Annotated in this window: 51 protein-coding genes and 1 pseudogene (2 of these 52 running past the window's edge); 25 read left to right on the forward strand and 27 right to left on the reverse strand. The window is 68.0% G+C overall.

The features are described 5' to 3' along the window. A protein-coding gene (locus NM962_01830) for a TetR/AcrR family transcriptional regulator (GenBank protein ID UVO12928.1) crosses the window boundary here: on the forward strand, window positions 1-1152 show its 3' portion. It extends 66 nt beyond the left edge of the window; only the last 1152 of its 1218 coding nucleotides appear in the window; its start codon lies off the left edge, out of view; its stop codon occupies window positions 1150-1152. Here NM962_01830 and NM962_01835 read toward each other — a convergent pair whose 3' ends face one another. Continuing rightward, window positions 1153-4113 carry a UPF0182 family protein gene (locus NM962_01835; GenBank protein ID UVO12929.1) on the reverse strand — a complete coding sequence of 987 codons (2961 nt, stop codon included), beginning with the start codon at window positions 4111-4113 and terminating at the stop codon, window positions 1153-1155. 56 nt (window positions 4114-4169) lie between these two features. Beyond that, complete coding sequence (locus NM962_01840) at window positions 4170-5189, reverse strand: PDZ domain-containing protein (protein ID UVO12930.1); 1020 nt, start codon at window positions 5187-5189, stop codon at window positions 4170-4172. A 100-nt stretch (window positions 5190-5289) separates the two neighbouring features. Between NM962_01840 and NM962_01845 the strand changes: the two genes are divergently transcribed. Continuing rightward, window positions 5290-6627 (forward strand): zinc-dependent metalloprotease, encoded by a 1338-nt coding sequence (locus NM962_01845; protein UVO12931.1) that lies wholly within the window; start codon window positions 5290-5292, stop codon window positions 6625-6627. A 10-nt stretch (window positions 6628-6637) separates the two neighbouring features. On the opposite strand, the gene NM962_01850 is transcribed toward NM962_01845, so the two are convergent. Beyond that, window positions 6638-7513 carry an acyltransferase family protein gene (locus NM962_01850; protein ID UVO12932.1) on the reverse strand — a complete coding sequence of 292 codons (876 nt, stop codon included), beginning with the start codon at window positions 7511-7513 and terminating at the stop codon, window positions 6638-6640. A gap of 47 nt (window positions 7514-7560) precedes the next feature. Between NM962_01850 and NM962_01855 the strand changes: the two genes are divergently transcribed. The 3 genes from NM962_01855 to NM962_01865 are packed head-to-tail and all read left to right on the forward strand — an operon-like array spanning window position 7561 to window position 10458. Beyond that, window positions 7561-8136, forward strand: coding sequence for a TetR family transcriptional regulator (locus tag NM962_01855; GenBank protein UVO12933.1), 576 nt, complete (start codon window positions 7561-7563; stop codon window positions 8134-8136). Between the two features lie 40 nt (window positions 8137-8176). Further along, entirely contained in the window at window positions 8177-9046 is an 870-nt protein-coding gene (locus NM962_01860) for a cyclodehydratase (protein ID UVO12934.1), read from the forward strand. Window positions 9047-9102: 56 nt separating this feature from the next. Continuing rightward, window positions 9103-10458 (forward strand): AarF/UbiB family protein, encoded by a 1356-nt coding sequence (locus tag NM962_01865; protein UVO12935.1) that lies wholly within the window; start codon window positions 9103-9105, stop codon window positions 10456-10458. A 54-nt stretch (window positions 10459-10512) separates the two neighbouring features. Here NM962_01865 and NM962_01870 read toward each other — a convergent pair whose 3' ends face one another. The 3 genes from NM962_01870 to NM962_01880 all read right to left on the reverse strand — a co-directional run bounded on the left by NM962_01870 (window position 10513) and on the right by NM962_01880 (window position 17555). Then, entirely contained in the window at window positions 10513-14781 is a 4269-nt protein-coding gene (locus tag NM962_01870) for a PE family protein (protein ID UVO12936.1), read from the reverse strand. Between the two features lie 132 nt (window positions 14782-14913). Then, complete coding sequence (locus NM962_01875) at window positions 14914-15159, reverse strand: WhiB family transcriptional regulator (GenBank protein UVO12937.1); 246 nt, start codon at window positions 15157-15159, stop codon at window positions 14914-14916. 296 nt (window positions 15160-15455) lie between these two features. Next, window positions 15456-17555 carry an ATP-dependent DNA helicase UvrD2 gene (locus NM962_01880; GenBank protein UVO12938.1) on the reverse strand — a complete coding sequence of 700 codons (2100 nt, stop codon included), beginning with the start codon at window positions 17553-17555 and terminating at the stop codon, window positions 15456-15458. Between the two features lie 73 nt (window positions 17556-17628). Between NM962_01880 and NM962_01885 the strand changes: the two genes are divergently transcribed. Next, the gene (locus NM962_01885) at window positions 17629-17877 is read left to right on the forward strand and encodes a mycoredoxin (protein ID UVO12939.1); all 249 of its coding nucleotides are present in this window, start codon (window positions 17629-17631) and stop codon (window positions 17875-17877) included. Between the two features lie 5 nt (window positions 17878-17882). Here the strand turns inward: NM962_01885 and NM962_01890 are convergent, their stop codons facing one another. Beyond that, window positions 17883-21155, reverse strand: a complete 3273-nt coding sequence (locus NM962_01890; GenBank protein ID UVO12940.1) for a LuxR family transcriptional regulator — start codon at window positions 21153-21155, stop codon at window positions 17883-17885. A 150-nt stretch (window positions 21156-21305) separates the two neighbouring features. Here NM962_01890 and NM962_01895 point away from each other — a divergent pair, with 150 nt between their 5' ends. Next, on the forward strand, window positions 21306-22541 hold the full coding sequence (locus NM962_01895) for a cytochrome P450 (protein UVO12941.1): 1236 nt from the start codon (window positions 21306-21308) through the stop codon (window positions 22539-22541). Here the strand turns inward: NM962_01895 and nudC are convergent. Genes nudC through NM962_01915 form a run of 4 tightly spaced genes read right to left on the reverse strand, consistent with a single transcriptional unit; the run spans window position 22513 to window position 31132 of the window. Then, window positions 22513-23436 (reverse strand): NAD(+) diphosphatase, encoded by a 924-nt coding sequence (gene nudC / locus NM962_01900; GenBank protein UVO12942.1) that lies wholly within the window; start codon window positions 23434-23436, stop codon window positions 22513-22515. The genes NM962_01895 and nudC overlap by 29 nt on opposite strands. A gap of 22 nt (window positions 23437-23458) precedes the next feature. Continuing rightward, a complete protein-coding gene (locus NM962_01905) occupies window positions 23459-24535 on the reverse strand; it encodes a potassium channel family protein (GenBank protein UVO12943.1) in 1077 nt (358 codons plus the stop codon). Between the two features lie 55 nt (window positions 24536-24590). Beyond that, window positions 24591-27995, reverse strand: coding sequence for an ATP-dependent helicase (locus tag NM962_01910; GenBank protein ID UVO12944.1), 3405 nt, complete (start codon window positions 27993-27995; stop codon window positions 24591-24593). After that, window positions 27992-31132: an ATP-dependent helicase gene (locus NM962_01915; GenBank protein ID UVO12945.1), complete on the reverse strand. Its 3141-nt coding sequence runs from the start codon at window positions 31130-31132 to the stop codon at window positions 27992-27994. The genes NM962_01910 and NM962_01915 overlap by 4 nt, the downstream gene beginning before the upstream one ends. 58 nt (window positions 31133-31190) lie before the next feature. On the opposite strand from NM962_01915, the gene NM962_01920 reads away from it, so the two are divergent. Next, entirely contained in the window at window positions 31191-31979 is a 789-nt protein-coding gene (locus NM962_01920; protein UVO12946.1) for an alpha/beta hydrolase, read from the forward strand. An 11-nt stretch (window positions 31980-31990) separates the two neighbouring features. After that, window positions 31991-32287, forward strand: a complete 297-nt coding sequence (locus NM962_01925) for an MGMT family protein (protein UVO12947.1) — start codon at window positions 31991-31993, stop codon at window positions 32285-32287. Window positions 32288-32380: 93 nt separating this feature from the next. On the opposite strand, the gene NM962_01930 is transcribed toward NM962_01925, so the two are convergent. The 3 genes from NM962_01930 to NM962_01940 form a co-directional block, all read right to left on the reverse strand. Then, window positions 32381-33235: a TIGR02569 family protein gene (locus NM962_01930; GenBank protein UVO12948.1), complete on the reverse strand. Its 855-nt coding sequence runs from the start codon at window positions 33233-33235 to the stop codon at window positions 32381-32383. Between the two features lie 122 nt (window positions 33236-33357). Continuing rightward, on the reverse strand, window positions 33358-34551 hold the full coding sequence (moeZ, locus tag NM962_01935) for an adenylyltransferase/sulfurtransferase MoeZ (protein ID UVO12949.1): 1194 nt from the start codon (window positions 34549-34551) through the stop codon (window positions 33358-33360). A gap of 100 nt (window positions 34552-34651) precedes the next feature. After that, window positions 34652-35686 carry a DUF3152 domain-containing protein gene (locus tag NM962_01940; GenBank protein ID UVO12950.1) on the reverse strand — a complete coding sequence of 345 codons (1035 nt, stop codon included), beginning with the start codon at window positions 35684-35686 and terminating at the stop codon, window positions 34652-34654. 204 nt (window positions 35687-35890) lie between these two features. On the opposite strand from NM962_01940, the gene NM962_01945 reads away from it, so the two are divergent. Continuing rightward, window positions 35891-36577, forward strand: a complete 687-nt coding sequence (locus tag NM962_01945) for a TetR/AcrR family transcriptional regulator (GenBank protein ID UVO12951.1) — start codon at window positions 35891-35893, stop codon at window positions 36575-36577. On the opposite strand, the gene NM962_01950 is transcribed toward NM962_01945, so the two are convergent. The 3 genes from NM962_01950 to NM962_01960 all read right to left on the reverse strand — a co-directional run bounded on the left by NM962_01950 (window position 36567) and on the right by NM962_01960 (window position 37778). Further along, window positions 36567-36821, reverse strand: a complete 255-nt coding sequence (locus NM962_01950) for a DUF3107 domain-containing protein (GenBank protein ID UVO12952.1) — start codon at window positions 36819-36821, stop codon at window positions 36567-36569. The two genes, NM962_01945 and NM962_01950, sit on opposite strands and share 11 nt — an antisense overlap. A gap of 100 nt (window positions 36822-36921) precedes the next feature. Continuing rightward, window positions 36922-37329: a VOC family protein gene (locus NM962_01955; GenBank protein UVO12953.1), complete on the reverse strand. Its 408-nt coding sequence runs from the start codon at window positions 37327-37329 to the stop codon at window positions 36922-36924. A 5-nt stretch (window positions 37330-37334) separates the two neighbouring features. Continuing rightward, window positions 37335-37778, reverse strand: a complete 444-nt coding sequence (locus NM962_01960; protein UVO12954.1) for a helix-turn-helix transcriptional regulator — start codon at window positions 37776-37778, stop codon at window positions 37335-37337. 16 nt (window positions 37779-37794) lie between these two features. On the opposite strand from NM962_01960, the pseudogene NM962_01965 reads away from it, so the two are divergent. After that, window positions 37795-37896 (forward strand): annotated as a pseudogene (locus tag NM962_01965) (gamma-glutamyl-gamma-aminobutyrate hydrolase family protein). On the opposite strand, the gene NM962_01970 reads toward NM962_01965, so the two are convergent. Beyond that, window positions 37891-38586: a ferritin-like domain-containing protein gene (locus tag NM962_01970; protein ID UVO12955.1), complete on the reverse strand. Its 696-nt coding sequence runs from the start codon at window positions 38584-38586 to the stop codon at window positions 37891-37893. The pseudogene NM962_01965 and the gene NM962_01970 sit on opposite strands and share 6 nt — an antisense overlap. 255 nt (window positions 38587-38841) lie before the next feature. On the opposite strand from NM962_01970, the gene NM962_01975 reads away from it, so the two are divergent. Next, a complete protein-coding gene (locus NM962_01975) occupies window positions 38842-40353 on the forward strand; it encodes a DEAD/DEAH box helicase (protein ID UVO12956.1) in 1512 nt (503 codons plus the stop codon). Between the two features lie 14 nt (window positions 40354-40367). Further along, the gene (locus NM962_01980) at window positions 40368-41603 is read left to right on the forward strand and encodes a hypothetical protein (GenBank protein ID UVO12957.1); all 1236 of its coding nucleotides are present in this window, start codon (window positions 40368-40370) and stop codon (window positions 41601-41603) included. A 117-nt stretch (window positions 41604-41720) separates the two neighbouring features. Here the strand turns inward: NM962_01980 and NM962_01985 are convergent, their stop codons facing one another. Then, window positions 41721-42521, reverse strand: a complete 801-nt coding sequence (locus NM962_01985) for an AAA family ATPase (GenBank protein ID UVO12958.1) — start codon at window positions 42519-42521, stop codon at window positions 41721-41723. Window positions 42522-42599: 78 nt separating this feature from the next. Here NM962_01985 and NM962_01990 point away from each other — a divergent pair, with 78 nt between their 5' ends. Next, window positions 42600-43196 (forward strand): acid phosphatase, encoded by a 597-nt coding sequence (locus NM962_01990; protein ID UVO12959.1) that lies wholly within the window; start codon window positions 42600-42602, stop codon window positions 43194-43196. 60 nt (window positions 43197-43256) lie between these two features. Continuing rightward, window positions 43257-44315, forward strand: a complete 1059-nt coding sequence (locus NM962_01995) for an isochorismate synthase (protein ID UVO14504.1) — start codon at window positions 43257-43259, stop codon at window positions 44313-44315. Here NM962_01995 and NM962_02000 read toward each other — a convergent pair. After that, window positions 44275-44709, reverse strand: coding sequence for a hypothetical protein (locus NM962_02000; GenBank protein UVO12960.1), 435 nt, complete (start codon window positions 44707-44709; stop codon window positions 44275-44277). The two genes, NM962_01995 and NM962_02000, sit on opposite strands and share 41 nt — an antisense overlap. Before the next feature lie 13 nt (window positions 44710-44722). On the opposite strand from NM962_02000, the gene NM962_02005 reads away from it, so the two are divergent. After that, a complete protein-coding gene (locus NM962_02005) occupies window positions 44723-45688 on the forward strand; it encodes a diacylglycerol kinase family lipid kinase (GenBank protein UVO12961.1) in 966 nt (321 codons plus the stop codon). A 256-nt stretch (window positions 45689-45944) separates the two neighbouring features. Continuing rightward, a complete protein-coding gene (locus tag NM962_02010; GenBank protein UVO12962.1) occupies window positions 45945-46199 on the forward strand; it encodes a WhiB family transcriptional regulator in 255 nt (84 codons plus the stop codon). 69 nt (window positions 46200-46268) lie between these two features. On the opposite strand, the gene NM962_02015 is transcribed toward NM962_02010, so the two are convergent. After that, window positions 46269-47756 (reverse strand): PAS domain-containing sensor histidine kinase, encoded by a 1488-nt coding sequence (locus NM962_02015; protein UVO12963.1) that lies wholly within the window; start codon window positions 47754-47756, stop codon window positions 46269-46271. Between the two features lie 32 nt (window positions 47757-47788). Beyond that, window positions 47789-48004, reverse strand: coding sequence for a biotin/lipoyl-binding carrier protein (locus tag NM962_02020; GenBank protein UVO14505.1), 216 nt, complete (start codon window positions 48002-48004; stop codon window positions 47789-47791). A gap of 263 nt (window positions 48005-48267) precedes the next feature. Between NM962_02020 and NM962_02025 the strand changes: the two genes are divergently transcribed. Beyond that, window positions 48268-48729, forward strand: a complete 462-nt coding sequence (locus tag NM962_02025) for a hypothetical protein (protein ID UVO12964.1) — start codon at window positions 48268-48270, stop codon at window positions 48727-48729. Between the two features lie 237 nt (window positions 48730-48966). Here the strand turns inward: NM962_02025 and rsrA are convergent, their stop codons facing one another. Beyond that, entirely contained in the window at window positions 48967-49266 is a 300-nt protein-coding gene (gene rsrA / locus NM962_02030; protein ID UVO12965.1) for a mycothiol system anti-sigma-R factor, read from the reverse strand. Then, on the reverse strand, window positions 49263-49931 hold the full coding sequence (locus NM962_02035) for a sigma-70 family RNA polymerase sigma factor (GenBank protein UVO14506.1): 669 nt from the start codon (window positions 49929-49931) through the stop codon (window positions 49263-49265). The genes rsrA and NM962_02035 overlap by 4 nt, the downstream gene beginning before the upstream one ends. A 203-nt stretch (window positions 49932-50134) precedes the next feature. Between NM962_02035 and NM962_02040 the strand changes: the two genes are divergently transcribed. Next, window positions 50135-50632 (forward strand): aminoacyl-tRNA deacylase, encoded by a 498-nt coding sequence (locus NM962_02040; protein ID UVO12966.1) that lies wholly within the window; start codon window positions 50135-50137, stop codon window positions 50630-50632. A 16-nt stretch (window positions 50633-50648) separates the two neighbouring features. Here the strand turns inward: NM962_02040 and NM962_02045 are convergent, their stop codons facing one another. The 3 genes from NM962_02045 to NM962_02055 form a co-directional block, all read right to left on the reverse strand. Beyond that, window positions 50649-51206 carry an anti-sigma factor antagonist gene (locus NM962_02045; protein UVO12967.1) on the reverse strand — a complete coding sequence of 186 codons (558 nt, stop codon included), beginning with the start codon at window positions 51204-51206 and terminating at the stop codon, window positions 50649-50651. A 153-nt stretch (window positions 51207-51359) separates the two neighbouring features. Continuing rightward, a complete protein-coding gene (locus tag NM962_02050; protein ID UVO12968.1) occupies window positions 51360-51533 on the reverse strand; it encodes a CsbD family protein in 174 nt (57 codons plus the stop codon). A gap of 83 nt (window positions 51534-51616) precedes the next feature. Next, complete coding sequence (locus NM962_02055) at window positions 51617-52255, reverse strand: TetR/AcrR family transcriptional regulator C-terminal domain-containing protein (GenBank protein ID UVO14507.1); 639 nt, start codon at window positions 52253-52255, stop codon at window positions 51617-51619. Between the two features lie 372 nt (window positions 52256-52627). On the opposite strand from NM962_02055, the gene NM962_02060 reads away from it, so the two are divergent. The 6 genes from NM962_02060 to NM962_02085 all read left to right on the forward strand — a co-directional run. Continuing rightward, window positions 52628-53422, forward strand: coding sequence for an enoyl-CoA hydratase-related protein (locus NM962_02060; GenBank protein UVO12969.1), 795 nt, complete (start codon window positions 52628-52630; stop codon window positions 53420-53422). A 24-nt stretch (window positions 53423-53446) separates the two neighbouring features. Continuing rightward, window positions 53447-54181 (forward strand): SDR family oxidoreductase, encoded by a 735-nt coding sequence (locus NM962_02065; protein ID UVO12970.1) that lies wholly within the window; start codon window positions 53447-53449, stop codon window positions 54179-54181. Between the two features lie 3 nt (window positions 54182-54184). After that, complete coding sequence (locus NM962_02070; protein UVO12971.1) at window positions 54185-55333, forward strand: acyl-CoA dehydrogenase family protein; 1149 nt, start codon at window positions 54185-54187, stop codon at window positions 55331-55333. A 20-nt stretch (window positions 55334-55353) separates the two neighbouring features. Further along, on the forward strand, window positions 55354-55998 hold the full coding sequence (locus tag NM962_02075) for a TetR/AcrR family transcriptional regulator (GenBank protein UVO12972.1): 645 nt from the start codon (window positions 55354-55356) through the stop codon (window positions 55996-55998). Window positions 55999-56074: 76 nt separating this feature from the next. Beyond that, window positions 56075-56935, forward strand: a complete 861-nt coding sequence (locus NM962_02080) for an NAD(P)-dependent oxidoreductase (protein ID UVO12973.1) — start codon at window positions 56075-56077, stop codon at window positions 56933-56935. A gap of 18 nt (window positions 56936-56953) precedes the next feature. After that, on the forward strand, window positions 56954-57671 hold the 5' portion of the coding sequence (locus tag NM962_02085) for an arginine deiminase family protein (protein UVO12974.1). It continues 251 nt past the right edge of the window; 718 of the gene's 969 nt are visible here — the first part of the coding sequence; it begins with the start codon at window positions 56954-56956; its stop codon lies beyond the right edge, outside the window.

Below are 57671 nucleotides of genomic sequence, written 5' to 3' on the forward strand. Positions count from 1 at the left end.
GCGGCCGAATCGTTCAGCACCCTGGGCTATCACGCGGTCAGCGTCGAGAACATCGCCACCGAGGTCGGTGTCTCAGCCCCCGCCCTCTACCGGCACTACGCCAGTAAGTACGACCTGTTCCGTGTCGCGGTGCTGGCGTTGAGCCAACAACTTGTCGACGTCACCGACATAGTTGCCGACCCCGCAGCCGGTCCTGCGGCAGCACTCGATCAGCTGATACACGCCCTGATCGACGTCGCACTGCGCAACCGCGAATCCGGCGGCCTGTACCGATGGCAGGCCCGCTATCTGCGCGAACCCGACGCCACGGCGCTGTTGCATCAGCTACGGCTAGTCAACCAACGCCTCCAGCAACCCCTGGCCGAGCTGCGACCGACCGCACCGCTCTTGCATCGACAGATGCTCTCGGCGGCGTTGCTCAGTGTGGCCGGGGGCATCACCGACCACCACCTACGTGCGACGGTCACCGATATCACCGACCTGCTGACCGCGGCGTCCTGGGCATTGCTGCACACCGAATTACCCACGCCAGACAACTTTGCGTCCGGGGCGCGCGGGGCGCACATCTTCACCGCGAATGCCGGGATGTACGAGGCAGTGCTGCACGCCTCGATGATGCTGTTTCACCGCCACGGCTACGGCGAGACCAGCGTCGCCCAGATCGCCAAGGCGGCCGGACTGCGAATCTCGAGTATCTACCGTTATTTTCCGGGCAAGGCCGACATTCTCAGCACGGCGCTGCGCCGCTCGTCCGATCGGCTCTCCGCAGAGCTGTCGGTAGTCAACACCAACCGGTCCGAACCGCGGGAAGCGCTCACCCAGCTGGTCGACATCTACGTCGCCACCTCGTTCGCCAACCCCGAACTGGCGTCGATCTACTACAGCGAACAGATCCACCTGTCGCCAACCGATCGGACGCTACTGCGCAATGTGCAGCGATCCACCATCGACTCCTGGGTCGGTCTGCTGCGGTCAGTGCGGCCCGAACTGACCGCAACCGCCGCCCGATTCCTGGTGCATGCCGCGATGGGCCTGGTCGTCGATCTGGGCCGACTGGTGCACTACGACCGGCCCGACCCCTCGACGCCGCACATGGCCTACGAGCAGGCGTGCCTACGCACCCTGATGCACACCGTGCTGTTCGGCGCCTAGCTATTTGGCGCTGTTGAACTTGGCCATCGCGTCGTCGAGGCGTTGCAACGCCGCACCATAAGCCGCGAAGTCACCGCGGTGCTGGGTGTCTCGCAGCGCATTGAGCGCCGACTCGACCTCGCGCAGCGCTGCGGCCTTCGCCGGCGACAACGCCACCTCTGCAGCCGGGGGTGTGGGCACCGCCGCAACCGGCGGAGTGGCCGAGGGCGGCGTCCCCTGCGCAGCAGCGCCGCTCTCGGTGGGTGCGATGTCGGTGGCGGCCGCACCGGCACCGGGCCCGAACAGGCCGGTGAGTGCGTCAGACACCGTCGGCCCGTAGCCGATCTTGTCGTTGTACATCATCGCTACCCGGATCAGCCGCGGGTACGACGACGAGGCATCGCTGGAACCCGGTGAGGCATAGACCGGTTCGACGTAGAGCAGTCCGCCCTGCGCCACCGGCAAGGTCAGCAGATTGCCCCACCGGATGCGGTTCTGATTGTCGCGCCCGATCACCCCCAGGTCCTGGCTGACCGTGGTGTCGGTGGTGATGGCGTTATTGGCCAGTTTTGGCCCGTTGACCTGACCGGGAATGGTGAGCACGGTCAGCTTGCCGTAGGTGTCCGGATCCGAGCTGGCGCTGATGTAGGCGGCCAAGTAGTCGCGCTTGAACCGGTTCATCGCGCTGGTCAGCTGGAAGGAAGCTGAATTATCACCCTTAGCAAGGTTTTTCGCGACGATGTAGTACGGCGGCTGGAAACTGCTGGCGGTCGGGTTGGGGTCCAGCGGCACGTCCCAGAAGTCCGAGGTGGAGAAGAAGGTCACTGGGTCGTTGACGTGGTACTTGGCCAGCAGCATGCGCTGCACCTTGAACAGGTCTTCGGGGTAGCGCAGGTGCTCGGCGAGCTCGGGTGAGATCTCCGCCTTCGGTTTGACGGTTCCGGGGAACACCTTCATCCACGCCTTCAGCACCGGGTCCTGCTCGTCCTGGGCGTACAGGCTGACCGTTCCGTCGTAGGCGTCGACGGTGGCCTTCACGGAGTTGCGGATATAGGACACCCGTCGGTCCGGCAGCAGCCGGTTGAACTCGACCTCTTTGGAGTCCGCGGTCGCCGACGACAGCGACGTCAGCTCCGAGTAGGGGTAGTTGTCCAGCGTGGTGTAGCCGTCGATGATCCACACCAGTCGCTTGTTGACGATCGCTGGATACACCGTGGAATCGGTGGTCAGCCAGGGCGCCACCGCCTGCACCCGGCGTGCCGGGTCACGGTTGAACAGGATCTTGCTGTCCGCGCCGATCACGTTGGAGAACAAGAAGTTGCGTTCGGCGAACTTCGCGGCGAACACGCTGCGGGCTAACCAGTTTCCGACATCGACACCGCCGGTGCCCGCGTAGGTGTAATTCTTGGTCTCGGTGTTGGTCTCGTAGTCGTATTCACGGTCGGCGCCGTTACGGCCGACGATCGCGTAGTCGGCGGCGGTGTCGGCGATCACCGGCCCGTAGTAGACGCGCGGCTGGTCGAGGCGGGCCGGCCCATCGGAGACGACACCGCCGTTGGCGCCGACGACGTTGGCCAAGAACTCCGGGTATCCACCGTTCTGGTTGGGGTCGTTGGCGATACCGCGCACGGTGTTGGCCGGCGAGGCGATGAACCCGTTGCCGTGGGTGAACACGGTGTGCCGGTTGATCCAGTCGCGCTGGTTGTCGATCAGTCGATCCGGATTCAGCTCGCGGGCGGCAACCACGTAGTCACGCAGCTGCCCCTCGTCGTCGCGATAGCGGTCGATGGTGAGCTGGTCGGGGAAGAAATAGAAGTTCTTGCCCTGCTGAAACTGGGTGAATGCCGGGCTGACGATGGTCGGGTCCAGCAGCCGGATGTTGGAGGTGGTGGCCGCATCGGCGCCCACCTGCGCGGCCGTGGCTCGTGCGTCACCGCGGTAGTCGCGGTAGGTGACCACGTCCTCGGTTAGGCCGTAGGCCTGGCGGGTCGCCGTGATCGAGCGGGAGATGTACTCACTCTCCTTCTGCGCCGCGTTCGGCTTGACGCTGAACTGTTCGACGATCAGTGGCCAGCCTGCGCCGACCACGACCGACGACAGCAGCAACAGCACCAGACCGATCGCCGGAATCTGCAAGTCGCGCAGCACGATCGCCGAGAACACCGCGACCGCACAGATCAGTGCGATCGCCAGCAGGATCATCTTGGCCGGCAGCACCGCGTTGATGTCGGTGTAACCGGCTCCGGTGAACGGCTTGCCGGTGCGGGTGTGGCTGAGCAGCTCGTAGCGATCCAGCCAGTAGGCGCCGGCCTTGAGCAGGACCAGGGTTCCGATCAGGCTGACCACCTGGATGCGGGCCGGGCGACTCAGGGCGCCCGCCCGGCCGGACAGTCGGATACCGCCGAAGATGTAGTGCGTGGTCAGGTTCGCGATGGTGGCCAGACACAGCGCTGCGAGCAGCAGCCCCACCACCAGCCGGTAGAACGGCAAGTCGAAAGCGTAGAAGCCCAGGTCTTTGCCGAACTGCGGATCGGCGATCCCGAAGTCACCGCCCCGCAGGAACAGCTGAATACGCACCCAGTAGCTCTGCGCGACGATGCCGGCCAGCACACCGATGCCGGCCGGAATTCCGAATCCGAACAGCCGCAGCCGCGACAGCACCGTAGTCCGATACCGCGCCACCGGGTCGTTGACGCCGTTGCTGGGGACGAAGACCGGCCGGACCCGGAAGGCGGTCGCCATCGCGGCGAACACGATGCCGCCGACCAGCAGTGTCACCACGACGAACGTGATCAGGCGGGTCAGCAACGTCGTGACGAACACCGAGCGGTAGCCCAGCTCGCCGAACCACAACCAGTCGACATAGCCGTCGATCAGCCGCGGCCCCAACAGCAGCAGCGCGATCACGACGAAGGCGCTGCCAACCATGATCCGGCTGCGCGCGGTCAATTTCGGCATCCTCGCAGTGGGCCGCATCCCCACGTGCCACGCTCCCTAGCTCAGTTGTTCCTGACGGCCCCACTGTAGCCAACGAACACTCAGCAAGAGGGTGGCTGACCTCCGTCGGTGATAGTTCGCAGCGCGCCCACCGCCTGGGCGAGGCTGTCGACTTTGACCAGTTGCAGACCCTTGTCGTCGTTTCTGGCCTCGTAGCAGTTGTCGGCCGGGACCAGAAACACCGTCGCGCCGGCCTCGTGGGCCGCCATCATCTTGTGCGCGATCCCGCCGATCGCGTCGACCTGGCCGTTGGCCTTGATGACCCCGGTGCCGGCAACGAAGTTCGACCCGGCCAGGGTGCCGTTGGTCAGCTTGTCGACGACGGCCAGCGAGAACATCAGCCCCGCCGACGGGCCGCCGATGTTGGCCAGATTGAAGTCGATGGTGAACGGCGCCCAAGGCGCATCGAGGACGGACACGCCTAGGAATCCGTTTGCGCGGTCCTTGTTCTCTCCGAGCGTAATCCGGGCCGTGCCGGGTGCGGCGTTCTTGCGCCGGTAGCCGATGACAACCGTCTCGCCCGGCTTGGTGTCGGCCAGCCGCGCGGTGAACTGCTGCACGGTGTAGACCGGTTCGCCGTTGACTGCGTCCACGGCGTCGCCGCGCTGCAGCGCGCCGGCTGACGGCCCCGGGTCTTGGACGTCGGCGAGAGTGACCGCTGACGGGTAGCGCAGGTAGCCGAGCGCGGCATACTCGGCACTCTGCTCGGACGCACGGAAGTCGGCGTCGTTACTCTCGTCGACTTCCTGACGGGACTTGCCGGGCGGATAGACCAGGTCACGGGGCATGAGCTGCTCACGTCCGGACAGCCACAGAGCCAACGCCTCCCCCAGTGTCAGACCGTCACGCTGGGAGACCGTGGTCATGTTGAGGTGGCCGGTCGTCGGGTGTGTGGTGGTCCCCTCGATGTCGACCACCTGCTTGCCGTCGATCATGCCGAGGGTGTCGAACGTCGGTCCCGGTCCCAACGACACGAAGGGCACCGTCACCGCCGTCAGCAGCACGCCGAACGCGACCACCGGCAGCACAGCCGCCAACAGCGTCAGAATCCGCCTGTTCACCCCGGGTATGGTAAACGGCCACTGCCCGGGCGGTAACAGCCCGACCACTGGTGGCCGCGTGTCGTATCGCCGGACGTTGCCGATGGGTACGGTTGTGTCTATGGCTGATCTGCCCTTCGGTTTCTCTTCTGGGGACGACCCCGACCGCGAGCGAGGCTCCCGACCCTCCGACCCGTTCGGGATGGGTGCTGGTTTCAACATGGCCGATCTGGGCCAGGTTTTTACCCAGCTCGGGCAGATGTTCAGCGGTGCCGGCCGAGTGAGCGCGGACGGCCGACCGGCCGGGCCGGTGAACTACGACCTGGCGCGACAGGTCGCGATCAAGTCAATCGGTTCGGTGGCGCCCGTCACCGCCTCAACCGCGACCGCCATCGGCGATGCGGTGCACCTGGCTGAAACCTGGCTCGACGGGGCGACTTCATTGCCGGCCGGCACCTCCAGTGGGGTCGCCTGGACGCCCGTGAACTGGGTCGAGCACACCATGAACACCTGGCAGCGACTGTGTGACCCGATGGCCGAACAGGTTTCGTCGGTGTGGGCGTCGGCGCTGCCGGAAGAGGCCAAGAGCATGGCCGGTCCGTTGTTGTCGGTGATGTCGCAGATGGGCGGATTGGCGTTCGGCTCCCAACTAGGCCAGGCGCTGGGACGGTTGTCTGGGGAGGTGCTGACCTCGACCGACATCGGCCTGCCGCTGGGGCCCAGCGGAGTGGCCGCGCTGCTGCCCGCCGCGATCGAGGAATTGGCCGGCGGCCTAGAGCAGCCCCGCAGCGAGATCGTCACCTTCCTGGCCGCCCGCGAGGCCGCCCACCACCGACTGTTCACCCACGTGCCCTGGCTGTCCAACCAGCTGCTCAGCGCGGTGGAGGCCTACGCCCGGGGCATGAAGATCGACATCCGTGGCATCGAGGAACTGGCCCAGGGCTTCGATCCGGCGACGATGACCGACCCTTCGGCCATGAACGAACTGCTCAACCAGGGCGTGTTCGAGCCCAAGTCGACCCCGGAGCAACTCGCCGCCCTGGAGCGGCTGGAGACCCTGCTGGCCCTGATCGAGGGCTGGGTTCAGACCGTGGTCAATGCGGCGCTGGGCGACCGGATCCCGGGCACCGCCGCGCTCTCGGAGATGCTGCGCCGCCGGCGCGCCACCGGTGGCCCGGCCGAGCAGACCTTCGCCACGCTGGTCGGTCTGGAACTGCGCCCGCGCAAGCTGCGCGAGGCCGCGGTGCTCTGGGAGCGGTTGACCACGGCGGTCGGGGCCGACGCGCGCGACAAGGTGTGGCAGCACCCCGATCTACTGCCCGAGTCCGCCGATCTTGACGAACCGGCCGCATTCATCGACCGGATCATCGGCGGCTCCAGTGACATCGACTCGGCCATCGACCAGGCGATCGCGGAGTTTCAGCGCGAAGCCGGCAAGCCCGACGACGCCGACGAGTGAGACGCAGTGTTTAGCTGCGTACTGCCCCCTCGGGCGGTGCGACGGCGCGATGCCACGCCAGCGGATTGAGATGGCGGTAGGGGTCCTCGGCACGGACGTCGAGCAGATTGGCCAAGATCCGCTCGAGCGACTGTTGCGTCCTCTCCCGCACAGTGGCGACCCATTTCTCGTTCGAGACTCCGGCTGGCGTCGTGGCGTCGATGGGGGCGCCGAAGCGCAAGTACATCCGCTGCGGTCGGGGAATCAGGGTCGGGCCAATCCCGTGCTGCAGGGGTATGGCCATCTCCGGCGGACCTGAAAGCCGGCGAGACAGAGCCACACTGACACGCTCCCAGCTGCCACCGCGACGACTCAGGCTTCGGTAGACGTCGTCGCCACCCACCAGTCCGACGGGCACGATCGGATAGTCGTGTTCAACTGCGAGGCGGGCGAATCCGGCGCGGCCCTGCCAGCGCAGGGTGTACTCCTCGCCCTTGAACTTGGGAATCTCGCGACCCCCACCGGGGAACACCAGGATGGGCTCGTTGCGGCGCATCAGTTCACGGACGGGCTCCGGGGCACCCACCAGTGCCCCCGCAGCCGCGAGCAGATCCCGGCCCGGGCCGCGCATCCGGCCGAACCGCCGATCAGTCAACGGCCGTACTCGTTGACCGATCGCCCGCCGGACATGGAACGGAATCAGCAGGGCTTCCACACCGACCTGGGTGTGGTTGCCCACCAACAGAAATCGGCCATCACGGGGAAGGTTGTCGAGACCCTCGACGTAGGGACGGTATGCCTCGACGACGGGCGTGGCAGCGTCGGCGACGGCCTCCATGGCCCGCCGGATGGCCTCGATTCGCGGCGGCTGGTTCAGGATCGCGTGGGTGTCTTGGAGGACATGCATGCGCTCACATTACAGAACGAACCAGTTCGTATGGTTATGATCTTGCTGTGAGAAGGAACGCCACCGAACTGCGCGGCCAGATACTCGACGCTGCCCGCGCCGAGTTCGCGCGTCATGGTCTTGCCGGGTCACGCATCGATCGGATCGCCCGTGAGGCGCATGCCAGCAAGGAGCGCCTCTACGCCCACTTCGGCGACAAAGAAGCACTGTTTCGGGACGTGGTGGCCACCGACGTGACGGCCTTCTATCGGTCGGTCACGCTGCTGCCCGACGCGGTACCCGAATTCGCCGGCGACGTCTACGATTTGGGCAGAAACAGCCCCGAACACGTGCGCATGGTCACCTGGGCCCGCCTGGAAGGACTGTCCCTCGAGGAGCCGCACGGCGATGGGCGGGCGATCTTCGAGCACGCGGTCACCGCCATCGAGACCGCCCAGACCGCCGGGTACGTCGACAGCTCCTGGGAGCCCCTCGATCTGCTGGCCCTGCTGTTCGGTATCGGCCTGGCCTGGGCCCACTCCCCCGAACCGTACGAGACCCTCACCGACCGCGCCGTCATCGCACGCCAACGTCGCGCCGCCGTGGAGGCCGCGCGGCGCATCGTTTCTCGCCCCTGTGGATGACGGCAGGCTCGTCGCCGCCCGGCGTGGCAGGGTCGCCTGCGTGACCAGGGTTGGTTCCGAGACCTGCACCTACACCCTCGATCCGGCGCTGCCGGTGTTACTGCGCCCCGATGGTGCCGTCCAAGTCGGCTGGGATCCGCGGCGCGCCGTTCTGGTGCGACCGCCCCGCGGGCTGAGCACCGCCGCGCTGGCCACCATCTTGCGTTCGATGCAGATCCCGACCACCGTCGCCGCGCTGCGCCACGAAGCAGCCCAGCACGGCCCGGTAGACGCCGCGGAACTCGACAGCCTGTTGACTGCCCTGGTGGCGGCGCGCGTCGCCGTCTGTGGCGGCGCGACCCGCCGTCAGTGCCGCACGGTCTCGCTGCGGGTGCATGGCCGCGGCCCGTTGTCGGATCTGCTGGTCGAATCGCTGCGCTGCTCGAGCGCTGTGGTCCGGCGCAGCAGCCATCCGCACGCCGCGGTGACTAGCGCCGGGACCGATCTGGTGGTGCTGGCGGACTACCTGGTCCCGGACCCGAGGCTGGTACGTGAACTGCACGCCGCTCGGGTCCCGCATCTGCCGGTACGGGTGCGCGACGGCACCGGAATGGTCGGCCCCCTGGTCCTGCCGGGCGTAACCAGTTGTTTGGGTTGCGCCGACCTGCACCGGCGAGACCGGGACTCCGCATGGCCCGCCGTAGCCGCGCAGCTACGCCACACCGTCACCCACGCCGACCGGGCGACCGTGCTGGCGACGGCGGCCCTGGCGCTGAGCCAAGTCGACCGAGTGATCGCCGCGGTGCGCGGGACTGCAACCGGCACGGACCTGGCTGCTCCGCCGACGCTGGACGCCACCCTGGAGCTGAATCTGGCCAGCGGATCGATGATGACGCGGCGCTGGGTCCGGCACCCGCTGTGCGATTGCTGAGGTGATAACCGCCACCGAAAAATTGTCACCGCGGTGACCGGCACCACAACAACGTCATGGATGATGGACAGGTGTCAGAAATCAAACGCGGAAGCGCGGCGCGCAATGCGAAGCTGGCCAGCCTGCCCGTCGGCTTTGCCGGCCGGGCAGCACTCGGACTCGGAAAGCGGCTGACCGGCAAGTCCAAGGACGAGGTCACCGCCGAGCTCATGGAAAAGGCGGCCAACCAGCTGTTCACCGTCTTGGGTGAGCTTAAGGGCGGCGCCATGAAGGTGGGCCAGGCCCTCTCGGTGATGGAGGCCGCCATCCCCGAAGAGTTCGGCGAGCCCTACCGGGAGGCGCTGACCAAGCTGCAGAAGGACGCACCGCCGCTGCCCGCTGACAAGGTGCACCGGGTGCTCGACGCCCAGCTGGGCACCAAGTGGCGGGAGCGCTTCACCGAGTTCGACGACACCCCCATCGCCTCGGCCAGCATCGGACAGGTGCACAAAGCGGTGTGGGCCGACGGGCGTCCCGTCGCGGTCAAGATCCAGTACCCCGGCGCCGACGAGGCGCTACGCGCCGACCTCAAAACGATTCGACGGTTGACCGGCATCTTCAAGCAGCTCGCCCCCGGCGTGGACGTCAAGGGCGTCATCGACGAGCTGATCGAGCGCACCGAGATGGAGCTGGACTACCGGCTGGAGGCCGACAACCAGCGGATCTTCGCCAAGGCCTACGCCGGCCACCCCCACTTCCACATCCCCAACGTCGTGGCCAGCGCCCCCAAGACGGTGATCCAGGAGTGGATCGACGGCGTCGGCATGGCAGAGATCATCCGCAACGGCACCGTCGAGCAGCGCGACCTGATGGGCACTCGGCTGGCCGAGTTCACCTGGGACGCCGCCCGCCGGCTGGAGCTGATCCACGGCGACGCCCACCCGGGCAACTTCATGCTGTTGCCCGACGGCCGGATGGGCATCATCGATTTCGGTGCGGTGGCGCCGATGCCCGGCGGTTTCCCCCCGGAGCTGGGCGCCTCGGTGCGTTACGCCCGGGACAAGGACTACGACAAGGTCATCGAAACCATGCGTCAGGGCGGCTTCATCCAGAAGGGCCAGAACGTCTCGGTACGCGAGATCGACGAAATGTTCCGACAGTACGTCGAACCGATCGAGGTCGAGGTGTTCCACTACAGCCGCAAGTGGCTGATGCGGATCGCCGGCAGGCAGCTGGAACGCCCTGTCGAGCAGATCAAGACGGCCCGGCAGTTGGATCTGCCGCCCAAGCTCGCGATGCCGATGCGGGTGCTGGGATCCACCACGGCGATCATGTGTCAGCTCGATGCCCACGTGCCGATCAAGCGGCTCTCCGAGGAATTAGTGCCCGGCTTCACCGATCCCGAAGACGTCGCGGTTGGCCCCTCCGCCTAGGACTCCGCTGATGTAGTGGCCTGTATTGGTGCGGAGCCGGTGACACCGAAGTAGCTAAGGCGCCGGAGCGCCATTGGTGCCGTTGGCACCGTCACCGAGCGGCGTGCCGGTGTGGCCATCGGTGCCGTTTCCGCCCGTGGCGCCGGTGCCGCTGCCGCCGTCGCCGCCCTTGCCACCGTGGCCGTCATTGGCCGGATCGACATAGGTGCCGCCGTTGCCGCCGGCACCACCGGCACCACCGGTACCGCTGGCGACGGTGGTGGCATGACCGGCGCCGCCGTTGCCACCATTGCCACCGACTGCACTGGCCCCGCCGTCTCCACCGTTTCCACCGGCGCCGCCGGTGCCGGTGAGGTTGAAGGCATTCGGTACGCCGGAGACGACGACGTCCCCCACACCGCCGTTGCCGCCCTTGCCGCCGGTGCCGCCGCTGCTGCCCGCGGCTCCACCGTCGCCACCAGCGCCGCCGAACGCCCTCCCGTTGTTGACGTAGACGCCATTGGCACTCACGGTCGCGTTGCCGCCATTGCCGCCAGCACCGCTGTCACCTGCACCACCGGCACCGGCGGTGGCGGAGCTGGTGGCGATGGCGCCGCCGTTGGTAGCGGTCACATAGCTGGTGCCGCCGTTGCCGCCGGCACCGCCGTCCGCACCGGTGACACCGCCCGCACCCCCGTGCGAGATGACGTTGCCGATGGAGCTGAACAGGCCGTCGGCGGTGATATTGGCTGAGCCGCCGTTGGCACTACCCGAGGCGTCACCCGCGATGGCCCGGCCGGCCGCAGCGCCGCCGTTGCTGCCGGTGATAATCGCGTTGCCGCCGACGCCGCCACCGTCACCGCCGCCGCCACCGGTCGCGGTGCCACTCGTGGTGCTGTCGTCGCCGTTCGCCCAGATCTGGCCGCTGCCGGCGTTGCCACCATTGCCGCTGCTGTCGCCGTCGCCGCCATCACCGCCCTTGGCAGTGCTGCCGGCGGTAATCGTGGCGCCGTGGGCAGCGGGGCCTCCGCTGGCGCTGACAACCCCCTGACCACCTTTGCCTCCGAGGCCGCCGTCCATACCGTCACCGCCGTTGCCGCCGGTCGCCGTACCGGAGACGTTGCTTCCGTAGAAGGAGTACACGCCGGCGTCGGCGCCGTTTCCGCCAGTACCGCCGGCGCTACCGGCACCGCCATCGCCGCCCTTGGCGATAGCCCCGGTGACGGTGCTGTTGTCGTAATACGAATAGACCCTGGCGCTGCCGCCCGCCCCGCCGGTTCCGCCATCAGCCTCCCCACCGTTCCCGCCAGTGGCGTGGCCATCGGTGAGGATGCTGTGCTGGCCCAAAGCCGTGATGATGCCGCTGCCACCCTTGCCGGTGTTGTCAGCGCCTTGCCCCCCGCTAGCCGAGCTGCCCAAGATCGAAGCTCCGAGGGTGGCGCTCATCGTCGCGTTGCCGCCGTCACCACTGGCCCCGACCGTGCCGCCGATGACGGTGCTGGTCTCGACGGTGCTGGTCGCGTCGACGGTCAGGGTGGCGGTGCCGCCGTCGGCGTTACCGGTGGCGTCACCGCCGGCGACGGTCACGCCGGTGACGGTGCCGTCCAGCGTTGCCTTGGCGGCACCACCGGTACGGCCGCTGACACCAGACTCGCTGGTCGAACCGGCACCACCGTTGCTGCCGTGCCCGCCGGTGACGGTGGTGGTGGTGACGGTGCCACTGCCCGTCGCGTACGCGCCGCCGCCACCACCACCGCCACCACCGCCATAGCCAGCCTCGGTGCCGGTACCCGCGGCTCCGGCCCCGCCCATACCGCCGACACCGCCGACGGTGTGGGCGCCCAGAGCCGCACCGGTGCCACCGGCGCCACCGGCACCGCCCGCACCGAACAGCCCGCCGTCGGTGCCGGCCCCGCCCATACCGCCGACACCACCAACACCACCGGCTTGGCCGAATCCGCCCGCAGTCACGGCTTGGCCGTCGCCCCCTCGACCGCCGACGCCACCGACACCGCCCGCACCACCACCGACACCACCGATACCGGCACCGCCGGCACCACCGGCACCGCCGTTACCACCGGTACCCGCAGTATCGGTGGTGGCGCCATCGCCACCGTCATAGCCGCGGCCACCGGAACCACCGACACCACCGACACCACCGAGGCCGTCACCGCCGTCAGCCTGTGCAGTCGCCGCACCGCCCACACCACCGGCGCCGCCGTCGCCAGCCAAGAGGCCCTGACCGCCCGCGCCACCGGCGCCACCGACGCCGGCATGCATACCCTGACCGCCATTGCCCCCGGTACCGCCGTAGCCACCGTCACCGATGAAGTGGCCCTGGGCATCCCGGAACGCGTCGCCGCCGATGCCACCCGCACCGCCCGCACCGCCGTTACCGATGTCGGCGCCGGCGCCGACTACGCCGTCTTCGCCGTCTTCGCTGACACCACCAGCTCCGGCGGTACCGGCAGCCCCGCCATTGCCGCCGTTACCGCCGTTACCACCGGGTATTTGACCGGAACCAACCGCGCCACGCCCGCCGACCCCGCCAACGCCGCCGTCACCACCGGTACCGGCAGCACCACCGTCACCGGCATTGCCATTCGTCGCGTCACCACCGGCGCCACCGGTGCCGCCCTGCCCGCCGACACCACCGTTCCCGCCGGTACCGCCCGGAGCCTCCGGGTCGACGGAGTCCGCGCCGGCGGCACCCGTACCGCCTACGCCACCGGCGCCACCGGAGCCCCCGTCACCAGATGTGGTACCACCTGCCCCACCAGCACCGCCGTTGCCGCCTAGGCCGCCACCAGTGCCGTTGCCCTGCGCATCGGTGCCCCCACCGGCACCGGAACCACCGTGTCCGCCGGCACCACCGTCGCCGACCGCTCCGGCGTCGCCGCCCTTGCCTCCGGCACCACCGGCCGCCGCGGTGCCATCGGCAAGGACGCCAGTTCCATTACCTCCGGCACCACCTTTGCCACCGTCCTCACCGAGGTCACCCGTGGGTTGGCTACCGGCCGCACCATCGGCGCCGGCAACACCGGTCGGCCCGTCGAACAAACCGGCCCCGGGCTGACCAGCGGCGCCGCCGGTGCCGCCGACACCGACCCCACCCGTCTGCCCACCGACCCCGCCGTCCCCACCGACGCCGCCGCCCAGTGCACCATCAGCGCCCAGGCCGCCGTTACCGCCGACACCACCGGCCCCGGCCACACCGCCCGCGCCGCCATCGCCACCGTTGCCAGCGGCGCCCGCAGGGTGCACACGGAAGAACCCGCCGGCGCCGCCAGTGCCACCTACCCCGCCGGCACCGCCAGCGCCACCTACTCCGCCGTTACCGGCGTCGCCACCGATGCCACCGCCACCACCGACGTCGGTTAGGCTCGCCGCTCCGTTACCACCGACACCACCGTTACCGCCGAGGCCGCCCGCACCACCGACACCGCCGATACCACCGTCACCACCGGCACCGGAATTGCCGAACAACCCCGCTTGGCCACCAGCTCCGCCATTTCCGCCAGCACCGCCCGTGCCGCCGGCTTGCCCGTCGACGCCGGCACCCCCGGCCAGACCTGCAGCACCGTCAGCGATCGGGCTCAATCCCGCCGCGCCGTCGGCGCCGTTGGTGCCGACTACACCCGCACCCCCGGCACCGCCGGAACCGCCGGACCCGGCATTTCCGAAGAAGAACCCGCCGTTGCCGCCATTGCCACCGGTTCCGCCAGCTTCCCCGGCCTCGCCGACACCACCATTGCCGCCATCACCGCCGATGCCCATCAGCCAGCCACCGGCACCACCGACACCGCCATCACCACCGAGCACGCCCTCGGCGAATCCACCGCCGGCACCCCCATTGCCGAACATCCCGGCCGCCGCACCCGCGCTGCCATCCAAACCGGCGCCGCCATCACCGAACAACCAACCACCGGCGGTGGCCTCCACCAGGACGCCGTCATCGAAATACGCGTTCGTACCGTTACACACCAACCCGCACGCGTCGGCGAAGGCGAACAGCGGATTCACCAGATTGAACAACCCGGTGGAGATCACGACTTCGCCAAACTGATGGACGGGGGTATAGATCACGTCGTTGATGGCGTTGGCCAGAAACACATCCAGCGCGGCCAACGGATCGGCGCCGGCCGCACCGGGCACGTCCAGATCCAGTCCCGGCATTGGAGCGAAGATCCCGTCCAGCAGTCCGTCCAGATCAAATTCGGCTTGCGCCACCGGCACCGACGTCAACGGCGCTAGGCCGAATGCCAAGAACGCCCCCGCGGCTGAGCCCACCCCGACTCCGCGACGCACCCGGCGACTCGTGAACGTACTGCGACGACCAGCCATTGCCGGGCCTCCAATCGGCTCCAACCAGAATCCTCAAACCTTGGAACAATCTACGATAGTTCTCAATTTTTACGCATTGACGCTCAGTTAATTCACAAGGTACTTGGATTGATCCTGGTCACAGGCCGCCGCTCAGGCCGCGACCGGTTGTTTACGCGGACGCCCGCGCGGCCGCTTGCGGCCGATGACGCTGCCCCGATCAAGGATCTCGCCACCCCACACACCCCACGGCTCGGCGCGTTGCAACGCCGCCGCCAGGCACTGTTGGCGGATCGGGCACTGAGCGCACCGTGCCTTGGCCCGCTCCAGATCGGCCGGATCGTCGGCGAACCACAGGTCGGGATCGCTATTACACGGCAACTTCAGGGTTCTCGACATGGTGTACCTGCTTTCCGGTCGGTTCGTGGGATTCAGATCCGGGCCGGTCGGCGGGCTGCCGAACAAAAATAATGGCCACGGATCCTGGTCGGGTCCGTGGCCATCGGGGGCTGGGGCTGCTGTTAGGGCGAACCCCGATGCACGGACGCATCTACGGCGGCGGCATGGCGCACCGCCGCCTCGGCAGCGGCGGCATGGCGCGCGCCGGCTACCCGCGAGACGCTGATCGTGGTCATGGGATCCGAGGTTAGCCGCTCGGCCCACCGACCCACAACCGAATTAACGCCGGCGGTGGCTCAACCCCGGTTGCGGACCAGCTCCAGCACGTCGGAGCCGAACTGTTCCAGCTTGCGCGCGCCGATGCCTGGGATGGCCACCAAGGCGGCCTCGTCGCCGGGCAGCATCTCGGCGATCGCGGTCAGGGTGTTGTCGGAAAAGACGATGTAGGCGGGCACCTTCAGCTCGGTGGCGGTACGCAGGCGCCAGTCCTTGAGCGCCACCAGCAGCTCGGTGTCGACGTCGGCGGCGCAGGTCTCGCAGCGGTTGAGCATGATGGCCGCCGGGGTGGCCAGCGCCTTGTTGCAGATGCGGCAGTGCTTCGGGGCGCCACGAGCCCTGCGCTTGGCGGGGGTGGTGGCGGCGTCGGCCTGCGGGGCGATACCGCTGAGGAAACGCGACGGCTTGCGGCCGGCCCGCCCGCCCGGGGCGCGGGCCAGCGCCCAGCTCAGTGTCAGGTGGATCCGGGCCCGGGTGACGCCGACGTAGAGCAGGCGGCGTTCCTCTTCGACGGCCTCGCTGTCCGCGCCGTGCGCCAGCGCGTGCGAGATGGGCAGGGTGCCGTCGGCAAGGCCCACCAGGAACACGGCGTCCCACTCCAGACCCTTGGCCGCATGCAGCGACGCCAGGGTGACGCCCTGCACCGTCGGCGGATGCCGGGAGTCGGCGCGCATGCGCAGCTCGGTCAACAGCTCGGGCAGGCTGAGGTCGGGGCGTTGGGCCACCTCGTCGTCGACCAGTTCGGCCAGCGCACCGAGGGCCTCCCAGCGCTCGCGCGCCTTGGCTCCGGTCGGGGGCTCGGTGGTCAGACCGAGCGGTTCCAGCACGCCACGCACGGTTTCGGGTAGCGGCCCGTCAGCGCCACGTTCGGCGGCACGCTGCAGGGCGACCAGCGCCTGACGGATCTCCTGGCGGGTGAAGAACCCCTCCCCGCCGCGCACCTGATAGGCGATGCCGGCCTCGGTGAGCGCCTCTTCGTAGACCTCGGATTGCGCGTTGATCCGGTACAGCACGGCGATCTCGGCCGGCGGCGTGCCGTCGTGGATCAGCCGGGCAATCGACTTGGCGACAGCCGCGGCCTCGGCCACCTCGTCGGGATGCTCCCGGAAGGTCGGCGTCGGGCCGGATTCGCGCTGGCCGATCAGCTTCAGCTTGCTGCCGGCCACCCGCCCACGCGCGGCGGCGATCACCCGGTTGGCCAACGACACCACCTCGGGCGTGGACCGATAGTCCCGCTCTAGGCGCACCAACGCGGCCTCGGGAAATCGGCGAGTGAAGTCCAGCAGATAGCGCGGCGAGGCACCGGTGAACGAATAGATGGTCTGGTTGGCGTCCCCGACCACGGTCAAGTCGTCGCGCTCCCCCAGCCAGGCCGACAACACTCGCTGCTGCAGCGGCGTGACGTCCTGGTATTCGTCGACGACGAAGCAGCGGTAGCGGTCCCGGAATTCGGCAGCCACCGCCGCGTCGTTCTCGATCGCGGCGGCGGTGTGCAGCAATAGGTCGTCGAAGTCGAGCATCGCCACTTCGCCACGGGCCTTCAGCGCCTCATAGCCGGCGTAGACGTCGGCCAGCTTCCCCGCGTCCAGCGGGATGTCCCGGCCGTCGGCGGCCACCGCCGCGGGGTACTGCTCGGGCCCGATCAGGGATGCCTTGGCCCACTCGATCTCGCCGGCCACGTCGCGGACGTCGTCGTTGGAGAGGCGCAGCCCGGCATGACCGGCCGCCCGGGCGACCACCCCGAACTTGCGGTCGAGCAGTTCCCAGCCGGTGTCACCGACCACCCGGGGCCAGAAGTACCGCAGCTGCCGCCGGGCGGCGGCATGAAATGTCAGCGCCTGCACCCCGCCGACCCCGGCGGCGGCGCCCGCGCCGGCAGCCGAGCCCAGCGCCCGCAGCCGGGACCGCATCTCGCCGGCGGCACGCTGGGTGAACGTCACCGCCAGCACCTGGCCGGGCGCGACGTGACCACCCGCGACCAGGTGCGCGATCCGGTGGGTGATGGTGCGGGTCTTGCCCGTCCCGGCGCCCGCGAGTACACACACCGGTCCGCGCGGCGCCAGCACGGCGGCACGCTGCTCCTCGTCCAGACCGGCGATGAGCGCATCCATGACGTCCATCTTGGCAGGGACCCCCGACGGCCCGAGACGCCGATTCGGGAATCATCACGTGACCGATTAGGTTTGGGGAGTTATGAACCAGCTCGTCATGTACACCACCCAATGGTGCGGCTACTGCCGGCAGCTCAAGGCTTCGTTGAAGAACCTCGGTATCGACTACGAGGAGATCGACATCGAGATGGATCCGACCGCCGCGGAGTTCGTCGCCTCGGCCAACGGAGGCAACCGGACGGTGCCGACGCTGCGCTTCTCCGACGGTTCGACGCTGACGAACCCGACCGGGCGTGAGGTCAAGGCGAAGCTGGAGCGGCTGGGCGGCTAGCCCCGTCAGTGCCGGGCCGCTTCCTGTGCCAGCTGGACCCGCGAGCTCAGCCCCAACTTGGTGTAGACGTGGGTGAGGTGAGCCTGCACCGTACGCGGCGAAACGAACAGCCGTGCCGCGACCTCTTTGTTACCCAGCCCCTCACTGACCAGCCGCACGATTTCGCGCTCGGCTCGGGTCAGCGACGACCACCCGCTCTCCGCGCGCTTGCGCTCGCCCTTGCCGCGCCGCGCGTAGCCAACCGCCTCATTAATCGACAGCGCGGAACCTTCCGCCCAGGCCGCTTCGAAGGCGTTCTCACCCAACGCATCTCGTAGAACGGAGAGCCCGGACCGATCTTGCTCGGCCAGCACCGCCAACGGTTTGACGCCGATGAGCCGGCGAGCCGCCTCAGCTGCACCGAACAAGCGAGCGGCAACCAGATGGTTTTCCGAGGCAGCCGCCGTGTGGCCGAGACAGTCGAGGGCGAACGGGACCAGGAATGGCGCACCGAGTTCCTCGGCAATCGCGAGCGCTTCATAGGCGTCGCGTTCGGCTGCCGCGACGTCAGACCGAGCGATCTCCACCCGGGCACGCGCTACCAGCGTCAACGCACGACCGTAGCCGCGAGTCGCCGCCACAATATCGTCGGCCCAGCGTCCCGCGTCGGCGATGTCGCCACATACCAACGGCGCCAACGACGCCCACACAAAGGACGAAGCGGTCTGCGGGTCCAGCCCGGAGCACTCACGGGCAGTTTCGAATGCCTGCCGCGCCGCCGACGCGTCCCCCGCAGCCAGGTGCGCCATCCCCAGTGCGCAATAAACGGGACCGTTGTAGTACTCGAAGAGGGAAACCCTGTCCGAGGCCGCCGCCGCCTCGGCCCGCGACCCCGCCGTGTCTCCCGCGTAGGCCAACACAAAGGTACGCATGGTGTGGCCGTACATAGAGTACATCGCATCGTTGGCCCCTACGGCATCCTCGATCACCTCCCCCAAACGAGTGACGGCGCCGGATAAGTCACCGCCGTACATCTGAGCCCAGCCCAGCGCGAACCGGCACTGGCGCGCGATGAACGCCGCGCCGATGTCCTCGGCGATCCGGAGCCCCTCGTCGGCGGCAGCCGTGATCTCGGCGAGGCGCTGATCCAACATCAGACCCGCGATCGCGTTCGAGGCCAGCACCTGACCCAACGTCCCCAAGTCGTTGACAGCTCGGGCGAAATCGGCCGCCTCGGTGAAATATTCGCGGGCCAACTCGGGTTTACCGGGGGCACAGATCATCCCGCATGCCGCCAGCGTCCGGGACAGCATGGCGGGGTCGCCGCGCTCGCGGACGACGGCCAGGCATTGTTCGGCGTCGTTGAGGACATCGGTCCGTCCGAGAAAGGACAGCAGCTGCGCCCGACATACCGACGCCCACGCCCGCGTCTCCGACACCTCGGAACGGTCCGCGTCAGAGGGCGCCGTGAGCCAACTCAGCCCTTCCTGGATGCGCCCGCGAGTCAGCCACAGCGGTTGCAGCGCAACCGCCAGCATCAGTGCCCTATCGACGTCTGCACATTCCCTGCTCCACGCGAAAGCTGCTCGTAAATTATCGATTTCGACATCCAGCCGATCGATGAGGTGTTCTTGGACGGCCTGGTCCCCGGAATCCAGCGCTGCCGCCAACATGGTGTAGTGATCACGGTGGCGGGTCCGAATTTCGTCGGCCTCGCGGGATTCGCTGAGCTTTTCCATGGCGTATTGGCGCACGGTCTCGAGCAACCGGTAGCGGGTGCCATGTGGACTGTCGTCGGCGACCACCAGTGACTTGTCGACCAGTAGGACGAGCTGATCGAGCACCTGGTAGCGCTCGATCCCGCCGCCCATGATCGCATGGGCCGCGTCGAGGTCACCCCCGCCGAGAAAAACCGCCATCCTGCGGAACAGCACCTGCTCGGGCTCCGACAGCAGGGCGTGGGACCAATCGACCGAGGCTCGCAGGGTTTGCTGGCGTCGTACCGCGGTGCGCGCACCACCCGTCAACAGCCGGAAGGTGTCGTGGAGGCTGTCGCGGATCTCGTCGGGCGACAATGCCCTGACCCGCGCCGCTGCAAGTTCGATCGCCAGCGGCAGCCCGTCGAGGCGACGACAGATCTCGGTCACCGTGTCGAGAATGTCGGAGGACACCGCAAAACCAGGCTTGGTGCGACGGGCGCGATCGCCAAACAGCTCGATCGCTTCGTCGGACAAGCCGAGTGACGGCACCCGCCAGCTCACCTCACCGGTCACCCCGATCGGCTCGCGGCTGGTCGTCAGCCACGTCACCGCGGGGCATGCTGCCAGCAGGCCGGTGATCAGCTCCGCACAGGCGTCGAGGAGATGCTCGCAGTTGTCGAGCAGAATCAGGACTTCACGATCACGCAGGAACCGCCGCAGCATGCCGCTCAACGGTTGGCCGGGCTGGTCGGGCAGACCCAACGCTCGCGCCGTCGTCACAGCAACCATCTCCGGCTCAACGATCGGTGCCAGATCCACATAACAGACCCCGGCGGCGAAATTCGCGGCGACAATGCCGGCGACTTGCACCGCCAACCGAGTCTTTCCGGCCCCGCCCGCACCGGTCAAGGTGACAAGGCGATTCTCACTGAGCGCCTTCCCGACGTCGGCGATTTCCTGCCGACGGCCGATGAAACTCGTCAGGTGTACCGGAAGGTGGTTGATATCAACGGGACTGGCGACCCGAAGCGGCGGGAACTCGTTGCGCAAGTCTGGGTGGCAGAGTTGCACGACACGTTCCGGGCGAGGCAGGTCCCGCAGTGCGTGAGTCCCCAGGTCAGTGAGCATGACATCGTCCGGGAGCTGGTCGATGACAAGGAGTTCGGTGGTACCCGACAGCACGGTCTGACCGCCATGGGCGAGATCTCTAAGCCGCGCAGTGCGATTGATGGTCGGACCGACGTAGTTGCCCTCGTCGCGAAGCTGCACATCGCCGGTATGCAGTCCGATCCGCAACTTGATCGGCGCCAAGGCCGCCCGCTGCAGTTCCAACGCGCACGCCACGGCGTCCATGGCACGGGCGAAGGCGACAACACAGCTGTCACCCTCCCCCTGTTCGACCGGCCGGACACCATGGTGGTGCGTGACCACCTCGGCCAAGATCTGATCGAGCCGTGCCACTGCTGCCCGCATCACCTCGGGCTGGGTATCCCACAACCGCGTCGAACCTTCGACGTCGGCCAACAGCAGGGTGACGGTGCCCGTCGGAAGTTCCCCGATGTCAGTCATGCCCGTGCCGTTCCAGCTCGTTTCGCTCATGCTAGCCAGCCTGCGGTGACAGATGACATACAACATCAGCGAAAATGCCAATCATTGCCTCGACTCAGCGCGTACGTAGGCGTCCGGTGGACGCAGAATTACGCTCTTTGACCGATGGCCGAGCGTCGGCAACATCGCAGAGTTCTGGACATGAATCCTTACGCGAGCCTGCCGACCATCCACTACGGCGATAACCCGACTCCAGAGCAATTCCACCGCGCCGTCGCCGAGGCCAGTGGCGCGGGTCCGGTCGCCCTCGGCCCGTTCTGTCCAGAAGTGCTCAGCTACGACCTGGTGCGAAGCGTCTTGCGCGATCCACGGTTTGTGACGCCGCAGGGCATCGCCCTGGTGCTGCAGAACATCACCGCCGGTCCCGTCTGGGATCGGGTCACGCGGCTGTTGCTCAATTTGGACGGCACCGAGCATCGCAGGCTGCGTGCTCTGGTGGCAAAGGCCTTCAGCCCACGTGCCGCCGAACGGATGCGCAGCGCGTGCACTGACGTCATCACCGAGCTGGTAGACCGGTGCGCCGCCGCCGGTCGGTGCGATTTCGTCGCCGATATCGCCAGGCCATATCCGATCCCGATCATCTGCTCGCTGCTCGGCGCCCCGCGCCAGGACTGGGAACAGCTGTCCGAGTGGGTGGTGGGTGTGGGCAAGGCGATGAGCATCGAGGTCGCCCAAAACGAGAGCGAGATCCTGCGCGCCTGGGACGGCCTGGAGGACTACGTCGAACAGCTCATCACCGTACGGCGCCGAGAGCCGGCCGATGACCTGCTCTCCGAGCTGCTGCGGGCCGAAGAGGACGGCGACCGGTTGAGCCACGACGAACTCGTCGCCCTAGTGGTGATCCTGTTCAATGCCGGTACCGACACCACCCGGCATCAGTTGGCCGCGGCCGTGCAGGTGCTCGTCGATCATCCGGATCAGTGGGAGATGTTGAGCCGGTGCCCCGATCTGGTGCCACAAGCGGTTGAGGAGGTGCTGCGACACAGCCCGGTGAACCTCCGGGTCCTGCGCAAAACCATCGTCGACGTCGAGCTCGGCGGTGTGATGTTTACGTCAGGCTCGTTCGTCATCGCCAATACGGCTGCGGCCAACCGGGATCCGGCTGCCTTCGAAGACCCGGATCGTTTTGACATCACCCGTACCGGAACACCGACGATGCAGACCTTCGGTGGCGGTGTGCACTACTGCCTGGGTGTGCACCTGGCCCGGGTCGAACTGATCGAGGCACTGCGGGTTCTCACGGCGATGATGCCGTGTCCGCGTCGCACCGGCCCGGCGCCGTGGAAACCGGTCACCGAACTGACCGGACCGACGGTGTTACCCCTTGAATTCGACGATCGCGCGTCGTTCAGTCCTGCTCAGCCCAGGACTCGATGATGGTCCGGGCGATCGAGATCGACCCGGGCAGCAGCAGTTTCGCATCGGGATCGCCGCTGTTCCACGCCCCGGCAGACAGCGCGGTGCGCACCTCGTCGCGGGTGAACCACGCCGCCTCGGTGATCTCGCCGTCGCTGAAGACGAAGGTCTGACCCGGATCAGCGACGGCGTGGAAACCGACCATCAACGACCGCGGGAACGGCCACGGCTGGCTGCCCAGATAGGTCACATCACGCACGCTCAGCCCGACCTCTTCGTGAACCTCGCGGATCACGCAGGTCTCGAAAGACTCGCCGGCCTCGACGAACCCGGCCAGCAGCGAGAACATCCGAACCGGCCAGTTGTGCTGGCGGGCCAGCACCACCCGGTCCGCGCCGTCATGCACCAGACAGATCACCGCCGGGTCGATCCTCGGGAACTCCTCGACACCGGTGATCGGATTGACCCGCGCCCACCCACCTCGTGCCGGCTTGGTCGGTGTACCGTCGACCGCCGAAAACCGGGCATTGTCATGCCAATTCAGTAGCGCGATGGCCGAGGACACCAATTGGGCACTGACGTCGTCGAAGATGTCGCCGGTGGCACGGATGTCCAGCACCGAGACGTCGGCACCGGTCGGCGCCTGCAGCGCGCCGCGGACCGCCCAGACGTGCCTACCGTCCTCGACACGGCCTAGGAACACCGCGTCCGGTGGCGGTGTGTCGCTCAGTTCGCTGGCCTCCTGCAGCACCACCCGGCCGGCAGCGACCAGTACCTGGTTCCGGGGATCGACGCGCAGCAGTGCGGCGGAGGACCAGCCGGCGACTGCCGCGTCGGTGTCGGTACGCAACTGGTCGGCTCGATCCGCCCCGACCCGCGACAGCAGGGGCACCTGGCGCAGCTGGAAGTTGCCCATCAGTCCTTCCCGCGTCGACGCATCACTGGTTGGTCACCGTACGCACATAGAGCAGCCGGTCGCCGGTCTCAATCACATCGACCTCCGGTGCATCCAGTCGCAGCAGCCGGCCGTCGCGGACCAGGGCAAGGACTATCTCGTTAAGGTGCTTGGCCGATCCGCCGACTTCCTGGTGCTCCACCTCACGCTCCGCGATGGCGTAGCCGGCATCCGGGGTGAGCAAGTCCTCGATGATCTCGACTACCCGGGGCGTGGTGGTGGCGATGCCGAGCAGCCGACCGGCGGTCTCCGAGGACACCACGACCGAGTTGGCGCCGGACTGCTCCAGCAGGTGCTGGTTCTCGGCTTCCCGGATGGACGCCACAATGGTGGCCTGCGGGGCGATCTCGCGGGCGGTCAGCGTCACCAACGCCGCCGTGGCATCGGAGCCCGTGGCCACCACGATCGCCGACGCGCGTTGGGCGCTGGCCAGCCGCAGCACATCCGAGCGGGTCGCATCACCGTCGACGGTCACCAGCCCGGCGGTCTTGGCGCGTTCGAGGACGGCTCGGTCGTTGTCCACCACGACAATGTCGCTAGGGGTGGTCTCGTCGTCGCCGAGCATCGCCGCGATCGCGGTCTTGCCCTTGGTTCCGTACCCGATGACGATGGTGTGGTCTTTCACTCTCTTCCTCCAACGCTGAATGCGAAATGCCTGCTGGGAGGTCTCGGTGAACGCCTCCACGGTCGTTCCGACCAGCAAGATCAGGAAGGCGATCCGCAGCGGGGTGATGACCAGCACATTGATCATGCGGGCGAACTCGGTGACGGGCGTGATGTCGCCGTATCCGGTGGTCGACAGGGTCACCGCCGAGTAGTAGAGGCAGTCCAGAAAGCTCAACCGGTCGCCCTGAACGTCTTGATAGCCGTCGCGGTCGACGTAGACGAACAGCGTGGACACCAGCAGTGCCGCCAGCGCGATCAGGCTTCGGCGGTAGACGGTGCGGCCGGGACTTGACTGCCCGTGCGGCATGCGTAACACGCCGACGAGCGCATAACTGGGTTGGGCGGTCAGCGTCTCGTCAAGACGCCGCAACCGCCGCCAGCTAGCTCCTGCCACGACGGGCGGTCATCGGTCAGCCTGACGCACGGACCCACTGTAACCACACGGCCCGTCAGGTGTTGAGCAGCGCGGCCAGGTCAGCCAGTTCAGGCAGCTCGTCGGCAACCACGGTGATCCCGGAACGCACATAGTGGAAGGCGGCTCGCACCTGCAATGCCGGGCAGCCGGTCAACGCGGCCCAGGCCAACCGGTAGACGCCGAGCTGGACGGCGGCGTGCCGGCGCGCCTCTGGTCCATCCGGGGGCGCGCCGGTCTTCCAGTCCACCACCGTGACACCACCGTCGCGCTCGACGAACACCGCGTCGATCCGGCCGCGCACCACCCGGCTGCCGATGGCCATCTCGAACGGCACCTCAACGGCGGTGGGAGTGCGGGCGGCCCAAGGCGATTCCAGGAACGCCGCCTGCAGACGGGCCAGCTCCTGTGCATCGGCGCGGGCGGTGTCGGCATCGGCAGCGCCGGGCAGATCTTCCAGCTCGAAAAGTCGCTCGGCGCCATAGAGCCGCTGAACCCAGTCATGAAACGCGGTGCCCAACAACGCATGCGGGTCCGGGCGGGACGGGAGCCTGCGACTCAGACGCTGCCCGGCGCCGGTGGGGTCACGGCTCAGCTCGACCAGGCCACTGACCGAGAGCTGGGTGGGCAGAACGCGGGCCCGCTGCGTCGTGGCCGTGGCTCGCTCTGCCAGCAGGGCATCCACGTCGGCTGCCCACGAGCTGACCGAGGGAGTGTCGTCCTGGGGTTCACCGCCCTGGGGTTCACCGGCCTGCAGCTCCGCAACGACCAAAGCCGCGCCACGTTCGATATCATCGCGCCGGCCGGCCAGCGGATCAACCGGCCATATTTCTTCGTTTACGGTGTCGCCTAACGGATTTTTCTCACCGTCGGCCGACGCCTGCACCCAGTGCTCGACCACCCCGCAGGGAGTCCCGGCCTCGGCCGAGCTGTCGATCACCGCCTTGATCTCGGTGAGAAAGTCCGACGGGCCACGCGGCTTGATCTCGCCCTGTCCCCAGTGGTGGCCAGAGACCAGCAGAGTGTCCTCGGCGCGGGTTACAGCGACGTAGAGCAGCCGACGCTCTTCGTCGACCCGCCGCTGATCCAGGCGGCGCTGATGTTCGGAGATGGCGCCGGACAGCTGCTTTCGGTTGGTGACCGCGTTGGTGTCGAGTAGTGGGACACCATGGTCGCCGGGCTGATGCGACGGTCCCAGCTTCGTCTCTCCTCCGTCGAACCTCGCTGAACCGTCGGGCTGATGCGACGGTCCCAGCTTCGTCTCTCCTCCGTCGAACCTCGCTGAACCGTCGAGTTGGGCCCGGTCGCCGCGCAGCAGCGGCGGCAGTTCGGCGGCGTCGGAGAGCCAGCTGCGTCGCGACGCAGTCGACGGGAAAACCCGTGCCACCAGGTGCGGTATCGCGACCACCTGCCACTCCAGCCCCTTGGCGGCATGCACGGTGAGGATCTGGACACGGTCGGCAGCGACCGCCGGCGCCGCCGGCGCCAGCCCGTTCTCTACCACGGCGGCGGCGTCCAGATAAGCCAGCAGACCCGGCAGCGCGGCCTGGGCCCCGGCACCCTCGGCGTAACCGGCCACCACATCGGCGAAGGCGTCGAGTTGTTCGGTGCCTGCCGCACTTGCCGCCACCGGCTGCGCGGCGAGCACCTCACAGTCCAGGCCCAGCACCCGACGTACCTCAGCGACCAGATCGGGCAGCGGATGCCACAGATGCCCGCGCAGCAGGGTCAGTTCGTCGGCGAGGGCGACGATGCGCCGGTATCCGATGGCCGAATAGCGCTCTGTCGGACCGGGATCGGCCAGCGCGTCGGCCAGACATGCGGTCTCGGAATCGGGTCCGGCCGTGGCAGCGATCTCCGTGGCCGATACCGGCGTACTGGATTGTTCGGGCCGGGCCAGCTCGGCGGCGCGTCGCCACAGCGCGGCGAGATCGGCGGCGCCGAGCCGCCACCGCGGACCGGTCAGCACGCGCATCGCGGCCGCGCCGGCGGTCGGCTCTTGGATCAGCCGCAGCATCGCCACCAGGTCGGCCACCTCCGGCACGGACAGCAGCCCGGCCAGCCCCACCACTTCCACCGGGACGCCTCGGGCGCGGATCGCCTCGGCCAAGGGCGCGGCGTCTGCGTTGCGCCGCACCAGCACGGCGGCAGTGGGCGGGGCAGCCCCCTCGGCGTCGGCCTGCCGGTAGCACCGCTGCAAGGCCTCGGCGACCCACTCGTCTTCGGTGACCACGTCGGGCAGCAGCGCGACGCGCACGTCGCCGGGGGCCGCGGCCGGGCGCGGCCGAAGCGATTGCACCGTGACGGAGCGTCGGCGTGCCTCCGCGGAGATCTCGTTGGCCAGGTGCAGCACTTCCGGCGGGTTGCGCCAGCTGGTCCGCAGCTCCAGGGTGGGTGCCGGGCTGCCGTCGGAGAGCGGGAAGTCGGTGGCGAATCGGGGCAGGTTGGTCGCCGAGGCGCCGCGCCAGCCGTAGATCGACTGGATCGGGTCACCCACCGCGGTCAGCGCCAAACCGTCGTCGACACCGCCGCCGAACAGCGACGACAAGGCGATGCGCTGGGCGTGCCCGGTGTCTTGATACTCGTCGAGCAGCACCACCCGGTAGGTGGCGCGCAACCGGGCGCCGACGGCCTCGTTTGACTGCGCCAGGCGCGCGGCTGTGGCCATCTGGGCGCCGAAATCCATTGCCCGTTCCGCCCGCATGCGTTGGTGTAGGGCCTCAATCAGCGGCACCAGCTCGGCACGTTCGGTCTGAGTGTCGAGCATCTTGAGCAGCGACTGGTTGGGTTCGGCGCGCTGTCGCGGGCCCGGCGGCAGGGTGTGCACCAGCCGCTCCAACTCCAAATGCGTGTGGCGCAGTGCGTCGGTGTCGACCAGGTGTTCGGCGAGCTGGCCTGCCAGCCGCAACACCATTGTGGTGACCGCGGCGGGATCCCGGTCGGTGTGCAATTCCCCGGGATAGCCGCTGACCACGTCGAACGCCAGCTGCCACAGCCCGGTCTCGGTGAGCAGGCGGGTGTCTGGCTCGATGCCGAGCAGCAGCCCGTGCTCGCGCAGCAGCGCGCCGGCGAAGGCGTGATAGGTGCTCACCACCGGTGTTGCCGGCGGGACACCGTCGGTGCCGTTCGCGCCGGATTTATTCGGTTCGGCCGCCATCAGTCCGGCGCCGGCCAACCGCGCCAGCCGGGATCGAACCCGGCGCAGCAGTTGGCCGGCCGCTTTGCGGGTAAAGGTCAGCCCCAGGACCTGCCCGGGCTCGGCATAGCCGTTGGCAACCAGCCACACCACCCGGGCGGCCATCGTCTCGGTCTTGCCGGCGCCCGCGCCGGCGATCACCACCAGGGGGCCCGGCGGGGCGGCGATGACCGCAGCCTGCTCCTCGGTGGGCTGGTGCAACCCGAGCGCGGCTGCCAGTTCGGCGGGGTCGTAGCGGTTTCTCATGCGCCGCACCCACCGTTGTGGGCCGGGCAGATCGGCCGGACCGGGCAGTGCCGGCACCCGTCGTTGACGCGGGCGGCGAACTGCGGACCGGCGGTGGCCGCGGCCGCCTGCGCGATCCGCTCCCGCCATTGCGCACCGGTGTCGGGCGTCAGGGGGTCTTGTTGGCGCTCGGTGGCGCCGACCGTTCCCGGTTTGGCGGGATAGACCAGCCGGCCCCCGCCTGGCCGCTCGTCCGGCCCGATGAGCCCGGCTTCGACCGCCAGCTGGTAAACCGCCAACTGGGCGTGCTGTTGTGTGTCGTCCTTGCTGACCGGGGTCTTCGCGGTCTTGACGTCGACGACCACCAGCCGGCCGGCGGCGTCGCGTTCGACCCGGTCGATCCGGCCGCGGAGCCGAACCCCGTCATCACCGGCGTCGATCACTCCGTCGAAGCCGACCTCGGTGCCGACTTCGGTGAGTTCGCCACGGGTTTGGGCCCGCCATGCCAGAAACGTCTCGATGATGGCGCGATGCCGGTCAAGTTCGTTGGCCGAGTACCACTGCGACGCAAAAGGCAGCCGCTGCCATGCCCGATCCAACTCGGCCTGCAGTTCCTGCTGGCTGCCTGCGGATTCGGCGACCAACGCGTGTATCACCGATCCGATCGTCGAGCGCAGGTCGCGACCGTCGGTTCCGCCGTGACGCTCGGCCAGCCAGCGCAGCGGACAGTCCAGCAGGCTCTGCAGAGCCGACGGCGACAAGGTGACCGGTCCGTCGCCGAGTTGTCGAAGTGGCTCCTCGGTGCTCAACGGCGCCGCGCCGTACCAACTGTTCGGATCGGCACCGGGCACCCCGGCCCGGGCAAGTCGCGCCAATTGCATTGCCGCGTCCGCGCGTTCAGAATCGCTGGCCTCGGTCTCCGGTGCGCAGACCACGGCACGCAGTCGGCCCACCAGCCCGGCCGCGGACAGCACCGGCGGAGCCACCACCGGTGTTGCCGGCGCTGCGTGCCCTTCATCGGTGGCGCAGGCCGCGAGTTCGGCGAAGAACTCCGACGGGAGCTGTTCCTCGGTGCCGCCGTCCCCGTCGCCGTCGACAGCGGTGATCAGCAGCCGACGCCGTGCCCGGCCCAGCGCCGCCACCAACAGCCGCCGCTCTTCGGCAAGCAGCGGGGCCCGAGCCGAGACTTCCTCCCCGAAGCCATGCAGGGTGTCCAGGAGCCGCTGGGTTCCCAGCACTCCGCCGCGCGGAACGGTGTTGGGCCACAATCCTTCCTGGACTCCGGCGATGACCACCAGATCCCATTCGCGCCCGAGCGCGGCGTGCGCACTGAGCACACCCACTGCCTCCGTGCCCGTCGCGGACTCGGTGCGGGGCGCCGCCAGTTGCATGGCAGTGACGTACTCGATGAGTCCGGTCAGGGTGGCACCGGCGGTGCGCGCCACGTACTGCTCGGCGAGGTCGAACAGCGCGGTCACCGCATCCAAGTCCCGCCCGGCTTGGGCGCCGGCAGTACCACCGCGCTCGGCTGCCGACAGCCAACGTTGTTGCAGCCCTGACCGATTCCAGGCCTGCCACAGCGTGTGGTGCGGGTCGCGGCCGTCGGCGTGGCTGCGGGCCGCGGCCTGCAACACCGCACGCACCCGGCGCAGCGCGCGGGTGTGCACGGCCGGCAGGTCACCGGATGCGCCGGTGAGCACTGCCGCGAGGCGGTCGCCGGGATCAGATGGGGTCTCCAGGCGAGCCGTGCCGCGGCGCAGGGTGCGCTGCAGTTGCCGCAGCGAGATGGGGTCCACCCGCCCGATCGGCCCGCTGAGCAGGGCCAGCGCCCGACGTCCGTCCACGGCGTCAGCGGTGCACTCCAGCACGGTGAGCAGGGCTGCCACCGCGGGCTGTTCGGCGAGCAGGCCACCGCTGGCCGGTAGCTCGACCGGGATTCCGGCGGCGGCCAGGGTGCGGGGCAGCCGCGCGGCCGCCCGCGGCACCGACCGGACGATCACCGCCATCTGCGACCACGGCACGCCGTCGATCAGGTGGGCGCGCCGCAGGGTGTCGGCGATCAGGGCGGCCTCGGCGTGACTGTTGGCCGCGGTGCGCACGCCCACCGTACCGGCGTCGGGTCCGGTGCCCTCGATGCGACGGGTGGCGCTGGTGCCCGGTAACCGCCCGGCAACGGTGCTGATGGCCTTGGCCACCGCCGGGGCGCACCGGTGCGACGTCGTCAGCGTCACCACGGGCACCGCGGCTCCGTCGGGCTGCGCATCGTCGGCCAGCAGGACGGTGGGTTCGGCACCGCGGAAGCCGTACACCGCCTGATCGGGGTCGCCGGCGATCACCGTCCGGTGCACGCCGGCGGCGAGCACCCGCACCAACCGTGCTGCCTGCGGGTCGAGTTGCTGGGCGTCGTCGACCAGCAGCAGCCGGATCCGGCTGCGTTCGTCGATGAGCAGATCCGGGTCGGTCGCGAATGCCTCCAGCGCCGCCCCGACCAATTCCGCCGCGCCCAGCGCCGGCGTAGTCGCCTGGGGCGCGGCGGTCCCGACTGCGGCACGCAGCAGCATCACCTGCTCGTACTGCTGGGCGAACCGGCCCGCGGCCGTCCACTCCGGGCGCCGGCAGCGCTTGCCCAGCCTGGTCAGCTCGGCCGGGTCCACGCCGCGTTCGGCGCAGCGTGCCATCAAGTCCCGCAGTTCGGTGGCAAAGCCGTCGGTAGCCAGGGCGGCGTGCAGCGACGGCGGCCAGGCGCCGGCTCCGTCCCCGGCAAGCAGCTCCCGGATCACGCTGTCCTGTTCGGCGCCGGTAACCAGCCGCGGCGGGGTGGCCTCGGCTCGCCGGGCCGCGCGCTGCAGGACCGCGAAGGCATAGCCGTGCACGGTCCGCACCAGTGGTTCCCGGATCGCTTGGCCGCTGTCGGGCCCGCCGGCGGCCAGCAACGTCGCGGTCAGGGCTCCGCGGTCCGCCGAGGGAAGCCGGCCCGAGCCCGTGAGCAGCAGCACCGAATTCGCGTCCACGCCGGCGGCGATGTGGGCGGTGGCCAGCTCCACCAGCAGGCGGGTCTTGCCGGTGCCGGGGCCTCCGCGCACCTGCACGACGCCACGCGCACGCGGATCGAGCGCCGCGGCGACCTGCGCGGTGGGCGATCCCCAATCGTGTGGCATGCCGCCTATGAGAGCACTGCCCTCCGACAAGTGTGGGCGCGGCTGGCACCATCGACGGGTGAATCCCGATCATCGACTGCATGTGCACCGCTACGGCCCGGACGCACCGGTGGGGCTCCTGGCGGTCCACGGGCTGACCGGTCACGGGGCGCGCTGGCGCTACGTGGCCGAGCAGCTGTCCGACATTGCCGTCGCCGCGCCGGACCTGATCGGCCACGGGCACTCGTCGTGGGCGGCCCCGTGGAGCATCGACGCCAACGTCGCGGCGCTGGTGGCGCTGCTGGAGGGCACCGCTGACGGCCCCATTCCGGTGGTCGCGCATTCCTTCGGCGGTGCGATCGCGCTGCATCTGGCCGCGGCACGGCCCGACCTGGTCGACGCGCTGATCCTGCTCGACCCGGCGATCGGCCTGGACGGCGAGTGGATGGCCACGATCGCCGCCGCGATGCTGGCCTCCCCCGACTACCCCGACCCCGCCGAGGCGCGGGCCGAGAAAGAGAACGGCGCCTGGTCCGACGTGGATCCCGGCCTGCTCGACATCGAACTCGATGAGCATCTGGTCGCGCTACCCTCGGGCCGCTTCGGTTGGCGTATCAGCGTGCCCGCGATGATGTCGTACTGGAGCGAGTTGGCCCGCGCTATCGTGCTGCCGAAATCCACGCCGACCACCGTGGTCCGGGCCACCCGCACCTCGCCGCCGTATGTGGAAGCGGCGCTCATCGATGGTTTGCGCGATCGGCTGGGCGCGAACTTCCAGCTGGTCGACTTCGACTGCAATCACATGGTCGACCAGGCCCGTCCCGCCGAGGCTGCCGCCGTGATCCGCGCGCAGCTGGCCCGGCGCTAGGAGCGCAGTCCGTGGCGGCCGTCACCGACGAACAGGTCGAGCTGGTGCGCGCGCTGATCATCAGCGTGCCCGCCGGCCGGGTCACCACCTATGGCGACGTCGCTTCGGCGGCAGGGCTTTCCAGTCCCCGCATTGTGGGCTGGATTCTGCGGATCGACGGCACGGACCTGCCCTGGCACCGGGTGCTCCTGGCGTCGGGACGGCCGGCGGACCACTTACGTACCGAGCAGCTGGAACGTCTTCGCGCCGAAGGAGTCCTGGCCGTCGACGGGAAAGTGGATCTGCGCACGCTGCGACACCGGTTCTGAGGGTGGCACATTCGGCGAGCGTGTAATCAGGCCGAAAGAACAGCCCGAGAACCCGCGCTGAGTACACGTTCGGCGAGAAGCGAGAAGCGAAGGCTAGAGCGCCAGGCGGACCAACGCCGCAGTGCGGGCCAACCCGGGGAACGCCTCCTCGGTCGAACGCGGATGCAGAGCATGTACGGCAAGTCGGAACATCAACGCGCGCAGCAACATCTGCGGCCACTCGGGCAGCGTTTCCCAGCGTTCGATCAGCCCGTCGTCGGCATCACCCCACGACAGGGCATCCACCACCACCACGCCGGCCGCCCACGAGGCGGGCCGCCAGTAGGGCGTGATGTCGGTGATACCGGGCGCGGCGGCGCCGGAGAACAGCACCGTGCCGTACAGGTCGCCATGCACCAACTGGCTGGGGCTCTTGGTGGGCTTACGCAAGGTGGCCAGCTGGTTGATCAGGTCGATCGACCGCTGACCGTCCACCGACCCCGGGGCTAGCCGTGCACCGGCCTGCAGCGAGGCGAATGGCCGTTCCTCCCAGGCCGCCCGATCCGCGGCGATGAACACGTCGACGTCGGCCCACGGCGCCACCGGTGCCTGGGTCAAGAATCGGGGCCGCTCCAACTTGGAGGTGGCTTCGTGCAGTCGAACCGCCGCGGACACCACCTCGTCATGGCGCGGCTCGGGACTGCCGCCGACGAAGGTGTCCGCGCGCCAACCCGACACCACATAGCGTCCGTCGGTGGAACGCACCGGGCGGGCCAGGCGGATGCCGTCGGCGAACAGGGTCTCGCGTACTTTCGCCGACCACGCGGCCCTGGCATGGTCGGCGACCATCGACAGGACCACTTCCCCGCACTTCCAGCCGTCTTCCCAGCCGGCACCGAGCGGCGTGGGCGAAACGTTGCGAGTACCGAACGTCGCCAGCACATGTTCGGGCGGCGGCTCGATGGTCACGCGATAAGACTAGCCGCGGTGATCGCAAGCACGGCGGAGCCGGGCGCGGCGGGTCACCGTCATTAGTCACGGTGATCGCAAGCACGGCGGAGCCGGGCACGGCGGGTCACCGCCATAAACCGCTAATACATGACCATGTCGGGCTGCATCTGCTTGGCCCACGCCACAATTCCCCCCTGCAGGTGGACCGCGTTGGCAAAGCCAGCCTTCTTCAGAGTGGCTAGGGCCTGGGCCGAACGGACCCCGGTCTTGCAGTACAGCACCGACATTCGGTCCTGCGGGAGCTTCGCCAGGCCCTCACCGGTGTTGATCATCGACTGCGGGACCAACTGGGCACCCTCGATGCGGTTGATCGCCCACTCTCCCGGCTCGCGCACGTCGATCAGTGCCAACTGTTGCCCGGAGTCCAGCAGCTCACGCAGCTCGGCGGGAGTGATCGTGGATCCGGCGGCCGCGACGGCGTCCTCCTCGGGAACCACGCCGCAGAACGCGTCGTAGTCCACCAACTCGGTGATCGCCGGTGTGGCGGGGTCCTTACGGATCGCAATGGTGCGATAGCTCATCTCCAACGCGTCGTAGATCATCAGCCGTCCCAGCAGCGGTTCGCCGATACCGGTGATCAGCTTGATCGCCTCGGTGCCCATCACCGACCCGATCGAGGCGCACAACACCCCGAGTACTCCGCCCTCGGCGCACGAGGGCACCATGCCCGGCGGCGGCGGCTCGGGATACAGGTCGCGGTAGTTGAGGCCGCGCTCGTTGCCGTCCTCGTCGGCCGGCGCGTCCTCCCAGAACACTGACACCTGGCCCTCGAAGCGGTAGATCGAGCCCCAGATGTAGGGCTTGTGCGCCAACACCGCCGCGTCGTTGACCAAGTAGCGGGTGGCGAAGTTGTCGGTGCCGTCCAGGATCAGGTCGTACTGCGCGAACAGTTCGACGGCGTTGGACCGGTCCAGCCGCACCTGGTGCAGCTGCACCCGTACCAGCGGATTGACCTCGGCGATCGAGTCCCGGGCGCTTTCGGCTTTGGCGCGTCCGATGTCGGAGACCCCGTGGATGACCTGGCGCTGCAGGTTCGACTCTTCGACGACGTCGAAGTCGACGATCCCGAGGGTGCCGACGCCGGCGGCGGCCAGATACAGCAGAGTCGGCGCGCCCAACCCACCGGCGCCGATCACCAGCACACGGGCGTTCTTGAGTCGCTTCTGCCCCTGCACGCCGACGTCGGGAATGATCAAGTGGCGGCTGTAGCGCGCCACTTCATCCCTGGTCAGCTCACCGGCCGGCTCCACCAGCGGCGGCAGTGATATCGGCACCGGGCACTCTCCTCAACGTCGCGTCCGCCAACCCATCACAGCAGCTGGTGGAGGCAACGACAAACCGCGGGTGAAGCTTCCCAAAGGGCAGCTGACCGGCTCAGGCAATCGGAGACGGCCACGGGTTGAAGCGGCAGGTCTTCCCGTCCGGCTTGACCCAGTCCGGGTCGAACTTCGCCGCGTCGTCGTTGGAAGTGCCAAACGTCTGCTGCATCATCACCGGCGCCAGCCCGTCCTGCTTATCGCACGGTTCGTGGTGCTGGTAGCCGATGGCGTGGCCGACCTCGTGGTTGACCAGGTACTGCCGGTAGGACCCGATGTCGCCCTGGAAGGGCACGGCACCGCGAACCCAGCGGGCTTCATTGATGAACACCCGCGGCTCCGACTTGGCCCCGTAGGACGGGTTGTAGCAGGACGCCTCCAGCGGAATCTCGTAGCCGCAGCCCTCCCGGACCGTGATCGGCGACGTCAGCGAGATCCGAAAATCAGGGGTGATCGGGCTGCTGGCGTCGACCCGTACGAACCCGATCTGCGGGGTGTGCGTCCATCCCTTGGGGTTACGCAGAGTCTGGTCGACCATCCGGGCGAACGCTTCGTCGCCACCGAACGCCGTGGTGTCGATGCCGTTCTCCACCTCGATGGTGTAGGCGAACACCTTCTCGGTGCCTTGACCGAATTCCGGCTCCGTGCCGGGTATGACATGCCAGGACATGTCGCCGGCTTCGGTGAACGGGCCGCCGTTGGGAAGCACGCCGGTAGGCAGGTTGACGTCGAACTCGGTGAGGCCGCGCGGTGGTGCGCCGATGATCGAGGTGCCCGCCGATCCGATCGTCGGCGGCCCCTGGACCGTGTCGTCGGCGGCCTGGGTGCGCACTCCGGTGCCGGTCACGGTCTGATACACCACTACGACGGTCAGAGCCATGAGCACCGGCAGCGCATAGGCACGCCAGCCGTAGGTGGACACGAACCTGCCCAGCCAGGTCTGCTTGCGCCACTGGCGGTGCACATCACGGTCGGACCGCAGCCGCCCAGCACCGGCCGCGAGCGGGTCACGCTGGGCGCGCAATGGCTCGCGGAAGCGATCCCGCAGCACCGGGGCTCGACCGCCGCCGCTCCGCCCCGGGTCGTAGGTCACCGTCCCAGAATGGCACAAGGTCTGCGAGCTGGGACTCTGCGGCACGCCAGGAGGTGTGCCGCGAAGGGTTCGAAATGGCGATCGACGGCCGATTGGCGGATGTCGCTGGTGGAAGTGACGGCTGCAGCGCGTAGTCTCGCTGTCACGCACCGGCCGTCGCGGACCCAGGTCCCGGGCGTCCGGCCGAACCAGATTGAGGAGTCGATGAGCAAACCGATCGACACGGCAGAGCGGGACGGCGCTCAGCCGACCGGCCGTCGCTCGAGCGGCACCAAGGCGGCGACCACCGGCGGCCGCCGAGGCAGCCGGCTCCCCCGCGACGAGCGCCGGGGGCAGCTGCTGATCGCCGCCAGTGATGTATTTGTCGACCGCGGTTACCACGCAGCCGGCATGGATGAGATCGCCGAGCGGGCCGGTGTCAGCAAACCGATCCTCTACCAGCACTTCGCGTCGAAGCTGGAGCTGTACCTGGCGGTGCTGGCCCGGCACGTGGAGAACCTGGTCTCCGGCGTCCGTCAGGCATTGCGGACCACCACCGACAACCGTCAGCGGCTGCGGTCGGCGGTGCAGGCTTTCTTCGACTTCATCGAGCACGACAGCCAGGGCTATCGGCTGATCTTCGAGAACGACAACGTTGCCGAGCCGCAGGTGGCGGTTCAGGTGCGGGTGGCCACCGAGTCGTGCATCGACGCGATTTTCGACCTGGTCAGCCACGACTCCGGCCTGGACCCGCACCGCGCCCGGATGGTCGCGGTTGGGTTGGTCGCGATCAGCGTCGACTGCGCCCGGTACTGGCTGGACAGTGACCGCCCGATCTCCAAGGACGACGCCGTCGACGGGACGGTGGCGTTCGCCTGGGGCGGGCTATCACACGTGCCCCTTACCCGGTAGCGGCGTCAGCGCCGATCCCGAAACCGACCCGCCGGCTGTCGGCGACACCAATCTCCACGTAGGCGATCTTGGCGGCCTGCACCAGGAAGCGACGGCCCTTCTCGTCGGTGAGGGCAAGCAGTCCAGCGCCGTCTGCGCCCTTGCCCAACGCGGCGCCGACCAACTTCTCGACCTCATCGGGCGTCTGCGCACTGTTGATGACCAGTTCGCGCGCGCTGTCGGTGACCCCGATCTTGACCTCCACGCCGGCCCCTTTCGTTTGCGGTGGGCGTTGTTAAGCAGGCTAGTGGACGGGGACCCGGTTGGTGCGCACCGGCTGTTCGCCCTTGGCGATAACCGTCTTCTCAGCGTTGTTGAATGCGAACCATATTGCCGGCGGGATCACGGAAAGCGCAGTCCCGCACGCCATATGGCTGTTCCGTCGGTTCTTGGACCACTTCAGCGTCCGCCGCCTGCAACCGGTCGAACGCGCCGTCGAGGTCCTTGGAGGCCAGCAGAAGCGTGCCGTAGGTCCCCTTGGCCATCATTTCGGCGATGACGCGGCGCTCAGCGTCGGTGATCCCGGGGTTGGCCGCCGGCGGGAACAGAACGATCGAGGTATCGGGCTGATTGGGGGGTCCGACCGTGATCCAGCGCATTTTGCCTTTTCCGACGTCCAGGCGCACCTCGAAACCCAGCGCGTCGCGGTAGAAGGCCAGGGAGGCTTCCGGGTCGTCGTGCGGCAGGAAACTCGAATGAATGGTGATATCCATAGCGGTCACGGTAGGTGCAGCGCGCCGGCTGGGGCTTCTCGATTCCTGATCGGTCTGGTGACCTGTTTTTCCAGGCACGACGGGATGCCCTCGGTGAGGTGCATGGTCTCCGCCCGGTAGCGGCTGGGTGGCATTCCGACGAGTTCGGTGAAGCGCGTACTGAAGGTCCCCAGCGATGAGCAGCCCACCGCGAAACAGACTTCGGTGACGCTCATGTCGCCGCGCCGCAGCAGTGCCATCGCGCGTTCGATCCGGCGGGTCATCAGGTAGGAGTACGGCGATTCGCCGTAGGCAAGCTTGAATTGTCGCGACAAGTGTCCCGTGGACAGGTGCACGTCGCTCGCGAGTGCGTCCAGGTTCAGCGGTTGGGCGTAGTCGCGGTCGATCCGGTCCCGGACGCGCCGCAGCCGCGCCAGATCACGCAGATCCTGGGCATGCCCGCCGGTCACGTGCTGACATTATCGCGGCGACCCGCTTCGCCCGGCTCCGCCGCGCTCGCGATCGCCGCTAAGCCATGGCGGCGACCCGCTTCGCCCGGCTCCGCCGCGCTCGCGATCGCCGCTAGGCCAGACCCAGCTCGCGCATGCGTTCGTCGTGGGTGTGTTGGAGGCGATCGAAGAACCCGGCCAGCTGGGCCAGCCCGGCCGCCCCCGACACCACCAGATCGACGAGTTCGTCGCGATCGGCCAACACGTACTGGGCCTGGGTGATGGCCTCACCGAGCAGGCGACGCGACCACAACGCCAGCCGGCTGCGTTGTTTGGCGCTGGCCGTGACCGCACCGCGCACCTCGTCGACGACGAACTGCGAATGCTTGGTCTCGGCGAGCACCGCGCGCACCACATCGCCCACCTCGTCGGGCAGCCCGTCGGCGATCTGCAGGTAGAAGTCGGCCGCCATCGCGTCGCCGATGTAGGTCTTGACCAATGCCTCCAGCCAGGTGCTGGGCATCGTCAGCCGATGGTAATTGTCAAGGGCGGTAGCGTATTTCGACATAGCCGCGACCACATCGACACCGCGGCGATCAAGCGCTTCGCGGAGCAGTTCGAAGTGGCCCATCTCCGCGGCGGCCATCGCCGCCATCGAGATCCGGCCACGCAGATCGGGTGCCATCCGGGCTTCGTCGGTGAGCCGGTAGAACGCGGCCACCTCGCCATAGGCCAGCACCGCGAAAAGCTCGTTGACACCGGGATGATCGGCGGACAGCCGCGGCGGGGAAGACTGCGCTTCCGCGTCGGCGGAGGGAACCGAATTCATCACCACACTGTATGCGTTCCGCGGCAATGGACCGATGCCCGGCCCGACCAGGTACTATGAGCCATAGGCAGTGCCTCTTCGGCGCTGCCGCGCAATGTGCGTACACGTGGTTGGCCCGCCTCCTCGGCGAGTGCAGGGCCCCCGGCGGTGCCTTCGAATATGGGCAAAGTATCGACCGTCTCCAGTGTGTGCGCCCCGACCCGCACCGCGATCGACTGACATACCGCGCCGACTTCGAAAGGCATCTGCCCGCGCATGACCCCACTGATCTCTACCACCGTTCCCACTACCCCTCCGAGCTTCGCCGAACTGGGCGTTCGCGACGAGATCGTCCGCGCACTGGCCGAGGATGGTATCGAGCACGCCTTCGCGATCCAGGAGCTGACGTTGCCACTGGCCCTGGCCGGCGACGACCTGATCGGCCAGGCCCGCACCGGTATGGGCAAGACCTACGGCTTCGGCATCCCGCTGCTGCAGCGGGTCACCACCAGCCCGGACCGGCCACTGACCGGCGCACCCCGAGCGCTGGTCGTGGTACCCACCCGTGAGCTGTGCATCCAGGTCTCCGGTGACCTGGCCGACGCGGCCAAGTACCTGACCGCCGGAGACCGTCCCCTCTCGGTGCAGGCCATCTACGGCGGGCGGCCCTACGAACCGCAGATCGAGGCGCTGCAGGCCGGCGCCGACGTGGTGGTGGGCACCCCGGGCCGGCTGCTCGACCTGGCCCAGCAGGGACACCTACAGCTGGGCGGCCTGTCGGTGCTGGTGCTCGACGAGGCCGACGAAATGCTGGACCTGGGCTTCTTGCCCGACATCGAGCGCATCTTGTCCCGCATCCCCGACGACCGGCAGTCGATGCTGTTCTCGGCCACCATGCCCGGCCCGATCATCACGCTGGCCCGCAGCTTCATGAACCAGCCCACCCACATTCGTGCCGAGGCACCGCACTCTTCGGCGGTGCACGACGCCACCGAGCAGTTCGTCTACCGGGCCCACGCGCTGGACAAGGCCGAACTGGTGGCGCGGGTGCTGCAGGCCCGCGGCCGCGGCGCCACGATGATCTTCACCCGCACCAAGCGGACCGCCCAGAAGGTCGCCGACGACCTGGGCGAGCGCGGGTTCAAGGTGGGCGCGGTGCACGGCGATCTCAATCAGGTCGCCCGCGAGAAGGCTCTCAAGGCATTCCGCACGGGCGACATCGATGTGCTGGTGGCCACCGATGTGGCCGCCCGAGGAATCGACATCGACGACGTGACGCACGTGGTGAACTACCAGTGCCCGGACGACGAGAAGACCTACGTGCACCGCATCGGCCGTACCGGCCGCGCCGGCAAGACCGGCGTCGCGGTCACCCTCGTCGACTGGGACGAACTGGCCCGCTGGACGCTGATCGACAAGGCCCTCAACCTGTGCTGCCCGGACCCCGCGGAGACCTACTCGAGCTCCCCGCACCTGTTCACCGAGCTGAACATCCCCACCGACGTCAGCGGCGCGATCGGCAAGGTACACCGGTCACCGGCCAAGCGGTCCGAGGACGAAACCCGCGAGACCGCGGCGGACCGCCAGCGAGCGCCCCGCAACGCCACCAGGTCACGGCGGCGCACCCGGGGTGGCCAGACGAACGCCGCCGACGGCGCCCCGCAGAGCGTCGAGGCGGGTGGGACCGGCACCGCCGCGACCCCGGAGACCACCGGGCCCAGTGCGCCGCGGCGTCGCCGCCGTCGTCGCCCGAACAAGGCCGCGGCCGCTGCCGCGAACGGCAGCTGAGCTAGGCCGCTGAGATGGTGCGACCCGAGCGCCGCACCTCCGGTGATCTGGTCGCGGCGGCCGTGATCGCGGTCGTGATCGTCGTCGTCGGACTGGCCATCTGGTGGACCAGCGATGCCCGCGCCACGATCAGCCGGCCGGCATCGGACTCGGCGACCAATCCCCCATCGGCGGCGATGGTGCCCGCGGCGCTGTCGCAACTGTGGACCGCGGCCAGCCCGGCAACCTGGGCGCCGGTGCTGGTCTCCGGCACGGTGATCACCGGCGACGGTCCGCGGATGAGTGGCCGCGACCCGGTCACCGGGGACGAGCGCTGGAGCTACTCCCGCGACGTCGACCTATGCGCGGTGTCCTGGATCTACCGTTACGCCGTCGCGGTCTATCCCGATTCCCGCGGGTGCGGCCAGGTCAGCGCGGTCGTCGCCGCCGACGGCCAGCGGGGACCGGCCCGCACCAGCTACGCCGACCGGGCCGTGCGGGTCTCCTCCGAGGGCAACGCGGTGCTCTCGGCCGGCTCCACCCGCCTGGAACTGTGGCGTTCCGACTTGGTCCGAGTGATGTCTTACGGGGAAATCGATGCTCGAGTGAAACCCTCGGCGCGCGGGCGCGGACAGGGCTGCACCCTGGTCTCGGCAGCGGCGGCCTCCTCGGCGGTCTCGGTACTGGAGTCCTGCGCGGGCCAGGCCGATCTGCAACTGACCCTGCTGCGCGCGGGCAAGGAAGAAGACGAGCCGGAGACTCAGCACATCGCCGAACGCGGAGTGACCGCGGACTCCGGCGCCCGGGTACTTGCTGTGACCGACTCCGACGCCGGCGCCAACACCGCGGTCTATCTGCCCACCCCGCAGCCCCGGATCGAGGTCGTCGACCAGACCGGGACCACGATCGCCAAGACCATGCTGCCGGCCAAACCCACCCCCGCCAGCGCCGCACTGCCGGTATCGCGGCCCACCGGGTTGATCTGTTGGTGGACCGGCGACGCCGTGATGGTGTTCGACTCCGGAACGCTGACCTACCGCTACACCATTCCGGGGTCGGGCGCCGCGGTTCCGTTGGGGCCGGCGGCGCGGATGGCCGATCGCCTACTGATCCCGGTGACCGACGGCGTCGGCGTCTTCGACCAGGACACCGGCGCGCCTGAACGCATCATCCCGGTCAGCCGCCCGCCCGGGGTCTCGACGGTGTTTCCGGCGGTGTCGGGTCCGACGGTGTTGGAGCAGCGCGGCGATACCGTGGTCGCGCTGGGTTAATAGCGGCGACCCGCTTCGCCCGGCTCCGCCGCGCTTGCGATCACCGCTGGGTTAATAGCGGCGACCCGCTTCGCCCGGCTCCGCCGCGCTTGCGATCACCGCTGGGCTGATGGTCCGCTAGACCTCGGGAGTGAACGTGGGCAACGCCTTGCCGTTCTTCCAGTACCTGAGCAACGCCTCGGCCAGCTGCCGATAGGCCTGCGCGCCCTTGTTTTTGCGTCCGGCGATCACCGACGCCCCCGATGCGCTGGCCTCGGCGAAACGCACCGTCCGCGGGATCGGCGGGGCCAGCACCGGCAGGTCGTAGCGGTCGGCGATGTCGAGCAACACGTCGCGACTGTGGGTGGTGCGCGAGTCGTAGAGCGTCGGCAGGGCCCCCAGCAGACGCAGCTTGGGGTTGGTGATCTGCTGGACGTCGGAGACGGTGCGCAGGAATTGGCCGACGCCTCGATGCGCCAGGGTCTCGCATTGCAGGGGCACGATCACCTCACCTGCCGCGGTGAGACCGTTGAGGGTCAGCACTCCCAAGGACGGCGGACAGTCGATGACTGCCACATCGAACTCGTCTTCCAGCTTGGCCAGCGCCCGCGCCAGGACATACTCGCGGCCCGCCCGCATCAGCAGCATCGCCTCGGCGCCGGCCAGGTCGATGTTGGCCGGCAGCAGGGTCATCCCCTCGTCGGTCGGTACCAATGCCGTGTTGGGCTCCACCTCGCCCAGCAGCACTTCGTGCACCGACACCGGCAGCTTGTCGGGGTCGTGGCCCAGGGAGAAGGTCAGGCAGCCCTGCGGGTCGAGGTCGACCAGCAACACCCGCCGACCCAGCTCGGCCATCGCCGCACCTAGCGAAGCCACCGTCGTGGTCTTGGCCACGCCGCCTTTCTGGTTGGCAACCGCCAAGATCCGCATCCCCGTCACACCGACATACTGGCACGGCTTGGCTCCGCGGAGCACCAAACGCCGCTCGGTGTCCGCCGTCGGGCAGAATCGACGGGCGTGGGGATCGAGGAGCACCGACTTCTGCTGCTGCGCCACGGGGAAACCGAGTGGTCCCAAAGCGGTCGGCACACCGGGCACACCGATCTGGAGTTGACCGAGGTGGGCCGGCGCCAAGCCGCCGCTGCCCGAGCAACACTGACAAAGCTTGCCCCGGACAACCCGCTGGTGATCTGCAGCCCGCGCCGCCGAGCCCAGGTGACCGCCGAGCTGGCCGGACTGCACGTCGATGAGCTCTCCGACGACCTCGCCGAATGGGACTACGGCCGCTACGAAGGGCTGACCACCGCACAGATCCGCGAATCCGAACCCGACTGGCTGATCTGGACACACGGCAGTGCCGGCGGTGAGACGGTGGCGCAGGTCAGCGACCGCGCCGACCGCATGGTTGCGTTGGCGCTGCGGCAGCTCCCCTCGCGTGATGTGGTGTTCGTCGGACACGGCCACTTCTCCCGGGCGGTGATCACGCGGTGGCTGGAGCTGCCGTTGGCCGACGGAGCGCGTTTCGCGATGGCCGCGGCCTCGATGGCCGTGTGCGGGTTCGAGCACGGAGTGCGCCAACTCATCTCGCTCGGTCTGACCGGACCGGGAGCCTGAGGGTTGTCGGCACCGACGTTCGTCCTTTCCGGGCCCGCCGGGACGCTGTCGGCCGATGCGATGACAGCTGGGTTCGCCGATGTCACCGCCGCCCAGGCTGCATTGTCCTGCGGGAAAGCCCCAATAGTTGTGGGGGCGTTGCCTTTCCGTCCCGATTCTGCCGCGGCCCTGTTCGTCCCGCGCGAGGTGCGACGCGACGAGGCGCTGGCCCTCGCAGGCGGCGAGGCACTTCCGGCGGTCCGCATCGTCGAGCAGATTCCGCAGCCCGACGAGCATCGAGCCCGGATCCGCCGGGCCCTGGACGAACTGACCGCACCGCGCAGCGCCCTGCACAAGGTGGTGTTGGCCCGCGGCCTGCGCCTGGCCGCCGATGCCCCACTCGATGCCGGCACACTCTTACACCGGTTGGTCGCCGCCGATCCGAGCGGCTACGGCTATCTGGTCGACCTGAGTGCGGCCGGGGAGGCCTACGCCGGCACGGTCCTGGTCGGCGCCAGTCCTGAACTGTTGGTCGCCCGCGAAGGCGACCGGGTCACCTGCCGGCCCTTCGCCGGTTCGGCGCCGCGCTCCCCCGACGCGCAAGTCGACGCCGCCAACGGAGCCGCACTGGCCGCGTCCGGTAAGAACCGTCACGAACATCAATTGGTCGTCGACCAGCTGCGGGCGGCCCTCGAGCCACTGTGCACCGAACTCGACGTCGCGCCGAAGCCACAACTCAGCAGTACCTCTGCGGTGTGGCACCTGAACACCCCGATCACCGGCCGGCTGCGCGACTCCTCCACCACTGCACTGGATTTGGCGCTGGCACTGCACCCGACCGCCGCCGTCGGCGGGGTTCCGACCACCGCTGCGGTCGACCTGATCACCGAACTGGAGGGCGACCGGGGCTTTTACGCCGGCGCCGTCGGCTGGTGCGACGCCGACGGCGATGGCCGCTGGGTGGTATCGATCCGCTGCGCGCAACTGTCCGCCGACCGTCGATCCGCGCTGGCCCATGCCGGCGGCGGGATCGTCGCCGAATCCGATCCGGACGAGGAACTGGCCGAAACCGTGACGAAGTTCGGCACGATCCTGTCGGCTATGGGCGTCGTTCCACCCAGCGCAGCGCCGCCGGACTGAACAACGCCACCAGCACCGCCACGGCCGCCACGCCGACCACCACGCCGTAGCCCCAGCGGTGTGAGCCCACCCCCAGATACCACGCGACCGGCAACAGCAGCAGATTGGCGAACACCGCTATGCCGCGACCGACCCGCCGGCCCCGCAGCAGCGCCCACCCCGCCGCCGACACCGCAACACCGACGAAGGCGAACCATGCCGCAGTGCCGTAGCCATTGGCGTCATGCTGATCCGCGCCGGCCAATGCCCGCAGCACCAGCACCACCGCGACAACCAGCGCGGCCGCACCCTGCACAGCGACAATCAGGCCCGCGCCGAGTACAGCGCGCGGTGAGTCAGCGACGGCTTTCACGCCGCCAGCGTAACCACCCGGTCCCGTCTCCCGAATGCCCATAGACTGCTATCCCGTGCGTGCCGTGCTGATCGTGAACCCCAATGCCACATCCACCACGCCGGCGGGGCGCGACCTGCTCGCCCACGCGCTCAAGAGTCGCCTCGACCTGACCGTGGTGCACACCGACTATCGCGGCCATGCCATCGAGATCAGCCAGGCCGCCTCCCGGGACGGCATCGACCTAGTCATCGCGCACGGCGGCGACGGGACCGTGCACGGCGTGGTCAACGGCCTGCTCGGGGCACCTGGTTCACCGCGACCGGCGCACCTGCCCGCGGTGGCGGTAGTGCCCGGCGGATCGGCGAACGTGTTCGCGCGTTCGTTGGGCATCGCGGCCGACCCAATCGCCGCCACCAATCAGCTCATCGAGTTGATCAACCACCCGGGGGGCCGTACCGCCTGGCGCCGGATCGGTCTGATCGACTGCGGCGAGCGGTGGTCGGTCCTCAACGCCGGCATGGGAGTCGACGGCGAGGTGGTGGCCGCGGTGGAAGCCGAACGCGAGAAGGGCCACACGGTCACCCCGCTGCGCTATATCCGCGCGGCGGTCCCCGCGGTATTGGCCACCACCCGCCGCGCGCCGACGTTGACACTGCAACTGGGTGATGACCAGCCGGTCGAAGGGGTGCACTTCGTGTTCGTCTCGAACTGCGCGCCATGGACGTATGCCGACGAGCGGTGCGTGTGGACCAATCCCGACACCACCTTCGAGTCGGGAATGGGCGTGTTCGCAACCACCAGCATGAAAGTTCTACCCACGCTGAGGCTAGTTCGGCAGATGCTGTCGAAACGGCCCAAGTTGCGCGCCAAACAACTCATCCGCGACGACGACGTGGACGCCCTGCGGGTGGACGCCGGCGACACACCGATAGCGACTCAGATCGATGGCGAATATCTCGGGCTACGTAGCACGATGACGTTCCGGGCGGTTCCCGACGCGCTGGACGTTGTCGCCCCTCCGGCAGAGAAAATCCGCTGACCTGCGGAGATGGCGCTCAAATTGCTCGATGAGCGCACAGTTGAAACCCACTGTAGTACACCTGCGCGGGAACGCTGGGAGCAGCCCCGCGCAAACGTGACCTTGGCCACGTGATAAAGCGCACCCTTGACATCTGTCCAGGCTGTGAAACGATCGAGCGATCGGATGCAAGCCGTAATCATTTCTTGCGCCGCTTATACACAGTCGAAAAGCAATAGCGCACGCCGCTGCGCCCAAAGTAAGGAGTTGGAGACCTATGGATTGGCGCCACAAGGCGGTCTGTCGCGACGAGGACCCGGAGCTGTTCTTCCCGGTGGGAAACAGCGGGCCGGCTCTCGCCCAGATTGCTTCCGCTAAGCAGGTCTGCACCCGTTGCTCGGTAGTCACCGAGTGCCTGACCTGGGCGCTGGAGACCGGCCAGGACGCCGGGGTGTGGGGCGGCATGAGCGAAGACGAGCGACGTGCGCTCAAGCGCCGCAACGCTCGGACCCGGGCGCGCAGCGGGGTCTGACCTCAGACAGACAACGACGCGGCCCCGACCTAGGTCGGGGCCGCGTCGTTTTTGTGTCGGGACCCTGCCTCACAACGCCTGGCGCAGCCGGCGACCGCCGACCGGAATGCGCAGCACCATCTCGGTCCCGCCGCCGGGCGCGTCTTGTGCGGTCAGGGAACCGTTGAGCTCCGCCGAGACCAGCGTGTTGACGATCTGCAGGCCGAGGCGGTCGGAGGTTTCCAGCCGGAACCCGTCCGGAAGCCCATGGCCGTCGTCGTGGACCACGACGTCGAGCCAACGCGCCGAACGTTCGGCCCGGATGGTCACCGCCCGCCGGTCCGCCTCCGCCTCGAAGGCGTGCTCGATCGCGTTCTGCACCAGTTCGGTGATCACCATGATCAACGCGGTGGCCCGATCGGCGTCCAGCGACCCGATCGACCCGATCCGGGCGACATGTATCGGGATATCCACACTGGCAACGTCATTCATCATCGGCAGGATGCGGTCGATCACCTTGTCGAGGTTCACCACCTCGTCGACCGACATCGACAGCGCCTCGTGGACCAGTGCGATCGACGACACTCGCCGCACCGATTCCAGCAACGCCTCGCGGCCTTCAGTACTGGCCGTGCGGCGGGCCTGCAGACGCAGCAGCGCCGCCACGGTCTGCAGGTTGTTCTTCACCCGATGATGGATCTCTCGAATGGTCGCGTCCTTCGAGAGCAGCGCGCGGTCGCGGCGCTTCACTTCGGTGACGTCGCGAACCAGTACCGCCGCCCCCGCCGGCTGGCCGTGCACGATCAGCGGCAGCGTACGCAACAGCACCACTGCTCCGGCCGCGTCGACCTCGAACCGCATGCTCGATCCCCCGGACAGTGATTCACGCACATGTTCGGCCAGTTCGTGCGCCTCGAACGGGTCGGAGATCAGCGGCCGGGTGATGGCGACCAGGTCGTGGCCGGCCAGCTCGGCGGCCAGTCCCATGCGGTGGTAAGCCGACACCGCGTTCGGGCTGGCGTAACGGACCGTGCCGTCGACGGCCAGCCGGATGAAGCCGTCGCCCACTCGCGGACTCGAGCGCGACACCGCGATGTCGCCGACGTCGGGGAAGGTGCCCTCGGAGAGCATGTGCACCAGATCTGCCGCGCAGTCCAAGTAGGCCGCCTCCAACCGGCTGGACTCGCGGCCGCCGGTCAACGCGGTCTGGTGGGTCAGCACGGCCACAATCCGGTCGCCGTGGCGCACCGGCACCGCTTCCATATTGCGTTGTCCGGCAATACCTTCGCGCCCGATGACGCCCGATTCGAATGCCGCGACCGCCAGCGGCATCCATTCTGGAACAACGACGGTGCCGACGGCGTCGCTCAGCAACACCGTGGGCGCGGTGTTGGGCCGGCATTGCGCCACGCACACCAATGCACCGTCGACGTCGGGGTCGCGGCGCACCCACATCAGGTAGTCGGCGAACGACAGGTCCGCCAGCAGTTGCCACTCCCCGACCACGGCATGCAGATGGTCCACCGCACTGCCGGGCAGAACGGTGTGTTCGGCGAGCAGGTCACCGAGGGTGGACATCGGCTAGGTTGCGCCGTTCACAGCGGCAGCGATCAGCTGATCACGGCGATCAGGTCGCCTGCCTGAATCACGTCACCGACCTGCACGGCCACCTTGCTGATGGTGCCCGCGATCTCGGCCAGCACCGGGATCTCCATCTTCATCGACTCCAGCAGCACCACGGTGTCGCCCTCGTTGATCTGGTCGCCCTCGTGGACCACGACCTCGAGCACGCTGGCCACGATCTCCGCGCGAACGTCCTCGGCCATCTCCACCTCGTTCATCACCCAGTCAACGATTGCGTACATCAAAAAAGCTAGGCCCTATCGAACCACAACCCCCTCAGACGATTGGGCACGGCGCTCGGGTAAGCGAACTCCAAGATAAATAAGAGGACTTAGAGAGTTCGATCCGTGATCGTGTCGTGTTTCTCCTGTGACAATTGCATAGCACCGTTACTCGAGTGTTTTGAACGCGTGACGAAATCGCCGTGACGCGGCACGAGTCGCCATCGAACTTGAGGAGTAGCGCGTTGTCTGTAAACCGTCTTGCCCAGCCGCGGGTGCGGCTGACACTGATCTGCGCCGGCGCCATGACGCTGGCCACGCTGGGATTCGGAGTCGCGTCCGCCAAAGCGGCCCCGACACTGGTCGACGACCCCATGCCGATTCCGACCCCCCTCGGCACCCCCAGCCCGCTCGGCGTGCCCAACGCGCTGGGCACCCCCAGCCCGCTGGGCATGCCAGGACCGACTGCAGGAAGCTCAGCGGCGGGTGTGAACGCCGCGAACTCCTTCCTGCAGGTGCTCAACGGCATGCTCAACAAGGTGGTGCCAGGGGTGGGCTCGATCATGCCGACCGATGTCAGTTCGCTGACGCCGCCCGGTGTCCCCATGTCCGCGGTGCCCGCGCTCGAAACCCCGCCGGCTCCGCCGACCCCGCCGGCACTCGTGCCGCAGACCCTGGCGGGTGCTCGGAACTTCTCGGTGCACTAAGGCGGTGGCGGAGCCCACTCAAGCCCCGCCACCACGCCATAGCCGGCGGTGTGAGAGACTATCCAGCTGGAATACCTGCTAGGAGGGCCAATCATGGCAAAGCGTGGACGCAAGAAGCGTGACCGCAAGCACAGCAAAGCCAACCACGGCAAGCGACCCAACGCCTAGAGCGTTAGCGAGCTAGCTGACCGCAAGCCCGGCCTCAGGCCGGGCTTGCTGCGGTTAGGGCCTGCGGACCTAGCCCTCGCGGTGGATGATCGTGGTCTGGCTGATCTCCAGCCGCACCCGTTCGTAGAGACGCCGCGGAGCCTTATCACCACTGCACTTGCGGGCGATCAGCGTCTTGATCCGTTCCTCGACCCCGTAGTGCCGCAGGCAACCCGGGCATTCCTCAAGGTGCTGGCGCAGTTTGGCCTTGGTCTCTGCGGTGCATTCGCCGTCGAGCAGCGTCCATACTTCGGCGATCACTTCAGAACAGTTGGCGTCGGATCCGCCGGCGTCCGGCGGCGTGTTGCAGTCCCGCGAGTGTTCGGTCACGACGACACCTCCTCGGAAGCCTGGCCGTCGCGAATGAATCCGCGGTCGCGGGCTACATCGGCCAGCAGACAGCGCAACTGGCGCCTGCCGCGGTGCAAACGCGACATCACCGTGCCGATCGGCGTATCCATGATCTCGGCGATCTCCTTGTACGGGAATCCTTCGACGTCGGCGTAGTACACCGCCATCCGGAACTCTTCGGGAAGCTGCTGCAACGCCTCTTTGATCTCGGTGTCAGGCAGTGACTCCAGCGCTTCCACCTCCGCCGAGCGCAGTCCCGTCGAAGAGTGTTCGGCGGTGGCTGCCAGCTGCCAGTCGGTGATCTCGTCGGTCGGATACTCCGCAGGGGTGCGTTGCTTCTTGCGGTAACTGTTGATGTAGGTGTTGGTCAGAATGCGATACAGCCACGCCTTGAGGTTGGTGCCCTCCCGAAACGAGCGGAACCCGGCATAGGCCTTGACCATGGTCTCCTGCAGCAGGTCCTCGGCATCGGCAGGATTGCGCGTCATCCGCAGCGCACCGCCGTAGAGCTGATCGAGCATGGGAATCGCGTCGCGTTCGAACCGAGCGGTCAGCTGCTCGTCGGTCTCATCGGAACGCACCGGCGCCTTGGCTTCTGTCGAAGCCTCAATTCCGGTACCGGACGCACTCTCGCCGTCAGCCATCTCGATTGCCGCTGCCCCTTCTGTCGCAGTGCCCACAACCAGCCCAGCCGATAGCTCGCGTTCCAGCAGACCGATCGCCGTTGACATCGGCGACTCCTTTCCGATCCTAGGGCCGTGATCGACGGCTTGACGCAGCGACCACACGAACTGCCTTACTCAACAGCGTCGGCCATGGCGCTATTTCCCGCCCGTATCCTGACGCGGTGAGTCGCGCCGCAACCCGAGCTATCGCGGCCCTGATCGCCGCAAAGGTGCCCTATGAGGTGCTGCGGTACCAGCACGAGTCGGACCAGCGCGCTTTCGGAGCCGAAGCCGTCGAGCAGCTCGCGGCCGAGGGGCCGGACGGTGTGCGGCCCGAGCAGATCTTCAAAACGCTGGTGGTCGCTGTCCCACGCGGCCTGGCGGTCGCGGTGCTGCCGGTGCCGGCGAAGCTGTCACTGAAAGCGGTCGCCGCAGCCTTGGGGGTGCCCAAGGCCGCCATGGCCGACCCGGCGGCGGCGCAACGGGCCACCGGTTACGTGCTGGGCGGGATCTCTCCACTGGGACAGCGCAAAGCGTTGCCGACGGTGGTGGACGCCTCGGCGTTGAGTTTTGACCGGCTGCTGTGCAGCGCGGGCCAACGCGGCTGGGACGTGGCGGTAGCACCCACCGATCTGATTCGTTTGACCGGTGCGATCACCGCCGACATTCAGGCCCGCTGACCGCGGTGGTCGCCGTTCAGCCGTCCAGGACCGGACCGGGATCGTCACGCGGTGCATCACCGAGCACATCCTCGACGGCCGCGGCGAACGACAATTCGGCGTCGAGACCCGCGGCGTCCACCACCCGGGCGGTGATGCGCTGGTCGCTGACCAGGCACAGCTGGATGCCACGGCTGCGGCACCTGGCCGCCACCTCGACCAGCACTGCGAATGCGCAGATTCCCATGAACTCGAGTCCGCCGGTATCGATGATCAACGGTCCAGGTCCTGTCGCCACCCCCGCGGCCTCGCCGATCAGGCGACGCCAGACGGCGATGTTGGAGGCGTCGACGCTGCCACCCGCATGAACCAGCAGCGCTGACCCGCGACGCTCCACCAGGACGTGCAGCTCTTCTTCCGCAGGAGCTTCCGCAGGAGCCTGCGGGGCGACGAACGCCTCGCCGACGCACGCCTCGGCAATGACGCCACGGACCGTCATCGCGGCGGCCGGAATTGCTTCCGCCCGCTCCGATCCGGTCCCGTTGCGGCGCCAAGTAGCGCGACGAGTGAGTTTACGCCGTAAACCGAACAGCATGCGGTTGAAACTACGCCGGATTGTTTACGTTGTAAACCTGTCCGCGGTGGCTTTCTTGGATCGTCCTGCCGTCCCGCTACAACCCGCTTCGACCCCCGGACGCACCACCGCCCCGCGCGCCGTAATCGGCGCACGGGGCGGCGTTCTCGCTTGCTAGTCCTTGAAGGCGTCCTTGACGTTCTCGCCGGCCTTCTTCAGGCTCGACTTCCCCTGGTCGGCCTTGCCCTCGTTCCTGAGCTCGTCATTACCGGTGACCTTGCCGGCGGCTTCTTTGGCTTTGCCCGCGACATCCTGTGCGGCGTTTCTGGCTTTGTCTGCCAATCCCATCGTCAGCTCCTCCCTAATGTGGCGTTGCAACACGAGCGATACCCACGGTGTTTACAACGTAAACCTCCCGGGTGCCGGTTGCCTCAGCGCCGGGCGAGCAGCAGTTCGAGCCGGTCCAGCATGGCCTCCAGCGCCTCCTCGAACTCCGCGGTGCTGCGGTCTTGCGACAACATCGGCTGCAGACGCAGCAGGTGCGGGTAGTCGGTCAGGTCGCGTGCGGACCGCTCGCCCCTGTCATCGAGCAGGGCCTCATCGGGGTGCAGTTCCGCGCCGCGCGCCGACACCTCCAACAGCAGGTGACCGATCAGGAACGTGGTGTAGGAGCGGTAGGCCGCCACCGCGGCCGCATCGTCGAATCCATAGGAGATCAGCGTGTCGAGGAAGCTTTCCATCCAGCGCAGGCTGCGCAGCGGCGGCCGAACCCATGGCGCCTCCGGCGCCTGGGTGGCCACCAGCGGAAAAACCTCCGGATGGTCGAGTGCGATCTGGCGGACACCATGCGCCAACCGCATGAGGTAGTCCTGCCAGCCGTCTTCCTGGCGCCGCGCCGCGAGTTGATCGGCGTAGAGCCGGTCGATGATGTGGTCGACGACCCCGCTGAGCAGGTCACCACGGCCGTGCACGTAGCGGTAGAGCGCCATCGCCTCGACCCCGCAGGCCGCACCCAGCGCACGCATCGTCAATTTCGACAGGCCCTGGCGATCAATGAAGCCGATGGCCATTTCCAGGATTCCGTCGCGACTCAACTGCGACGGCGAGCGCGGGCCGCCGACCGTGTCCGCAGCGTCCACCCCGGCATCCACCAGACCACCCCTTCTCAATGCACCGATACAAAGGTCAGCCGGCCTTCATCTCCGCGGCGATTCGTGCCTCAGTTTACGTCGTAAGCCCGTCCCAGCCGCCGGAAATACCGCCCTCCCCCGATCGAACCGATGACAAACCGCACTCCACCTCGGCCCAATGCCGGACGATCAGCCCTTGACGCCCCGACCGATCGAAACCTAGATTCACTCGGATTGAACTCTTGTTCATTCTCTCTGAATGCACGCTCACCATGGTTTCGCCAACCTTCGATCGCCGACTCAGGAGACCGCATGCCCGACTACGAAGACATCACCTATGAGGTCGACGGCCCCGCTGCCGTCATCACGATCAACCGTCCACACCGCTACAACGCCTTCCGCGGCCAAACCGTGGAGGAAATGATCAAGGCGTTCCGGGCAGCCTGGGCCGACACCCAGGTCGCGGCCATCATCCTCACCGGGGCCGGCGAGAAGGCCTTCTGCACCGGCGGCGACGTCAAGCAGCGCGCCGAGACCGGTGACTACGGTCCCACCGAAAGCGGCATGTTCGAGATCGGCTACCTGCACAAGCTGATTCGCGACGTGCCCAAGCCGGTGATCGCGGCGGTCAACGGTGTCGCCATCGGCGGTGGCCACGTGCTGCACGTCCTGTGCGATCTCTCAATAGCTTCCGACACCGCCAGGTTCGGTCAGGCCGGGCCCCGGGTCGGATCGTTCGACGCTGGATTCGGCTCGGCGTACCTGGCCCGCGTCGTCGGCGAGAAGCGCGCCCGCGAACTCTGGTACCTGTGCCGGCAGTACGACGCCGCCACCGCCGAACGCTGGGGGCTGGTGAACTGGGTCGTCCCGGCCGAACGACTCCTCGACGAAGCCAAGGCGGTCGCCGCCGAGATCGCCGAAAAGAGCCCAACCGCACTGCGCTTCCTCAAGCAGTCCTTCAACGCCGACACCGACCACCAAGCCGGTCTGAGCAACCTGGCGATGTCGGCGCTGGAGATCTTCGTGCACACCGACGAAGGCAGGGAGGGCGCCGCAGCGTTCGCCGAGAAGCGTCCCGCCGACTTCGGCCAGTTCATCACGGCCTAGCACCGACCAGGACAGGACCACCTCATGAGCAATACTCTCGCGCTGGTCACCGGAGCCGGATCAGGTATAGGCAAGGCGATCACCCTGGCATTCGCCGCACAGGGCGACCGAGTGATCGCCGCCGATCTCGACCTCGCCGCGGCCGAGGCCACCGCCGCCCAACATCCCGAGCTCATCACGGCATTGCCGGTCGACGTCGCCGACCGCGCGCAGGTCGACACGTTACGTGACCGGACACACGCCGAGATCGGCGTGCCGACCGTGCTGGTCAACGCGGCCGGGTGGGACCGTACCGACCAATTTCTCAACGCCACAACGGAATTCGCCGAGAAGGTGGTGGCTATCAACTACCTCGGGCCAGTTCACGTCTGCAGCGCGTTCTTGCCGGGGATGATCGAGGCCGGCGGGGGTGGACGCATCATCAACCTGGCCAGCGACGCCGGGCGGGTCGGCAGTGCGGGCGAAAGCATCTACGCCGGCGCCAAGGGTGGGGTGATCGCACTGACCAAGTCACTGGCCCGGGAGATGGCCCGCCACACGATAACCGTCAACTGCGTCTGTCCGGGGCCGACCGATACTCCGCTGTTCGCGGCTCAGCCCGAGAAGCTGAAAGAGGCTCTGGTCAAGGCGATCCCGTTCCGTCGGTTGGCCCGCCCGGAGGAGGTCGCCGCGCCGGTGCTGTTCTTCGCCTCCGATACCGCGTCATTCATCACCGGTCAGGTGATCAGCGTCAGCGGTGGTCTGACGATGGCGGGCTGAGCGATGGCCGCCAAGCTGGAGTACGGCCCCGAGCACCGGCAATTCCGGGAGATGGTCGCTGAATTCGTGCAGCGCAGCGTCGTCGAAGTCCACGAGAACCGCGAGCGATCCGGCTGTTGGGAACGCGCCCTGTTCACTGAGGCCGGCCGCCTGGGCCTACTGGGCTTCCCGGTGTCCGAGGAACTCGGCGGTCCGGGCGTACACGACTTCCGCTATCACGCCATCGTGATTGAAGAACTGCAACGAGCCGGGGCGGCTGCCGAAGCGATCGCGTTTTCGCTGCAGAACGACGTGGTGCTGCCCTACCTGACCGACCTCACCACCCCCGAACAGCAAAAGCGCTGGCTACCGGCGGTGGTCACCGGCGAGACAGTGCTCGGTATCGCGATGACCGAGCCCGGCACCGGCAGCGATCTCGCAGGCATTCGCACCACGGCTCGTCGTGATGGCGAGTACTACGTAGTCAACGGCGCGAAGACCTTCATCTCCAACGGCCAAACCGGTGATCTGTTCGTGGTCGCGGTGCGCACCGCAGAAGACCGGCACCGGGGGCTGTCTTTGCTGGTGGTCGAGGCCGACACACCGGGTTTCCACCGGGGCCGCAATCTGGAGAAGATCGGCCTGCACGCCCAGGACACCAGCGAACTGGCCTTCACCGATATGCGGGTGCCAGCGGCAAACCTGCTCGGAGAGGAGGGACAGGGGTTCTTTCAGCTAGTCCGCAACCTGCCGCAGGAGCGGCTGTCGTTGGGGGTCGGTGCGGTCGCGGCCGCCGAAGGCGTACTGCGCGAGACGCTCGACTACGTAAAGCAGCGCCAAGCGTTCGGTTCGCCGATCGCGGGATTCCAGAATACCCAGTTCGTGCTCGCTGAGGTCGCCACCGAACTCGACATCGCGCGGACCTTCCTCGACGACTGCATCGCCGAGCACCTGGCAGGCGATCTGACCGCGGCGCGCGCCGCCAAGCTGAAATGGTGGTCCACCGACCTACAGGTGCGCACCGCGGATCGTTGCCTGCAACTGTTCGGCGGTTACGGTTACATGCGCGAATACCCGGTCTCGCGGGCCTTCGTCGACGCCCGCATCCAGACCATCTACGGCGGCACCAACGAGATCATGAAGACGATCATCGCCAAAGACCTGGGGATCTGATTCTCCGATAGGAGCACGCCTTGACCACTGACTACGGTCAACTGCCGGTCGAGGAAGCCGTACGCGCAGCCCGGACCGATTCGCGACGTCGTCAGATCCTTGATGCAGCAGTCAAAGTCATGCAGAAGACTGGCTTCCACCAGATGTCGATGCAGGACCTGGCCACCGAGGCCGACGTGAGCGTCGGCTTGATCTACAAGTACTTTTCCGGCAAAGAAGACCTGCTTCTGGCGACCATAGTGCGGATCCAGGATGCGTTCAGCGATCAACTCACCCCCGTCATCGCCGACGCGGGAGACGACCCTGTCCAGCAGTTGACGGCTGGCATCCGGCGCTACATCGAGATCGTCGATGAAAACCTGGACGCGGTGGTGCTGACCTATCGGGAAAGCCGCACCCTGGACTCGGCAGGGCGGACCAAGATCAAGGAACTCGAGATCGCGAGCGCCGCGCCGCTGCGCACCGTCATCGAGGCGGGGATCGCCACCGGCACATTCCACGGCGTCGACGTCGACCTCGTGGTTTTCGACATCATGCTCCTCGCACACGGTTGGGCGCTCAAGCGCTGGCACTTCGGCGAGCTGTACACCCTCGATGAATACATCGGGCTACAGACCCGTTTCACGCTCAACTCGCTGGTACGCGACCGCGGCACCGAAAGCTAGCCACGGTCCCGCGTCGACGACGAAAACATCCCCCGGACCACCACCGCCGCGGCCCCCGCGGCATAGGCTGACAGCCATGCCCAACTCAGGCCCTCTCTCCGGCAAAACCATGTTCATTTCCGGTGCCAGCCGTGGCATCGGCCTGGCGATCGCCAAGCGCGCCGCCCGCGACGGCGCCAACGTCGCGCTGATCGCCAAGACCGCCGAACCGCATCCCAAGCTCGACGGCACGATCTACACGGCGGCCGCCGAAATCGAAGAGGCCGGCGGGCAGGCGCTGCCGATCGTCGGCGACATCCGTGATGGAGACTCCGTGGCAGGGGCCGTGGCCACCACCGTCGAACGGTTCGGCGGCATCGACATCTGTGTGAACAACGCCTCGGCGATCAATCTCGGCTCGATCCTCGAAGTGCCGCTGAAGCGCTTCGATCTGATGAACGGCATCGAGGTGCGCGGTACCTACGCGGTGTCGCAGGCCTGCATTCCGCACATGATCGGCCGCGACAATCCGCACATCCTGACGCTGTCCCCGCCGATCCGGCTGGAGCCCCAATGGCTCAAGCCCACCGCCTACATGATGGCCAAGTTCGGGATGACGCTGTGTGCACTCGGTATGGCCGAGGAACTGCGCGGGCAGGGTATCGCCTCCAACACGCTCTGGCCGCGCACCATGATCGCGACCGCCGCGGTACAGAACCTGCTCGGCGGAGACGAGGCGATGGCGCGCTCTCGCACCCCCGACATCTATGCCGACGCCGCGTACGCCATCGTGACCAAGCCCGCCCGCGAGTACACCGGCAACTCCCTGCTGTGCGAGGACGTGCTGGTGGACTCCGGTGTCACCGATCTGTCGGTCTATGACTGTGTGCCCGGTAGCGACCTGGGCGTGGACCTGTGGGTCGACACCGTCAACCCACCGGGATACGCGCAGCCCTAGCCGCGCGATGAGGCGACAGTGACCGACGTCTTCGTCGAAAGCGAGTTCGCGCCGCTACGCAGCGTGGTGCTCGCCCAGTCCGAACTGGCGCTGCCGGAAGACATCCCGGATTCCGACCTGGAATTCCTTGCCTCCGACTCGGCTGAAAACGTTGCCGCTGGACAGGATTTCGGCACAGCTTGCCCGCAGCGGCAGCGGTTGTGGCTGCAGGAACGGCGCAACTTCGAGGCGGTGCTGCACCGCTACGGTGTCGAAGTACTACGTCCGCGGATGTTGACCGCGGCCGAGAAAGCCGCGGCAGGCTCCGACGGATACGCCAATTTCTTTGTGCGCGACCCGTTTTTCACCATCGGAGATGTCGTGATCGAGGGCTCCCTTCGGTTTCGGCATCGCCGTCGCGAGGTCTTGCCGGTCCGCGACATCATGCTCGAGCGGGTGTATCCCGCCACCTGCGACTATGTCGCCGTCCCGGCTCCCGAAATCGCCGCCGCCGACGATACGACGCTGGGGCCCGGTCCGTTCTTAGAGGGCGGCGATGTCCTGGTTCTCGGCCGGCAGGTTTTCGTGGGGACATCGGGTCTTGCGTCGAATGCACTCGGCGCGCGCTGGCTGGCCAAGCTGCTCGCTACGCGGGGCTACACCGTTGAGGTGGTCCGTTTGGTCCCCGACATCCTGCACCTGGACTGTGCGCTCGGATTGATCCGCGACGGCCTGCTGGTGGTGTGCGAAGACGCAC

The sequence above is a fragment of the Mycobacterium sp. SVM_VP21 genome (assembly GCA_024758765.1).
GTDB lineage: Bacteria > Actinomycetota > Actinomycetes > Mycobacteriales > Mycobacteriaceae > Mycobacterium > Mycobacterium heraklionense_C.

Bases quoted from the DNA above. Each gene is read 5' to 3' on its own strand.
- NM962_01845 (UVO12931.1), top strand. From the start codon at position 5,290: ATGGCTGATCTGCCCTTCGGTTTCTCTTCTGGGGACGACCCCGACCGC.
- NM962_01850 (UVO12932.1), bottom strand. From the start codon at position 7,513: ATGCATGTCCTCCAAGACACCCACGCGATCCTGAACCAGCCGCCGCGA.
- NM962_01865 (UVO12935.1), top strand. From the start codon at position 9,103: ATGGATGATGGACAGGTGTCAGAAATCAAACGCGGAAGCGCGGCGCGC.
- NM962_01870 (UVO12936.1), bottom strand. From the start codon at position 14,781: ATGGCTGGTCGTCGCAGTACGTTCACGAGTCGCCGGGTGCGTCGCGGA.
- NM962_01875 (UVO12937.1), bottom strand. From the start codon at position 15,159: ATGTCGAGAACCCTGAAGTTGCCGTGTAATAGCGATCCCGACCTGTGG.
- NM962_01880 (UVO12938.1), bottom strand. From the start codon at position 17,555: ATGGACGTCATGGATGCGCTCATCGCCGGTCTGGACGAGGAGCAGCGT.
- NM962_01885 (UVO12939.1), top strand. From the start codon at position 17,629: ATGAACCAGCTCGTCATGTACACCACCCAATGGTGCGGCTACTGCCGG.
- NM962_01890 (UVO12940.1), bottom strand. From the start codon at position 21,155: ATGAGCGAAACGAGCTGGAACGGCACGGGCATGACTGACATCGGGGAA.
- NM962_01895 (UVO12941.1), top strand. From the start codon at position 21,306: ATGAATCCTTACGCGAGCCTGCCGACCATCCACTACGGCGATAACCCG.
- nudC (UVO12942.1), bottom strand. From the start codon at position 23,436: ATGGGCAACTTCCAGCTGCGCCAGGTGCCCCTGCTGTCGCGGGTCGGG.
- NM962_01910 (UVO12944.1), bottom strand. From the start codon at position 27,995: ATGAGAAACCGCTACGACCCCGCCGAACTGGCAGCCGCGCTCGGGTTG.
- NM962_01915 (UVO12945.1), bottom strand. From the start codon at position 31,132: ATGCCACACGATTGGGGATCGCCCACCGCGCAGGTCGCCGCGGCGCTC.
- NM962_01945 (UVO12951.1), top strand. From the start codon at position 35,891: ATGAGCAAACCGATCGACACGGCAGAGCGGGACGGCGCTCAGCCGACC.
- NM962_01955 (UVO12953.1), bottom strand. From the start codon at position 37,329: ATGGATATCACCATTCATTCGAGTTTCCTGCCGCACGACGACCCGGAA.
- NM962_01970 (UVO12955.1), bottom strand. From the start codon at position 38,586: ATGAATTCGGTTCCCTCCGCCGACGCGGAAGCGCAGTCTTCCCCGCCG.
- NM962_01975 (UVO12956.1), top strand. From the start codon at position 38,842: ATGACCCCACTGATCTCTACCACCGTTCCCACTACCCCTCCGAGCTTC.
- NM962_01980 (UVO12957.1), top strand. From the start codon at position 40,368: ATGGTGCGACCCGAGCGCCGCACCTCCGGTGATCTGGTCGCGGCGGCC.
- NM962_01995 (UVO14504.1), top strand. From the start codon at position 43,257: ATGACAGCTGGGTTCGCCGATGTCACCGCCGCCCAGGCTGCATTGTCC.
- NM962_02000 (UVO12960.1), bottom strand. From the start codon at position 44,709: ATGGGCATTCGGGAGACGGGACCGGGTGGTTACGCTGGCGGCGTGAAA.
- NM962_02010 (UVO12962.1), top strand. From the start codon at position 45,945: ATGGATTGGCGCCACAAGGCGGTCTGTCGCGACGAGGACCCGGAGCTG.
- NM962_02015 (UVO12963.1), bottom strand. From the start codon at position 47,756: ATGTCCACCCTCGGTGACCTGCTCGCCGAACACACCGTTCTGCCCGGC.
- NM962_02020 (UVO14505.1), bottom strand. From the start codon at position 48,004: ATGGCCGAGGACGTTCGCGCGGAGATCGTGGCCAGCGTGCTCGAGGTC.
- NM962_02035 (UVO14506.1), bottom strand. From the start codon at position 49,931: ATGGCTGACGGCGAGAGTGCGTCCGGTACCGGAATTGAGGCTTCGACA.
- NM962_02045 (UVO12967.1), bottom strand. From the start codon at position 51,206: ATGCTGTTCGGTTTACGGCGTAAACTCACTCGTCGCGCTACTTGGCGC.
- NM962_02050 (UVO12968.1), bottom strand. From the start codon at position 51,533: ATGGGATTGGCAGACAAAGCCAGAAACGCCGCACAGGATGTCGCGGGC.
- NM962_02055 (UVO14507.1), bottom strand. From the start codon at position 52,255: ATGGCCATCGGCTTCATTGATCGCCAGGGCCTGTCGAAATTGACGATG.
- NM962_02060 (UVO12969.1), top strand. From the start codon at position 52,628: ATGCCCGACTACGAAGACATCACCTATGAGGTCGACGGCCCCGCTGCC.
- NM962_02065 (UVO12970.1), top strand. From the start codon at position 53,447: ATGAGCAATACTCTCGCGCTGGTCACCGGAGCCGGATCAGGTATAGGC.
- NM962_02070 (UVO12971.1), top strand. From the start codon at position 54,185: ATGGCCGCCAAGCTGGAGTACGGCCCCGAGCACCGGCAATTCCGGGAG.
- NM962_02080 (UVO12973.1), top strand. From the start codon at position 56,075: ATGCCCAACTCAGGCCCTCTCTCCGGCAAAACCATGTTCATTTCCGGT.